The organism is Vreelandella sp. GE22 (assembly GCF_968212445.1).
Genome location: NZ_OZ309110.1, coordinates 792,703 through 850,373, shown reverse-complemented (window position 1 = coordinate 850,373; position 57,671 = coordinate 792,703). Strand labels below are relative to the sequence as shown.

The 57,671-nt window shown below is 55.8% G+C and carries 52 protein-coding genes (2 of these 52 only partly in view); 18 read left to right on the top strand and 34 right to left on the bottom strand.

Annotated elements, in window-relative coordinates; translation table 11 throughout:
* Both kduI and kduD read left to right on the top strand, forming a co-directional pair.
* Positions 1-771: the 3' portion of a 5-dehydro-4-deoxy-D-glucuronate isomerase gene (gene kduI / locus ACWHRL_RS04060; RefSeq protein ID WP_447895340.1), read on the top strand. Its footprint begins 66 nt before the window's first position; the window shows 771 of its 837 coding nt (coding positions 67-837); its start codon lies off the left edge, out of view; it ends in the stop codon at positions 769-771.
* Positions 772-786: 15 nt separating this feature from the next.
* The gene (gene kduD, locus ACWHRL_RS04055; RefSeq protein ID WP_447895339.1) at positions 787-1,548 is read left to right on the top strand and encodes a 2-dehydro-3-deoxy-D-gluconate 5-dehydrogenase KduD; all 762 of its coding nucleotides are present in this window, start codon (positions 787-789) and stop codon (positions 1,546-1,548) included.
* Positions 1,549-1,637: 89 nt separating this feature from the next.
* On the opposite strand, the gene kdgR is transcribed toward kduD, so the two are convergent.
* A complete protein-coding gene (kdgR, locus tag ACWHRL_RS04050; protein ID WP_447895338.1) occupies positions 1,638-2,435 on the bottom strand; it encodes a DNA-binding transcriptional regulator KdgR in 798 nt (265 codons plus the stop codon).
* Between the two features lie 249 nt (positions 2,436-2,684).
* Here kdgR and ACWHRL_RS04045 point away from each other — a divergent pair, with 249 nt between their 5' ends.
* From ACWHRL_RS04045 to ACWHRL_RS04020, 6 genes are all read left to right on the top strand, one after another.
* Entirely contained in the window at positions 2,685-3,425 is a 741-nt protein-coding gene (locus ACWHRL_RS04045) for an oligogalacturonate-specific porin KdgM family protein (RefSeq protein ID WP_447895337.1), read from the top strand.
* A 76-nt stretch (positions 3,426-3,501) separates the two neighbouring features.
* Positions 3,502-3,993, top strand: coding sequence for a TRAP transporter small permease (locus ACWHRL_RS04040; protein WP_447895336.1), 492 nt, complete (start codon positions 3,502-3,504; stop codon positions 3,991-3,993).
* Positions 3,990-5,288: a TRAP transporter large permease gene (locus ACWHRL_RS04035; RefSeq protein ID WP_447895335.1), complete on the top strand. Its 1,299-nt coding sequence runs from the start codon at positions 3,990-3,992 to the stop codon at positions 5,286-5,288. Before ACWHRL_RS04040 ends, ACWHRL_RS04035 begins: the two co-directional genes overlap by 4 nt.
* A gap of 30 nt (positions 5,289-5,318) precedes the next feature.
* Positions 5,319-6,458, top strand: coding sequence for a beta-galactosidase BglB (gene bglB / locus ACWHRL_RS04030; RefSeq protein WP_447895334.1), 1,140 nt, complete (start codon positions 5,319-5,321; stop codon positions 6,456-6,458).
* 54 nt (positions 6,459-6,512) lie between these two features.
* The gene (locus tag ACWHRL_RS04025; RefSeq protein ID WP_447895333.1) at positions 6,513-7,514 is read left to right on the top strand and encodes a TRAP transporter substrate-binding protein; all 1,002 of its coding nucleotides are present in this window, start codon (positions 6,513-6,515) and stop codon (positions 7,512-7,514) included.
* A 93-nt stretch (positions 7,515-7,607) separates the two neighbouring features.
* Entirely contained in the window at positions 7,608-8,465 is an 858-nt protein-coding gene (locus ACWHRL_RS04020; RefSeq protein WP_447895332.1) for a sugar phosphate isomerase/epimerase family protein, read from the top strand.
* A 72-nt stretch (positions 8,466-8,537) separates the two neighbouring features.
* On the opposite strand, the gene ACWHRL_RS04015 is transcribed toward ACWHRL_RS04020, so the two are convergent.
* From ACWHRL_RS04015 to rhmD, 9 genes are all read right to left on the bottom strand, one after another.
* Positions 8,538-9,902 carry a GntP family permease gene (locus ACWHRL_RS04015; protein WP_447895331.1) on the bottom strand — a complete coding sequence of 455 codons (1,365 nt, stop codon included), beginning with the start codon at positions 9,900-9,902 and terminating at the stop codon, positions 8,538-8,540.
* 127 nt (positions 9,903-10,029) lie between these two features.
* The gene (locus tag ACWHRL_RS04010) at positions 10,030-10,215 is read right to left on the bottom strand and encodes a hypothetical protein (RefSeq protein WP_447895330.1); all 186 of its coding nucleotides are present in this window, start codon (positions 10,213-10,215) and stop codon (positions 10,030-10,032) included.
* On the bottom strand, positions 10,215-11,723 hold the full coding sequence (locus ACWHRL_RS04005) for a purine-cytosine permease family protein (RefSeq protein ID WP_447895329.1): 1,509 nt from the start codon (positions 11,721-11,723) through the stop codon (positions 10,215-10,217). The genes ACWHRL_RS04010 and ACWHRL_RS04005 overlap by 1 nt, the downstream gene beginning before the upstream one ends.
* Before the next feature lie 27 nt (positions 11,724-11,750).
* Positions 11,751-13,187: an aldehyde dehydrogenase gene (gene aldA / locus ACWHRL_RS04000; RefSeq protein WP_447895328.1), complete on the bottom strand. Its 1,437-nt coding sequence runs from the start codon at positions 13,185-13,187 to the stop codon at positions 11,751-11,753.
* Between the two features lie 58 nt (positions 13,188-13,245).
* Positions 13,246-14,043 (bottom strand): HpcH/HpaI aldolase family protein, encoded by a 798-nt coding sequence (locus ACWHRL_RS03995; protein WP_447895327.1) that lies wholly within the window; start codon positions 14,041-14,043, stop codon positions 13,246-13,248.
* A 29-nt stretch (positions 14,044-14,072) separates the two neighbouring features.
* Positions 14,073-14,843, bottom strand: coding sequence for an SDR family NAD(P)-dependent oxidoreductase (locus ACWHRL_RS03990; protein WP_447895326.1), 771 nt, complete (start codon positions 14,841-14,843; stop codon positions 14,073-14,075).
* A gap of 31 nt (positions 14,844-14,874) precedes the next feature.
* Entirely contained in the window at positions 14,875-15,759 is an 885-nt protein-coding gene (locus ACWHRL_RS03985; protein ID WP_447895325.1) for an amidohydrolase family protein, read from the bottom strand.
* Positions 15,750-16,085 (bottom strand): L-rhamnose mutarotase, encoded by a 336-nt coding sequence (gene rhaM, locus ACWHRL_RS03980; protein ID WP_447895324.1) that lies wholly within the window; start codon positions 16,083-16,085, stop codon positions 15,750-15,752. Before rhaM ends, ACWHRL_RS03985 begins: the two co-directional genes overlap by 10 nt.
* 21 nt (positions 16,086-16,106) lie before the next feature.
* On the bottom strand, positions 16,107-17,291 hold the full coding sequence (gene rhmD, locus ACWHRL_RS03975) for an L-rhamnonate dehydratase (RefSeq protein WP_447895323.1): 1,185 nt from the start codon (positions 17,289-17,291) through the stop codon (positions 16,107-16,109).
* Between the two features lie 250 nt (positions 17,292-17,541).
* Between rhmD and ACWHRL_RS03970 the strand changes: the two genes are divergently transcribed.
* Positions 17,542-18,480, top strand: coding sequence for a LysR family transcriptional regulator (locus ACWHRL_RS03970; RefSeq protein WP_447895322.1), 939 nt, complete (start codon positions 17,542-17,544; stop codon positions 18,478-18,480).
* 287 nt (positions 18,481-18,767) lie between these two features.
* On the opposite strand, the gene dkgB is transcribed toward ACWHRL_RS03970, so the two are convergent.
* Positions 18,768-19,580 carry a 2,5-didehydrogluconate reductase DkgB gene (dkgB, locus tag ACWHRL_RS03965; protein ID WP_447895321.1) on the bottom strand — a complete coding sequence of 271 codons (813 nt, stop codon included), beginning with the start codon at positions 19,578-19,580 and terminating at the stop codon, positions 18,768-18,770.
* A gap of 141 nt (positions 19,581-19,721) precedes the next feature.
* Between dkgB and ACWHRL_RS03960 the strand changes: the two genes are divergently transcribed.
* Positions 19,722-20,969 (top strand): MFS transporter, encoded by a 1,248-nt coding sequence (locus tag ACWHRL_RS03960; protein WP_447895320.1) that lies wholly within the window; start codon positions 19,722-19,724, stop codon positions 20,967-20,969.
* Here the strand turns inward: ACWHRL_RS03960 and cobA are convergent.
* Together cobA and ACWHRL_RS03950 are read right to left on the bottom strand one after the other, a co-directional pair.
* Positions 20,934-21,830, bottom strand: coding sequence for a uroporphyrinogen-III C-methyltransferase (gene cobA, locus ACWHRL_RS03955; protein ID WP_447895319.1), 897 nt, complete (start codon positions 21,828-21,830; stop codon positions 20,934-20,936). The two genes, ACWHRL_RS03960 and cobA, sit on opposite strands and share 36 nt — an antisense overlap.
* Before the next feature lie 340 nt (positions 21,831-22,170).
* Positions 22,171-23,016: an alpha/beta fold hydrolase gene (locus ACWHRL_RS03950; RefSeq protein ID WP_447527988.1), complete on the bottom strand. Its 846-nt coding sequence runs from the start codon at positions 23,014-23,016 to the stop codon at positions 22,171-22,173.
* A gap of 175 nt (positions 23,017-23,191) precedes the next feature.
* On the opposite strand from ACWHRL_RS03950, the gene ACWHRL_RS03945 reads away from it, so the two are divergent.
* From ACWHRL_RS03945 to ACWHRL_RS03935, 3 genes are all read left to right on the top strand, one after another.
* A complete protein-coding gene (locus ACWHRL_RS03945) occupies positions 23,192-24,127 on the top strand; it encodes a cation diffusion facilitator family transporter (protein WP_447896145.1) in 936 nt (311 codons plus the stop codon).
* A gap of 62 nt (positions 24,128-24,189) precedes the next feature.
* On the top strand, positions 24,190-25,200 hold the full coding sequence (locus ACWHRL_RS03940; protein WP_447895318.1) for a phosphotransferase enzyme family protein: 1,011 nt from the start codon (positions 24,190-24,192) through the stop codon (positions 25,198-25,200).
* Between the two features lie 176 nt (positions 25,201-25,376).
* Positions 25,377-25,670, top strand: coding sequence for a hypothetical protein (locus tag ACWHRL_RS03935; protein WP_447895317.1), 294 nt, complete (start codon positions 25,377-25,379; stop codon positions 25,668-25,670).
* 83 nt (positions 25,671-25,753) lie between these two features.
* On the opposite strand, the gene ACWHRL_RS03930 is transcribed toward ACWHRL_RS03935, so the two are convergent.
* The 18 genes from ACWHRL_RS03930 to ACWHRL_RS03845 form a co-directional block, all read right to left on the bottom strand.
* On the bottom strand, positions 25,754-27,016 hold the full coding sequence (locus ACWHRL_RS03930; RefSeq protein WP_447895316.1) for a PQQ-dependent sugar dehydrogenase: 1,263 nt from the start codon (positions 27,014-27,016) through the stop codon (positions 25,754-25,756).
* A 199-nt stretch (positions 27,017-27,215) separates the two neighbouring features.
* Positions 27,216-27,974, bottom strand: a complete 759-nt coding sequence (locus ACWHRL_RS03925) for a FadR/GntR family transcriptional regulator (RefSeq protein ID WP_447895315.1) — start codon at positions 27,972-27,974, stop codon at positions 27,216-27,218.
* Positions 27,975-28,213: 239 nt separating this feature from the next.
* Positions 28,214-29,221 (bottom strand): 3-dehydro-L-gulonate 2-dehydrogenase, encoded by a 1,008-nt coding sequence (gene yiaK, locus ACWHRL_RS03920; RefSeq protein WP_447895314.1) that lies wholly within the window; start codon positions 29,219-29,221, stop codon positions 28,214-28,216.
* Positions 29,222-29,363: 142 nt separating this feature from the next.
* Positions 29,364-30,941, bottom strand: a complete 1,578-nt coding sequence (locus ACWHRL_RS03915; protein WP_447895313.1) for an aldehyde dehydrogenase (NADP(+)) — start codon at positions 30,939-30,941, stop codon at positions 29,364-29,366.
* A gap of 164 nt (positions 30,942-31,105) precedes the next feature.
* Positions 31,106-32,620 (bottom strand): tripartite tricarboxylate transporter permease, encoded by a 1,515-nt coding sequence (locus ACWHRL_RS03910; protein ID WP_447895312.1) that lies wholly within the window; start codon positions 32,618-32,620, stop codon positions 31,106-31,108.
* A 37-nt stretch (positions 32,621-32,657) separates the two neighbouring features.
* Positions 32,658-33,191: a tripartite tricarboxylate transporter TctB family protein gene (locus ACWHRL_RS03905; protein ID WP_447895311.1), complete on the bottom strand. Its 534-nt coding sequence runs from the start codon at positions 33,189-33,191 to the stop codon at positions 32,658-32,660.
* An 89-nt stretch (positions 33,192-33,280) separates the two neighbouring features.
* A complete protein-coding gene (locus ACWHRL_RS03900) occupies positions 33,281-34,219 on the bottom strand; it encodes a tripartite tricarboxylate transporter substrate binding protein (protein WP_447895310.1) in 939 nt (312 codons plus the stop codon).
* Between the two features lie 68 nt (positions 34,220-34,287).
* Positions 34,288-35,628 carry an enolase C-terminal domain-like protein gene (locus ACWHRL_RS03895; protein WP_447895309.1) on the bottom strand — a complete coding sequence of 447 codons (1,341 nt, stop codon included), beginning with the start codon at positions 35,626-35,628 and terminating at the stop codon, positions 34,288-34,290.
* Between the two features lie 103 nt (positions 35,629-35,731).
* Entirely contained in the window at positions 35,732-36,649 is a 918-nt protein-coding gene (gene kdgD, locus ACWHRL_RS03890) for a 5-dehydro-4-deoxyglucarate dehydratase (RefSeq protein WP_447895308.1), read from the bottom strand.
* A 252-nt stretch (positions 36,650-36,901) separates the two neighbouring features.
* Positions 36,902-38,350, bottom strand: a complete 1,449-nt coding sequence (locus ACWHRL_RS03885; protein ID WP_447896144.1) for a tripartite tricarboxylate transporter permease — start codon at positions 38,348-38,350, stop codon at positions 36,902-36,904.
* A 59-nt stretch (positions 38,351-38,409) separates the two neighbouring features.
* A complete protein-coding gene (locus tag ACWHRL_RS03880) occupies positions 38,410-38,856 on the bottom strand; it encodes a tripartite tricarboxylate transporter TctB family protein (RefSeq protein ID WP_447895307.1) in 447 nt (148 codons plus the stop codon).
* An 83-nt stretch (positions 38,857-38,939) separates the two neighbouring features.
* Positions 38,940-39,914 (bottom strand): Bug family tripartite tricarboxylate transporter substrate binding protein, encoded by a 975-nt coding sequence (locus ACWHRL_RS03875; RefSeq protein ID WP_447895306.1) that lies wholly within the window; start codon positions 39,912-39,914, stop codon positions 38,940-38,942.
* A 340-nt stretch (positions 39,915-40,254) separates the two neighbouring features.
* Positions 40,255-41,580 carry an enolase C-terminal domain-like protein gene (locus ACWHRL_RS03870; RefSeq protein ID WP_447895305.1) on the bottom strand — a complete coding sequence of 442 codons (1,326 nt, stop codon included), beginning with the start codon at positions 41,578-41,580 and terminating at the stop codon, positions 40,255-40,257.
* Between the two features lie 46 nt (positions 41,581-41,626).
* The gene (gene garD / locus ACWHRL_RS03865; RefSeq protein ID WP_447895304.1) at positions 41,627-43,195 is read right to left on the bottom strand and encodes a galactarate dehydratase; all 1,569 of its coding nucleotides are present in this window, start codon (positions 43,193-43,195) and stop codon (positions 41,627-41,629) included.
* Complete coding sequence (locus ACWHRL_RS03860) at positions 43,176-44,738, bottom strand: tripartite tricarboxylate transporter permease (RefSeq protein ID WP_447895303.1); 1,563 nt, start codon at positions 44,736-44,738, stop codon at positions 43,176-43,178. The genes garD and ACWHRL_RS03860 overlap by 20 nt, the downstream gene beginning before the upstream one ends.
* 15 nt (positions 44,739-44,753) lie before the next feature.
* Positions 44,754-45,188 (bottom strand): tripartite tricarboxylate transporter TctB family protein, encoded by a 435-nt coding sequence (locus ACWHRL_RS03855; protein WP_447895302.1) that lies wholly within the window; start codon positions 45,186-45,188, stop codon positions 44,754-44,756.
* Positions 45,189-45,324: 136 nt separating this feature from the next.
* On the bottom strand, positions 45,325-46,380 hold the full coding sequence (locus ACWHRL_RS03850) for an ABC transporter substrate-binding protein (protein WP_447895301.1): 1,056 nt from the start codon (positions 46,378-46,380) through the stop codon (positions 45,325-45,327).
* A gap of 580 nt (positions 46,381-46,960) precedes the next feature.
* Positions 46,961-48,673 (bottom strand): thiamine pyrophosphate-dependent enzyme, encoded by a 1,713-nt coding sequence (locus ACWHRL_RS03845; protein ID WP_447895300.1) that lies wholly within the window; start codon positions 48,671-48,673, stop codon positions 46,961-46,963.
* 224 nt (positions 48,674-48,897) lie between these two features.
* Between ACWHRL_RS03845 and ACWHRL_RS03840 the strand changes: the two genes are divergently transcribed.
* A complete protein-coding gene (locus tag ACWHRL_RS03840) occupies positions 48,898-49,038 on the top strand; it encodes a hypothetical protein (protein ID WP_447527959.1) in 141 nt (46 codons plus the stop codon).
* 710 nt (positions 49,039-49,748) lie between these two features.
* Positions 49,749-50,510 carry a M48 family metalloprotease gene (locus tag ACWHRL_RS03835; RefSeq protein ID WP_447527958.1) on the top strand — a complete coding sequence of 254 codons (762 nt, stop codon included), beginning with the start codon at positions 49,749-49,751 and terminating at the stop codon, positions 50,508-50,510.
* 95 nt (positions 50,511-50,605) lie between these two features.
* Here ACWHRL_RS03835 and ACWHRL_RS03830 read toward each other — a convergent pair whose 3' ends face one another.
* Entirely contained in the window at positions 50,606-51,859 is a 1,254-nt protein-coding gene (locus tag ACWHRL_RS03830; RefSeq protein ID WP_447895299.1) for an NAD(P)/FAD-dependent oxidoreductase, read from the bottom strand.
* An 88-nt stretch (positions 51,860-51,947) separates the two neighbouring features.
* On the opposite strand from ACWHRL_RS03830, the gene ltaE reads away from it, so the two are divergent.
* A complete protein-coding gene (ltaE, locus tag ACWHRL_RS03825) occupies positions 51,948-52,952 on the top strand; it encodes a low-specificity L-threonine aldolase (protein WP_447895298.1) in 1,005 nt (334 codons plus the stop codon).
* Positions 52,953-53,100: 148 nt separating this feature from the next.
* Here ltaE and fhuB read toward each other — a convergent pair whose 3' ends face one another.
* A complete protein-coding gene (gene fhuB / locus ACWHRL_RS03820; RefSeq protein WP_447895297.1) occupies positions 53,101-55,080 on the bottom strand; it encodes a Fe(3+)-hydroxamate ABC transporter permease FhuB in 1,980 nt (659 codons plus the stop codon).
* A gap of 163 nt (positions 55,081-55,243) precedes the next feature.
* Between fhuB and ACWHRL_RS03815 the strand changes: the two genes are divergently transcribed.
* The gene (locus tag ACWHRL_RS03815; protein ID WP_447895296.1) at positions 55,244-56,011 is read left to right on the top strand and encodes an ATP-binding cassette domain-containing protein; all 768 of its coding nucleotides are present in this window, start codon (positions 55,244-55,246) and stop codon (positions 56,009-56,011) included.
* A 108-nt stretch (positions 56,012-56,119) separates the two neighbouring features.
* A complete protein-coding gene (gene fhuF, locus ACWHRL_RS03810; RefSeq protein ID WP_447895295.1) occupies positions 56,120-56,890 on the top strand; it encodes a siderophore-iron reductase FhuF in 771 nt (256 codons plus the stop codon).
* Here the strand turns inward: fhuF and ACWHRL_RS03805 are convergent.
* A protein-coding gene (locus ACWHRL_RS03805; RefSeq protein WP_447895294.1) for a multidrug ABC transporter permease/ATP-binding protein crosses the window boundary here: on the bottom strand, positions 56,887-57,671 show its 3' portion. It continues 880 nt past the right edge of the window; 785 of the gene's 1,665 nt are visible here — the last part of the coding sequence; its start codon lies beyond the right edge, outside the window — the gene reads right to left on this strand; its stop codon occupies positions 56,887-56,889. The genes fhuF and ACWHRL_RS03805 overlap by 4 nt on opposite strands.

Genomic DNA, 57,671 nt, shown 5'->3' with positions numbered 1-57,671 from the left:
CAATTTTTGATAGAAGAGCTATTCAATAAAAATGAGCTGACTTTGGTATATAGCCATTTGGACAGGTTAATTGTTGGTGGCGCACTGCCTACCGATAAAGCCGTACCGATTACTACATCCATGTGCCAACATACTGGAACGGATTACTTTCTTGAGCGTCGTGAGTTAGGCACTATCAATATCGGGGGGCCCGGTACAATTACCGTTGACGGTACCCAACATAGTATCAATACGCACGAAGGGCTTTATATCGGCAAAGAGAGCCGTGAAGTACAGTTTGAGAGTGATGATGCGTCTAATCCGGCGGTTTTTTATATTTGCTGTGCACCCGCCCATCAGCAATATCCTACTCGCAAAGTAACTTTGGCAGACGCCTCTCCACAAACGCTAGGTAACCCGGCCAATAGCAACGAGCGCACCATTTACAAGTATTTTGTACCCGACGTGCTTCCAACTTGCCAGCTATTGATGGGCATGACACGCCTTGAGGAAGGCAGCCTTTGGAACACCATGCCGTGTCATACGCATGAACGCCGCATGGAAGCGTATTTTTATTTCGATATGGCGGATGACAGCGTTGTATTTCATATGATGGGCGAACCCCAGGAAACCCGCCACCTCATTGTACGCAACCGTCAAGTCGCTCTTTCTCCTAGCTGGTCATTGCACTCAGGCGTAGGCACTGGCAGCTATACCTTTATCTGGGCAATGGCGGGTGAAAATCAAACTTTTTCCGATATGGATCATATCCCGATGGATGATCTGCGTTAAAAGCTGGGAGGTATCATGGGCGACACATTATTCGATTTACATGGTAAAACAGCCATTATAACCGGCTGCAATACCGGTCTGGGTCAGGGTATGGCTTTAGGACTAGCAAGCGCGGGCTGCAATATTGTGGGCGTTAATCGGCGATCGCCGGATGAAACACAGCAACGCGTCGAAGCGCTGGGCGTAGAGTTCTTGTCGATCCAGGCAGAGCTGGACAGCACCGATCCTATAGCGAATATAATCCAGCAGACAGAGCAGCGTTTCGGCAAGGCCGACATCCTTATCAACAATGCCGGCACTATCCGACGGGCTAATGCATTAGAGTTTACCGAAAAAGACTGGGACGAAGTACTCGACGTTAATCTCAAGAGCGTTTTCTTTTTATCTCAGGCTTTTGCACGCTCATGTATCGATCAGCAGCGCCGCGGCAAAATTATCAATATTGCCTCCATGCTTTCCTTTCAGGGCGGCATCCGAGTCCCCTCATATACCGCCTCGAAAAGCGGTGTTCTGGGTCTGACACGATTGATGGCGAATGAGTGGGCTGCCCATGGCATCAATGTCAATGCCATCGCGCCGGGATATATGGCTACCAACAATACCGAAGCTCTGCGCAACGATCCGGAGCGCAGCCAGGAGATTCTTGGTCGAATTCCCACAGGGCAATGGGGCAAACCCGAAGACCTCGCCGGGGCGGCAATATTTCTCGCTTCAGACGCGTCTAATTACGTGCAGGGGCATACCCTGGCGGTGGATGGTGGCTGGCTAGCTCGCTAAGAAACGTTATTGTTCATCTCTGTTAAAAGGCGCCAATTTTGAAGATTGGCGCCTTTCTTATTACTGATTTTTACTTGCTAATGGTCATATCAAGCCGAGTGGAATGGGTAGTCATGGAATCCCAATCCGAATGAGACACGCTGCCCCGCCTTGAAAAGTAGTTTTAGATACTCTTCGCGTTTGTGCTCATCATAGCGCACCACAGGGAACGACAGACTCATAGCCGCCGCTGCTTGACCAAATCGATCAAATACCGGCACTGACAAGCAACGTACTCCAAGCTCGGCTTCCTCGCGATCTTCGGCAATTCCTTCCTGGCGAATAGCAGGCAGCTCATCAAGAACCTGCTGCGCACTGGTTAACGTATGCTTTGTTTTAGCAACAAAGCTTGTGTTTTTGAGTATCTCTAGCGCTCTTCCCTCCTCCATCCAAGCCAAGAGCGTCTTACCCATCGCGGTTGAGTAAATAGGGCTACGCCGACCAACGCGCGAATTCATACACAAGTTAAATTGCGAATCATATTTGTGTAAGTAAACAATATGCTGCCCGTCTTCATCCAACGCCCCAAGATGTACAGCCTCATGGGTCTGATCAGAAAGCGCACGCATCTCCGGGTTCGCCAGTGAAATCAAATCAACATTTTCGAGAGCTGCGCCCCCTAGCTCAAAAAGCTTAAGCGTCAGCGCGTACTTCTCAGACTCCTGCTCTTGAGACACGTAACCAAGCTCCTTCATTGTATGAAGAAAGCGGTATGCCGTGCTTTTTGAAGTAAACGAACGTTGTGAGAGCTCGGAGAGGCCAATGCTTGGTTGCTCGGCAAGCCCTTCAAGAATGGCGAAAACCTTCATAACGGCTGCTACATTATCCGGCTTCTGCGAAGCGGCCATATTGCCTGGACCTCGTTTCATAAAAAATGGACTATCGTTCTGAATTTACCTCAAAAAACATGAGTTGCCAACGAATTCTGTTATGACGCTCATCATCCAGGCATATAAAAAACGACTAAAGTATAAAAGAAACATCGTTTCATTTTTATAGGCACACTGTTACATTTAATGCGCACCTTGGGATTTGTAATATTAAAACCAAAGTACCCTTGGGGAATAGACAAAGAACAAAACCAATATGGAGAAGACATGACTACACTTCATCGGGTGGCGCGGGTATCAAACTTAGCTACAGCGTGTGCGTTAATTGCACTTTCTACTCCCGCCTGGTCTGCTGAGCATCTTCTAACAATGAAGCTCGAGCAGACGACCAATGATCATGCGCTGATGCTACCCAAAATCGCGATCAGCCGGATCTTTGAAGACTCATCCTCCCTTATGTTTGAAAAGTCCTGGTTTTGGCAGGATGACGTTCATGAAAGCGGCTGGCCAAAGCACGATGAAGCTTTCGTTAATTACTCCTTCCCTAAAATTCAGCTAGACGCCAACAACCGATGGTCTATGACGCCTCAAGCAGGCGCTAAATTCAGATCTAACGTAACACGTGCATTGGCGGGCTTACGTTTGAGCTACCAAGCGGACGACTGGGGTTTAGCTGGCCGCTATCGCTATGAGCACGAAACGACCCATGAAACAGCGGTAAAAGGCCGTGCGGGACGGATTGATTTATATGCTACTTACAATATCAATGATAGCTGGATGCTCCTCTACAATCCCCACTATCACTTTAAGCATGAGAGCAGTTCTCCTGATTTCGGCACAGGAAACCGTGACTACTTAGAACAAGAGCTCCTCGTATTTAACCATCTGAATGCAAATAATACTGTTTTTGGAGGCTACGTTCAGAGGGATCGTAACAGCTCTGAAGCAAGTATCGATCCAAACCAACGAAATAGTTCTTGGCTTATTGGCTATCAGTATAAGTTCTAGATAAAAAGTTGTAGGCAACCAAATACTTTATTGATGAAGATAACTGCTATCAATCTTAAAGAAACGAGTATGTAAAATGCTAAAAATACACGCCGCTATCGATTTATCGCTAAAGTACCTCTGTTGCCTACTTTTTATAAGCATGGTGGGCGTGGCTAGCTGGCAAGTCATTGCTCGCTATGCATTTAATAACCCCAGTACTATTTCCGAGGCTCTACTTAGGTTTTCTTTGGTGTGGTTGTCAATGCTAGCTATTGCTTATGTGGTAGGTCAGCGGGAGCATGTCAGCCTAACACTGCTCACCGGCAAGCTCACAGGACGCTGGAAAAAATGCTCGGACTTACTGATGGAAATACTCTTTATCCTCTTTGCGGCGGTTGTGCTTATTTATGGTGGACTACAAGCGGCGAATAACAGCATGTCCCAGATCTATCCATTGCTCGGCATTCCCAAAGGCTACTTATACTTATCTCTACCGGTCTCTGGCACATTAATCATAATCTACTGCTTAAATAACTGCACCCTCATCTTCAAGAATAAGGCTCTCACAGGGAGTGCAACGCCATGATGTTAGACGCTGGTATTTTATTAGTGGCCACTTTCTTCATTTTACTCATTATTGGCGCCCCCATTGGTATTTGCATCGCGGTTTCCTCGATGGCCACGATTCTTATGGCATTGCCAACAGAAATTGCCATTTTTACAACCGCACAAAAAATGGTTTCCAGCTTGGATAGCTTCACGCTGCTCGCCATTCCATTTTTTATCCTTTCCGGGGTTTTAATGAACCATGGTGGGATTGCACTGCGCTTGGTTAACTTCGCCAAGTTATTCAGCGGCAGAATCCCTGGTTCCTTAGCTCATACCAACATTGTCGGCAACATGATGTTTGGCGCTATTTCGGGCTCAGCGATTGCCGCCTCGACCTCGATCGGGGGCGTCATGGTCCCCATGAGTGAGAAAGAAGGCTATAGCCGTCCCTTTTCGGCAGCAGCCAATATTGCCTCGGCGCCCACCGGCATGCTTATTCCCCCAACAACGGCGTTCATTCTCTATGCGTTGGCCAGTGGAGGAACCTCTATCTCTGCCCTTTTTGCCGGCGGGCTTATTGCTGGTTGCCTGTGGGGATTCGGCTGCATGCTGGTCGCCTACCTAACAGCGAAAGCAAGAGGTTATACCACCAGTATCGATTTACGTAACTCATCGGTCAGAAAGATCACTATAGATGCGCTGCCAAGCTTATTCTTAATTGTCATAATAATTGGTGGGATCATTCTGGGTGTCTTCACCGCCGTGGAGGCATCCGCGATTTCTGTCCTCTACACCATGCTACTGACCATCTGCATTTATCGCAGCATCGACTTTAACGCGTTCAAAGCGTCACTGATAAAAGCACTCGAGACTACCGGCGTCATCATGTTTCTACTGGCTGCTTCAGCTGCCATGTCATTCGCGATGTCGATCACAGGCCTTCCTGGCGCGTTGAGTACAGCCATTTTAGAGATCTCGGACAATCCGATAATAGTCTTACTGGTGATTACCTTGATGCTGCTGGTCATCGGCTGCTTTATGGATATAGGCCCCGCCATCTTGATCTTTACACCCATTTTACTTCCGATAACTACGCAAATCGGAATCGATCCAGTGCATTTTGGCATCATTATGGTATTCAACCTTTGTATCGGCACCATCACACCACCGGTTGGAACCGGCCTGTTTGTGGGGGCGGGCGTTGCCAAAGAGAAAGTCGAAAACCTGCTGCTTCCTTTGTTACCTTTCTACTTCGTGATCATGACTATACTTTTGTTAATTACTTATATTCCTCAAATCACACTATTTCTACCCAAGCTTATGGGTCTATAACGCCATCAATTATTAGTGGAGACGACACCAATGAAAGTATTTGAAGTAAAGAATAGCGATCTATTAAGAAAGAAAGAGCGCTTCATAGAGCGCAAAGAGTTGATCGAACTTATTAAAAGCAATATCCACAACCTGGTCAACATACATGATCAAACAGGTGAGTACCTGTTGCACCTGGATGATGGCAGAACGATCGATACCAAGGGCTGGGCAGGCTGGGAGTGGACCCATGGCATCGGCCTTTACGGTATATATAAATATTACGAGCAAACCACCGACAAAGAGGCTCTGGCCATTATCGACCAGTGGTTTAAAGACCGCTTCGATGAGCCCTTGGCTACCAAGAATGTGAACACTGTATGCCCCTTTTTGACGCTTGCCTATCGCTATGAAGAAACGGGCCATAAAGAATGGTTACCCTACCTGGAAGCTTGGGCCGAGTGGGTCATGTATGAAATGCCTCGTACGGAGAAAGGCGGCCTCCAGCATATCGTTTACAACAGCGAAAATTATCAGCAGCTCTGGGATGACACGCTGATGATGAGCGTAATGCCACTTGCAAAGATTGGGCAGTTGTTGAATAAACCCGAGTACATCGAAGAGGCGAAATACCAGTTTCTGATTCATATTCAATACCTGATGGATAAACAAACCGGCGCCTGGTTTCATGGCTGGACTTTCGAGGGCAATCATAATTACGCCAATGCACTCTGGGCACGGGGTAATAGCTGGCTAACCATCGTCATCCCTGATTTTTTGGAATTGCTCGACCTGCCAAAGCACGATGCATTTCGTCGCCACCTCATCCAGGTACTTGAGTCGCAAATCGAAGCACTTGCCCAGTGGCAATCCGACAGCGGCCTTTGGCACACATTAATGAATGATCCAGACTCCTACCTTGAAGCCTCGGCAACGGCAGGGTTTGCATACGGATTATTAAAAGCGGTGCGTTTACGCTATATCGATGCCAGTTATGCTCAAGTGGCAGAAAAAGCGGTTAAAGGCGTTATTGACAACATTAACTCAGCAGGTGAGCTAGAGCAGGTTTCATTTGGGACAGCCATGGGAGATAGCCTCGACTTCTACAAAGAAATACCATTAACATCAATGCCGTATGGTCAAGCGATGTCCATATTATGTCTTTCTGAATACATGCGGACATACTTGTAAATTAGCGTATGTAACGCGCAACTCAATACCAACAATATCAATACGGAGTGAACCATGATCACCTCACGCTACCCAAGAACAATCTTATCCGCGACGATCACCGTTTTCGCATTAGCCGCCGGGAGCGCTCAAGCAGAGCAAAGCATTAACCTAAAGCTGGCCTATGCTCAAAATTCACAGCCGGTGAAAGATGCGCTGGACCTCTTCGGGGAACTAGTAGAGGAAAAGAGCAATGGATCGATTACCGTATCCTATTTTCCGGATAGCCAGCTAGGCGGCGAAAGCGAACTCGTCGAGCTACTTCAGGCGGGCGCAATCGATATGACGAAGGTATCCGGGGGGTTAATGGGCAGTTTCTCGCCCCTTTACGATGTCTTTTCAATGCCGTATCTGTTCGATGACGAAGAACATTTTTATCACGTTATGAACGATGAAGAGATTATGTCGAACGTGTATCAATCCACGAAAGAACAAGGCTTTGTAGGCGTTGGTTGGTATGACTCTGGTCAGCGCAATTTTTACACTACTGGCGAACCCATCGAACGAGTTGAAGATTTAGCAGGTAAAAAGATTCGTGTAATGCAGAGCCAAACTGCCATCGACACGATGAGACTACTGGGTGCCTCGCCGGTGGTGATGGCACAAGAAGAAGTCTATACAGCGCTGCAGCAAGGCGTGTTAGACGGCGCTGAAAATAACGAGTTCGCTCTCACCGCTGCCCGCCATGGTGAGGTCGTCGACTACTATACGCTGGATGGCCATACCCGAATTCCCGACATCATCCTGATCAGCAACCGGGTACTTGAGTCGCTCTCGGACGATCAGCGCGTAGCGGTAATGGAAGCGCTTGGTGAGTCTACTGAGTCTCAGGTAGAACATTGGCAAGAAGCGATCACCAATGCCCAAACACAAATCCAGGATGAATTTGGGGTTGCCATTAATGAAGTGGACATCCCCCCCTTCCAGGAAGCTGTCCAGCCGATTTACGAAGCGCTAGAAAGCACACCTGAAGAGTACGCTATTTATCAGCAGATTAAAGCGGCCAGCAATCACTAGAACTATTTCCCAGCAGGCGTAGCATTTGTTGCTACGCCTTATTGGGTACCCCTTCTCCTGCATTCTACTATACTTTATTTAACGGGGGACTCTATGAATATTGGCATTAGAGCTCATGACCTGCCTAAACAGACATTGAATAGTCTTGTCGACAACTTATCAGACAGGCATCTAAACACCGTACAGCTCGCTTTGGGAAAATCCTTCGATTTAATCCCTGAAGCGGGATTTATCACCCCGGGTTTGGCTAGCCATATCCAAAGAGCATTTAGCGAAAGAGGCCTGAGGATATCGGTATTGGGCTGCTACGTAAATATCATCCATCCTGATCAGCGGGAGCGTGAGCAGGCGCTCGCCCTGTTCAAAGAGCACTTAAAGTACGCGCGGGACTTCGGCTGCAGTATTGTGGGTACCGAAACCGGCAATATAAATGCCGAGATTATGTATACCGAAGATAACTTCACAGAGGCAGCCTTCAGTGAGATGGTGAAAAGCGTCAGGGAGCTGGTAGTAGAAGCAGAAAAATTTGGCGTTATTGTCGGTATAGAGCCGGGGGTCAATCATCCCCTCCATAGCGTAGATAAAGTACGCCGTTTAGTAGACGCCATACCCTCGAATAACCTGCAGATCATTTTTGATCCTGTCAATCTATTAACGAGTGATAACTATCATGATCAACGGGAAATTTTAAGCAGCGCCATATCCGAGTGGGGCGATAAAGTCGCCATTATTCACGCTAAAGATTTCATTATCGACAACGGCCGTTTGGTATTTGTACCTTTGGGCAAGGGCTGGCTTGATTATCAATTGGTATTTGACCAACTGATCAGTAAAAAACCCTATATCGATATCATCATGGATGAAATCCAGGCAGATGATATCGAGGCCAGTTTTGCCTTCATCCAATCTCTGAGTAACGCTGGCCCCAATATCAGCAATCACCCCCGCTAACGAGCGGGCGGCGCTAGCCCCATTTGGCTAACGCCGCCCGCCCCTGCAGTGACAGCTTCGAATTTCGATGGGTCAATTCCAGATCAATACGCCGACGATTGTCAGCATCAGGATCATCAATGACACCATCGCCTCGCCCAGCGTATAGGTTTTGAATCCCCCGCGAACGGTGAACCTGGCCAATTGGGTGGTAATCCAGAAGCCACTATCGTTGACGTGACCAATACTGATACCGCCCGCTAAAGCCGCCAAGGCAATCCATAGCGGCTCGACGACCCCTGTGGAGGCCGCCCCCGCCATGATGGTCATGGCAGTGATACCGGCCACGGTGCCAGAGCCTTGGGCAATCCGGAAAATAGCCGCCAAAGCATAGGTCAATAGCACCATGCCTAGCGCTGACTGGGTATCTCGGAAAAGCTGATCGACCAGCATTTCACCGATTTGCGTCTCCTGAATTACGGCCCCCAACGAGCCCCCCGCACCGGTGACCAACAGCACAAGTCCCGCCGTTTGTAACCCTTTGGAGGCGGAAACATCACACCGGTCGCGGGACATCAGTGGAATGGAAACGGCATATGCCGCTATCGCCCCGAGCATCAACGCCACGATTCGGTCACTCACAAAGGCGACGAAGCCAGGCGGCTCGGTCCCTCCAAGTACTCCGATTTGCTGGCCGTAATCGTATAGTGTGCCGCTTAAAATGAGCAGGATTGGAATGGCTATAGGTGCCAGCGCCTGCCATAGCGGGATGCCCGCCACGTCAGGGCGCGCCGCAGATTCCTCCTCTAGCTCACCAGCCTCATCGATCGCCAATTCGTCTTTGGCAGCATTCCAGATACCTGCATCCAGCAACATAAAATAGAGTTTCATGACGATCAGCGACGTGATCAACCCAACGGTCAGCCCTGCAAAGGTCATGATACCAATATCAAAACCAAGGATAGAGGCCGCCGCGAGAGGATTGGGAGTCGGTGGTACTATCGTATGCGAGGTGGCCGCACCGATTACCAGCGCCCCTATGGCATACGGCAATGGCTTGCCCAGTGTTTTGGCCAGAGCCACGCCTAGCGGCACTAGAATGACAAACGTGACATCGAAGAATACGGGTATCGACAGCAAGAACCCGGTAAGTCCGAGGGCATATAATCCGGCTCCTTTAGGCGCGCTGGATACCATTTTGTGGGCAATCTTATGGGCGGCACCCGAATCACTCATGAGCTGGCCAATGATCACCCCAAAGCCGATCGGCAAGCCGATGGCCGTCATGATATTGCCAAATCCTGCACCAATGGCATCCACCGTGCCGGTCATGCCAAGGCCCATAGATAAGCCGAGATACAAGCAGCCCACTACCAGGCTAATGGCGGCATTCAATTTTACGTAAAGTATCAGCAACAGGATCAGCAAGATCGCTATTGCAAGATGCAATACTTCCATGGCGTCATCTCCACTATTATCGTCTTTATTGAGTTCACAGGGGCTCAAGTGGGCGGAGCGTATCCGCCACTTATTTCGCTATTATTATTATTGGACCAGATGCTGAGGTGCTGGAACGGTGTAGCTATTACCCCTTGGATGTTTCGCCCTCTCTTTTCATCCACACAGGGGTCACGATAAACCAGATAGCGGTTACCACTAAAACGCTCCCCTTCATCGTGGAATCGCTGACCACGTCAAACAAATACAGCAGCGGTAATAGCACGGTCAGCACCAGCATCAAAAGTGAAATACCCTGGAAAAGCTTACGCATTACAAGGACTCCCGCTTTGATATGGAAGATGTCTTTGATTCTTCTTGCCGCTTATGCTGAGCAATAAAGCTTAGGGCGATAAACAGGGCCGCAGCAATGAACCAACCGGGCAGCGCTACAAAGAAGATTTCGATACCGGCAAACTGCACCATGAACAAACAAACAGCCAACGTCACTAGCCATGTCGCCATCACGGGTATCGTAAAGCGCTGTCCAGCGTGTTCGGCATAAAAGCTTTTCAGCCCCAGCCTGGGCAGTATCCAGTAGTCAATGACGATCACCGCCCCTATAGGCATGAGCAGTAGACCATACAGCGCGACAAAATCCAGAAGCTGCATCGCCACACCTGGAAATAGCGCCACGACAGTCGTCAAAAGCCCCGTGCCGATAGTCACTTTAAAGCGCGAAACCGAGGGAATGATCGCCTGAAACGCCAAGCCTGCCCGATAGATGGTTGGATTGGCCGTCGTCCAGCCGGCGATGATGACGCAGATCAGTCCCGCCACTCCCAAAGCCTGATCAGCCAGCGGGCCAGGCAGGGGGTTAGGCATCTGCCCCGCCTCAGAGGCCGCTATTACAGCAGCCTCACTGGTAAGTCCCGCGTCATACATTTGAAAGGCAAACAGCATCGAGGCCGCCAACCAGGCCATAAAGTGGCCAACATACATGCCTGCAGCCGAAGCAATGCTATACCAACTCTTGCGCGCAAACCGCAGCACCGTTAAGTCGGACATGCCCACGTGCATGGCCATATTGGCGAACCAGGCAAAGAAAATCACATGCCAGATCGAAAAGCTGGGCTGGCCCGGCACTTCCACACCCGTCCATATGGCGGTATCCGCTAGCGTCCATAAATCGCTTAGTGAACTTGCTTCAGCCCCCGTCGCATCGATAAACCACTTCAATGATACGATGCCAAAACCCAAGAACATCAACACCATCCAGGGAGCCGCGATATTGGCAAACCATGACACAAAGCGGTAGCCAAAAGCTGCGACGAGCGTAATCACTATTCCCACGCCCACAACACTCAACACCCAGCCCAGGCTATTGGGCAACAGGTCAGCAAGAGTTGGTAGTGGAAACCCAAACCATACTCCGACGGCCGTGGCCGACACGGTGATCATCGCCCCAGCAAGAAAGCAGAATGAAACGCCGTTGGCCAAGTTGTAAAGAATGACCGTATAACGGCCAGCAATTTTTTCGAGGTGTCGGTAGAGCGTTAGCCGCACCCGTGTGCCGATGGGCGCGGTTAAAAAAAACCAACTCATTACAGCCAGCAAATTGCCCACCAACAGCCCGACAACCACATCGAAGGCGGCCACACCTGCGAGCACAAATAGCGGGCCGATCATCAGCTCGGTACCTGCGGTGTGCTCGCCTGCGTACATACCGATAAAGCTTTTGAAACCAAGCCGGGCCTGGGCAGGCACCGGCGTACGCTCGTACTCTCCACCCACTACGCCAGACGTATCTGACGTAGTAGCAGAGTCGCTCGTATGACTCATGGCTGGATACCTCAGTCGGATGGTTTATCAGGTTTCCAAGTACACCACATGGCTATGGGTATATTCGTACAGACCGTGCTTACCATCCGCTCCACCGATCCCTGATTTACGCACCCCCGCGTGGAAGCCTTGCATCGCTTCGAAGTTTTCACGGTTGATGTAGGTCTCACCAAAGTCCAACTCTCGCGCTGCCTGCATGGCGCTGCCGAGGCTGCGCGTATAGATGGAAGAGGTCAGTCCATATTCGCAATCATTGGCCAGGGCAATGGCTTCATCGAGGGTATCGACAATCTGTATGGGGAGAACGGGACCAAAAATCTCCTTGCGCATGATCTCCATATCATGACGGCAATTGGAAAGTACTGTGGGCTGATAGTGAAACCCAGCGCCGGAATCGGCGATACTGCCACCGGTAACCAGTTCAGCTCCTTCACGACGTGCGGTTTCCACCATTTGCGCGACCTTATCCAACCCTGCCTGGTTGATGATCGGACCCATTTCGACGTCACTATCGGCTAGCGGGTCGCCAAAGCGAGTAGCCTCCATCGCTTTGGCCATTCGCGCGGTAAACTCATCGGCAACGCCCCGCTGAACGTAAACACGCTCAGCACAGTTACAAACCTGCCCGGTATTGATGATCCGGGAGCCGCGGATAGCGTTCACCGCTAGATCAAGGTCGGCATCGTCGAGGACGATAGAGGGCGCCTTACCGCCCAGCTCCAGATTGAGCTTGGTGATATTGTTTGCCGCGTTGGTCATTATGCGGCTACCCGTCTCTACGCTACCTGTGAAGCTAACCATATCGACCTGTGGGCTGGCGGTAAGGGCGTTGCCCGCCTCAGCCCCGGTACCGCTGATCACGTTGAACACGCCCTTCGGAAAACCAACCTCATCGAGCAGCCGAGTGAACTCGAAGCAGTTGTTGGGCGTCTCTTCACTTGGTTTGATGACCACGGTGTTTCCTGTGATCAAGGCAGGTGCCATCTTGCGGGCTATCAGGAAAAACGGAAAGTTCCAAGGCAGGATGCCGGCGACGACGCCAAGCGGTTTACGAAACAGAAAGATATTCTCTTTAGGCCGATCACTCTGAATGATTTCGCCTTCGATACGGCGCCCCCATTCGGCCATATAATCCAGATAGTCCGCAGTAAAGTTGACCTCGACTTCGGCCAGACCGCTGACCTTGCCCTGCTCTTGAGTAATGGTACGCGCCAACGATGTCACGTTATCGCGTAGTTTGTCGGCCAGCTTGTGCAGCCATGCCGCCCGCTCGACGGCCGGTGTCGCAGCCCAGCTTTTTTGCGCGGCACGGGCAGCCTCTAGTGCCCGGTCAACCTCTTCAGAATTGGCATTGGGCACCCGCGATAGCAGCGCTTGAGTCGCCGGGTTGAAAACCTCCAAGTGCTGCTCGCTTGGCTCGAACACACCATTGATATAATTTTGATAAGTGGTTGGCTGTGACATCGTGAGTCTCCTGTTATCGTTATAGTTCGCGGCGCAGATGCCGCAATGGCTCAGTGTTTTAATACGTGCCGGATGGCTTTTGCGTCGGTTGCTCTTTATAGCGAGCAATCGTCTCCATGGCGCTTTGACGCAGCAGGCTGATATCGATTCCCACCGCGATGAAATGACAGCCTAGCGCCTGGTATCGTCGGGCATCTTCTTCGAGCGGCGCTAAAATTCCCACCGGCTTGCCTGCGGCCTTGGCGGTCTTGATCACCTTCTCGATAGCCTGTTGGACATCGGGGTGGCCCGGATTGCCTGCATGGCCCATTCCCACCGACAGATCGGCAGGACCAATAAATACCGCATCCACCCCATCTGTGTTGGCAATCGCCTCGGCGTGTTCCACGCCTTTGGGCGACTCCACCTGCACAATCAAACAGAACGACTCATGGGCCTTATGCAGATAGTCATCAACGCCATCCCAACGAGTTGCCCGTACCAGGCCTCCGCCTACGCCACGGATACCGTGCGGTGGGTAGCGCGTCGCTTGCACCAGCGCCGTGACCTGCTCGGCGCTTTCGACCATGGGTACCATTAACGTCTGAACGCCAATATCGAGCAGTTGCTTGATCAACGCCGGGTCCTGATTGACACAGCGCACCACCGGCGCGGTTGGGTAAGGCGCCACCGCTTGTAGCTGGGCCAGAATCGTGGGCACGGTATTCGGCGCATGCTCACCATCGATGAGTAACCAGTCAAAGCCGGTGCCGGCGAGAATTTCGGCGGCATAGCCTGTCGCGAAACCGGCCCAGCAACCAAACAGGGGATCGCGCTCGGTCAGCGCATTTTTGAAGGTATTAACGGGCATCTGCATGCTTGCGGCTCCCAAGAGGTAATAACCAGTTACTGCAAATTGACGTACATGCCACCGTCTACCAGTAGCGACGCACCGGTAACGTACTGCGCCATGTCGGAGGCGAGAAACACCAGCGGCCCGGCCAGGTCTTCAGGGCGGCCCAAACGGCCCAGCGGCGTGCGCTCGGTCATGTAATCCCGCTTCTCCTGGTCGGCAAGGTCGTCCTTGTTGATATCGGTTTCGATAGTGCCCGGAAGCAGCGCATTACAGCGAATTCCATAGGGCCCCAATGCCACCGCACAGGACTGCATCAACGACAAAAGTCCTGCTTTGGTGGGGGTATAGTGCGTTTGCATCGCCCCGCCCACGAGTGCACTGATAGAACTCACCGCGATAATCGCGCCACCGCGGCCTTGGCGCTTCATCTGATTGGCCGCGGCTTGAACCGCGAAGAAGGCACCATTGAGATTCGTATTAACCGTGTCGAGATAGGTCTCCCGCGGCATATCCAGAAAACTATGGAAAGGACAAATACCCGCATTATTTACGAACACATCGACACCACCGAAATGCTCGACGGCGGCGTCAACCAATAGCTGACCGGTGTCCGGATCTTCCGCAGGCGCGCCAACCCCGACCCCCTTACGGCCCAGCGCTTCGATTTCCTGGATCAATTCGTCGACCGCGGTACGACTAGAGGGACTACCGCTATAGCCAATGATCACATTGGCCCCTTGGCGCGCACACTCCAGAGCGGCCGCACGGCCAATGCCCCGTGAAGCGCCGGTAATAATGACGCTCTTATCCGCTAGCAACATATAAAATCCTTTTAATTTCAGTCAGTAAAATTTAAAAGCGATAAATGCGGCGAGCATTCTTCACAAATAGCGCCTGATGCTCCGCCTGGCTCGCATCAGCCACTATCTGGGCATAGGCACGCCAGATATCTTGATAGCCGGCATACAACCCATCCACCGGATAGTTGGAAGCAAACAGGCAGCGCTCTACCCCAAAGGCATCGAGCGCCTCGAGAATCAGCGGGCGGATACTACCGACACTCCAGTGATGATCGAGCATGCCGAAGCCGCTCAGCTTGATCGCTATATTGGGCTGACGAGCCAGCAAGCGCATTCCATCGCGCCACTCGCGCCAGCCGCGTACGCCTTGCCGGTCGACATACATGCCCGCGTGATTTAGCACGAATTGAATATCCGGGTGACGAGCGGCTAACGCGGCGGCCTGAGTCATTTGCGAAGGATAAATCTGCAGGTCGAACGAGAGCTCCAGTTGCGCTAGCCGGGCCATGTTCTGCTGCCATAGAGACTCCTCCATGTAGTGGCGCCCCACATAGTCGTAAAGCGGATCCTGGTGCACATTGAGGATTTGGCGTACCCCACGTATCTGGCTTGAAAGTTCGAGCTGGGCCTCTAGCTGCGCTGGCGCCTCAGGCTGCGATAGATCCACTCCTGCGACCATCGCCACATCCAGGGAAGAATGCCTGGCAAGCAGGCGAGTAAGCCACTGTGTTTCTGCCACAGGGTCATCCGCATCGGCTTCCACATGTACCAGCCCCATAAGCTCTATGTCGTCGAGCTGATCGAACAACTCCTGGGGTCCGAAGTCGCGTGCCATGGGCGTGTAGTCGCCCAGCAAGTTCGGCGAGGGGTTCTCGAGCCAGGGCTGATTGCCTTGGTCGAGGGCCCAAAAATGCAGGTGCGGGTCGACTACTTGCAAGCTGACTCTCCAGGTAAAAAGGCAAACACTTCCTCAAGGGGGATGCTGACCGGCGATTTATCTGAGGTCGTGTCCATAATATCGTCCATATACGCCCACCAGCGCTGCATAACGGGAAGTGCAGATAGCTGGTCGACGGTGTGTGCCTCTCGCAGGTACATGATGGCGAACAAATGATGGCTTCGTGGATCCAGGAAAATCCGGTACTCCTCGATGCCAGCATCGGCTAAAGCCTTCGCGAGTTCTGGCCATAGCTCGTCATGGCGACGCCGGTACTCCTTTTCCTGCCCGGGATAGAGCGTCATACGCACCGCTTGAATCGGCATGAGACCTCCTTTGCAATCGACTCAATGGGTATAGGGACGCGCCAACTCGCAATCAGGATTCAGGCGTACGCCAAAGCCGGGCTTGTCGAGTTTCGAAGCGGGCATGCGACCGTTTTCTGGTACAGGCTCATCCAAAAGTAACGGATTGAACATAGGCACGACCTCGTCCGCCTTGGGCGCCATCATCAAAAATTCGGCGAACGGGCTGTTGTGGCGTGTAATCACGAAATGATAGCTGTATACGGAGGAGCCGTGCGGTACGACCAGCTTGTTATGGGCATCAGCCAGCGCCGAGATTTTAATAAGCTCGGTGATGCCACCGCACCACCCCACATCGGGCTGAATGACATCGCAACACTCCATTTCAAGCAGCATGCGAAAGCCCCATCGGGTCGCTTCATGCTCGCCCGTGTTTACGAGCATGCCCTTGGGGACATCGCGTTTGAGCTGGGCATAGCCCCAATAGTCATCCGGCGGCAAAGCTTCTTCGATCCACTTCAGATCATACTCTTGAGCGCCCTGAGCCAACCGCGTGGCATAGTTGATATCGAGGCTCATCCAGCAGTCGTACATCAGCCAGAAATCATCGCCAACGGCCTTGCGCATCTTGGCCAAGTGCTCAAGATTTTTCTGAAGTCCCTCATCGCCTTCGGCTGGACCATGCACCAGCGGCATCTTGCCACCAATAAAGCCCATTTCCTTGGCCAGATCCGGACGTGCGCCGGTGGCATAAAACACCAGCTCATCGCGGACCGGACCGCCCAGTAACTGATGTACCGGCAGTTGACGCACTTTGCCCAATAGATCCCAAAGGGCCAGATCGACACAGGAAATCGTGTTGACCACCACGCCTTTACGTCCGTAATAAAGCGTGGCGTTAAACATCTGATCCCAGATCTTTTCGATCTCGCCCACCTGCTTGCCTTCAATAAAGCGCGCCAGGTGTTTCTCGACGATCCAGGCACCAATTTCGCCACCGGTGGTGACGGCAAACCCGACCGTGCCATCGCTTGCCTCTACCTCGACTACTAACGTGCCCAAGACGTTGAGCCCGAAACTGCTTCGGGTCATTCGATACTCAGGGTACTTGCTCATGGGCGTGGCAATTTGTGAGTCGATCCAGTGCCCTTCTGCCTGGTCGTGATAATCCGCACCGCCACCGCGAACGGTATAGGCGCGCACTTGCTTGATAGTCATATCGCTCATTAACGTTCCTTTTAGCTCTTATTAACGCCATCGTATTAAGTAACGTTGTATGTAAAAGTAAGTTAGTGGGCCAATGCTTATCCAGCTCTTCTCGATACCTTTTAGTTATCAACTGGCTTAACGCCCACAACGGCGCGGCTTTGGATCCAAGCAGGTAAAATACGTGATATGGCTCACTAGACTAATGTCGCACAGCTTGAGACGTTCACTTCGCCATACTATTTAGGTATCAAAAAAGCGAGCAATAACCATGGAAAGCTTTCAGTCACTGGTCGCACGGCTGCGCTACAAGCACCTGCTGATGCTTTCAACCCTAGGGAAACGTAGAAATCTACATCAGACAGCTGCCGCTATGCATATGTCTCAACCAGCCGCTACACGAATGCTGGGGGAAATTGAGCGAGTGTTTAGCTGTCAGCTTTTCGAACGTACCGCGCATGGCATGCAGCCGACGGGGCCAGGCGACATGCTCATCGAATTTTCTGAAAACGCCTTGGCACGCCTTGATCGTTGCGCCGAAGAGATGCACCGCTATCAGCTAGGCGGCCGAGGTCAATTGACGGTAGGTGCTATTATGGGGGCCGCACCCGAACTGGTAGCGCAATCCATTATTGAGATGAAACGCCAGCGCCCGCTTCTACAGATACGCTTGATGGGAGAAACCAGCGACCAGCTCGTAGAACTCCTCGATCAGGGAAAGGTGGATATCGCCATTGCCCGCTATGCCACCTCGATCCAGCATAATCAGTTCGACTTCGAACCGTTGGGCAATGAAAACATGGTGACAGTAGTTCGCCGTCATCATCCCCTCGTTGAGGCCCCACTGCCGCCTTTAAAAGATCTGCTTGAAATGTGGCCCTGGATATTGCAACCCATCGCAACACCCGCGCGCCAGGCACTGGAAAAAGAGCTCGAAATGGAAGGGTTGGTTTCGCCTCGAGATATTATCGAATGCGGATCTATCTTTGCGGCGTTACAGCTTGTGCAGAAAAGCGATGCACTGCTTGTCATGGCCGAAACCGTACTCAACGATCACTTATCGGCGGGATTGATTGAAAAGCTCCCCATGAGCTTGGGCAGGACGCTAACACCTTTCGGACTATTAACCCGAAAAGAGACTTACTATAGCGAACCAGTGACTGGTTTTTGCGACATCCTTCGACGAAACGCCACTCAATGGCGAGATTAATGCATGCCCGATAGCTATCGATAACACAAAAAAACGATTCTTCAGACCTTACGAAAGCCGTTCGATTCAATACAGTTGATAATTGGTAACCCATAAACCAGCAAAGGCCGTGGCTGCTATATCCAAGACATGGATATGCAAAGCTTCTCTTTGAGTGCGTTGTCACGACCTTTCTGCGGCTTAAAGCTGGTTATTTCTAAAGTGCTTCGTGCAGATAAGGGCGCCTGCTGATGCAGGCGCCGATTGCGGCCAACAACCCCGCCGGGGTTGCTGCCCGTTATACGAGTTTACTCATCCCAGGCCGGCGCCATGTCCGGGTTGGCAATGCGTTCACCGCGGTCGAGGGTCGCGATATCCGCCATTTCGGCCTCGGTCAAGGTGAGCTCGAAGGCCTTGATGTTGCTCTCGATATTACGCGCCTTGGTGGAGGACGGAATGGTGACGATGCCGCGGCCCTTGAGCCAAGCCATGGTGATGTCCGCCGGGGTGAGGCCGTGGACGCCGGCGATCTGCTTGAGTACCGCATCCTCCATCACCTTGCCCACCGCCAGCGGCATGAACGCGGTGACCTCGATGCCCAGTGACTCGCAGTGTTCGGCAAGCTTGCGGTTTTGCAAGAACGGATGCACTTCGATTTGGTTGGTGAGGATCTCGCCCTTACCGAGAATGCCCACTGCCTCGTCGAGCTGGGCGATGGTGAAGTTGGAAACGCCGATATGGCGCGCCTTGCCTTCCGCCTTGACCTCTTTTAGCGCGGCCAGGTAGTCCGCCATGGGCACTTCGTCGTTGGGCGAGGGCCAGTGAATCAGCAAAAGGTCCACGTACTCGGTCTTGAGCTTTTTCAGGGACTCGTCCACGCTCTGCTTGAGCGCATCCGGCTCGAGGCGGTCGTACCAGACCTTGGTGGTCAGGAAGATATCGCCGCGAGCCACGCTGCTATCGCGAAGTACCTCGCCGACGGTCTCCTCGTTGCCGTAAAACTGGGCCGTATCGATGTGCCGATAGCCCGCCTCCAGCGCGGCGTTGATGCTCTCTTTAAGCGTCTCCCCTTCCAAGCGGAAGGTGCCGAAACCGGGATTGGGCAGGGTGTTCGTAGCCATGGGTATCATCCTTTTTGCGTTAAGCACTTGCATGTGCGGTGTCGTTAAGACTTAAGTAGCGATATGGGGCACACGGCAGCCAAGTTCAACCACTCAAGGCAATGCGCTACACTCTTTTCTTTGCCTGCTAATAAGTCCGCCATGCCCCATAACGCCATTGATACGCCCTGTACGCCGCCGATTTACCGTCAGCCCGGTTTTTTGAGCTTTTTACTCGCGCGGCTAGCCGCGGTCTTCGCCATGCAGATCCAGGCGATCGTGGTGGCTTGGCAGGTGTACGACATTACCCGCGATGCAATGTCGCTGGCCTACGTGGGGCTGGCCCAGTTTCTGCCCATGGTCGTGTTGCTGTTGCCCGCAGGCGATGTGGTCGACCGTTTCTCGCGCAAGCGTATACTCCTGCTGAGTTGGGCGGTACAGGGGCTTTGCAGTGCGCTTTTATGGGTACTCGCCCAGGCGGCCCATGAAAGCATTACGGAAATCTATTTGGTGCTGGCGCTTTTTGGCTGCGCCCGGGCGTTTACCGGCCCGACCCTGCAAAGCCTTTTACCCAATATCGTGCCGCGTGCCCAGCTTGCCCAGGCCATTGCGCTAAATAGCTCGATCATGAAGGTCGCGGTCATCAGCGGGCCGCTGCTGGGCGGGATGCTTTATAGCGTAGGCGGCGGAGAGCTTGCCTACGCGGTGTGCCTGGGTTGCTTTATCGTCGCACTCGGTTTTCTGCTGCGGGTGCCGGTGCGCTACGTCGAGAAAGTGAAGGTGCTCGAAAGTACCGCCTGGAAGCGCTTCTCGGCAGGCATTGCCTACATCCGCCATCAGCCGATCATTTTGGGGGCCATTTCGCTGGACCTTTTCGCCGTGTTATTGGGCGGCGTGGTAGCGCTATTGCCCATTTACGCCCAGGAGGTGCTGCACGTGGGCGCCGAAGGCCTTGGCGCATTGAGAAGCGCCATCGCCATTGGCGCGCTATTGATGGGGCTTTATCTGGGCGTGCGGGGCATTACCCGCCGCGCCGGGCACGTGATGTTTGCCGCGGTGGCGGTCTTTGGGGTGGCGAACCTGGTATTCGCCTTCTCGACGCTTTTTTGGGTATCGATGGCCGCCATGCTGGTGGCGGGGGCGGCGGACATGATCAGCGTTTACGTGCGCACGACGCTGATTCAGCTGGCCACGCCGGATGAGATGCGCGGCCGGGTAAACGCGGTCAATATGCTGTTTATCGGCTCGAGCAACGAGCTTGGGGAGTTTCGTGCGGGGAGCATGGCCGCAGGCCTTGGCGTGGTGCCAGCGGCGGTAATCGGCGGCGTGGGCACACTGGCCGTGGTCGGCGCATGGATGAAGCTCTTTCCCACGCTACGCCGGGTGGATCGTTTCGACGATGCCCGCTGAGTGCGCCGCGGGGCTTTGCGCCACCATGCTGACTACACTGCCTACCACGATCAAACAGGGCGACGGCAGCGGGTGCGACGCCAGGCGCACGGGCATATCCTCGAGCGTGCCGACGAGCGCTTGCTGCTCGGGCTGGCTGGCGTTGGCCACCAGCATGATCGGCCAATCGTCCGGCAGGCCTGCCTGGCGTAAGCTCTGACAAATCGCCTCGACCTTTGAAAGCCCCATGTAGAACACCAGGGTTTCGTCCTGGCGCGCAAGTGCCTGCCAGTCCGGCGCGCCGCCTTCACGGCAGAGCTGGGCGGTAATGAAACGAAGCTGCTGGGCGTGGCCGCGGTCGGTCAGCGGAATACCCATGCTGGCCGCCGCCGCCGAGGCGGCGGTAATACCAGGCACAATGCGGGCCTTGATATCCGCCTCGGCCAGTGAAAAAAGCTCTTCGCCCATGCGCCCAAAAATGCCCGGGTCACCGCCTTTCAAACGCACGACCGACTTGCCCGCCCGGGCAAGTGTGACCAGCTGCGCGCCGATCTCGGCTTGGGGCACGCTGTGATGGCCGCGGCTCTTGCCCACGTAATAGCGCTCGGCGCCGGCGTGTATAAGGGCCAGCACCTCATCGTCCACTAACCGGTCATAAACCACGGCGTCGGCCTGCATCAAAAGCCTGGCGGCTTTCAGCGTTAGAAGCTCGACATCGCCGCTGCCCGCGCCCACCAGGTAAACCGTGCCCTTCTCGCACTCGCCACGGGTAGGTAAACACAGATGCTCCTTGCGGGGCGTCACGCAGGACCACACCTGTCGGCTGACGCGCATTAGCGCCTCAGGCCATTTTTGTAACCGGTGTTTGCTTAGGACGCGCATGGCCCCGCTCCTTTTCAAGAATCGATTCAAGTTCAGACAGGCACCGAGCGTGTCGATGCGTTCATGGCCGCTGCGTACCCTCTGATGGCCTGCTGAGACTTAACGGGGGCAGGCTGCAAACACCGGAAAACCCGTTCGGCGGGACGCCCGGCAGCCGCCACTTCAGGCAATCATTATACACACCCGCCGCGCCGCGCGATCTTCGCTTTCGAGCGTGGCGAGGCCTCCCGGCCTAAACGATGCCTGGGCCTAAACGCAAAAAATCGCCGCCTCTTGATACAAAGCGGCGGCGCTATAAAAGGATTGGCGTTTTCTTGGCGCTTCGAGCTTGCCCCGAGCTCTAGCCTTCGTCGCTATCCAAAAACGCGATCAGGGCCTTATTGAACGCCTCAGCATGGGTGACGTTGAGGCCGTGGGGCCCGCCGCTAATAGTCTCGAACTTCGAATGGGGCAGCGTTTCACTGGCCCGCTTGCCGCTGACCTCGACCGGTACGATACCGTCGGCGTCGCCGTGCAGCACCAGCGTCGGCAGCTTCATTTTGGGCAGATCGTCGCGAAAGTCGGTGTAGCTGAAGGCCTTGACGCAATCGAACGTCGCCTTGGGCGAGGCGAACGCCGCAATGTCGCGGTGGTACTGGCGATTGGGCTCGCTGATCAGATCGGTCTTGTCGCCGGCGGCGAAGAAGTTTTTGGTGAAATCCTCCAAAAACGCGAGGCGATCGCCCCGAATGCCGTCCAGGAACTGGTTGATGGTGGCATCGTCCAGCCCGCCGTCCGGGTTGTCATCAGCCTTGTAAAGATATGGGGGCACCGCTGCCGCCAGCACCGCCTTACTGACTCGATCGGTGCCGTAGCTTGCGATATAGCGGGCTACCTCGCCGCCACCCATGGAAAAACCAACCAGCGTTGCGTCATGAACGTCGAGAGCGTCGAGCAGCTTTTTAAGATCCGCCGCCAGGGTGTCGTAATCGTAGCCGCCGTCGGCCTGGGTGGATTTACCGAAGCCCCGGCGATCGTAGGTGATGACCTTATAGCCCGCCTCGACCAGCGCCGGCACCTGCGGCTCCCAGGCGCGCCCGCTGAGCGGCCAGCCATGAATCAGCACCACGGGCTTACCCGCCCCGTGGACCTCGTAGTAAAGCTCGACCGGTGTTCCTTGCTCGGTTCCTGCATTGAGCAGCGGCATCGTTTCACCCTCCAAATTGGTTGAACGTGATAACAGCGTGTCATGAAAGGCTAGTACAACTCTTCACGGCTTACCAAATGCTTGCCGGGCCAAGTGGGTGCCAGCTTTGGGCGAAGGCACGCCAGAAAATTGCTATGCTGAGCCGCGTTGTCCACCACTTTAGGAGCAAGTATTGGTGAAGACCGAGTCCGGTACATTGGCTTTTTCCGCATTCATGGCGCTTTTGATCGGTGTCGTGGGCATCGCGGCCACGCTTGCTTCCAACTCCCAAGCCATATTGCTGGATGGCCTTTTCAACATGATCTATTTCGTCGTGGCGCTGGTCACCATCAAGGTGAGCAAGATGGCGAGCCAGCCGGACAGCGACGCCTATCCGTTCGGCTATAGCTACTTCGAGTCGGTGGTCAATCTCTGTAAGGGGCTACTGATTTTTGGGGTCTCAATCTTTGCGCTGGTCGACGCGATTGCCGCGCTTTTGACCGGGGGCCGCGAAATATCCGCGGGTATCGCAGTCGTGTACGCAAGCTTTGCGACTCTGGCCTGCTCGCTGACCGCTTGGGTGATGCATAAAAGCGAGCGCCACGTGGTCAGCCCCCTGGTAGCCGCGGACAAGCTCAACTGGGTGGTGAACAGTATTATCTCGGCGGCGGTACTCACCGCGTTTTGCCTAGTGGTACTGTTCGATAAGCTGGGGTTCGAGCGCGTTCTGCCCTATGTCGACTCGATTCTGGTGATCGCGGTCGTGGTGCTTTGTCTGGGCGTGCCCATCCGTATGGCGAGCCAGGCGTTGGGCGAGCTGGTCAACAAGGCCCCCACGGAAGCGGTGGCGGCACCAGTTCGCGAGGCCGTGGCGCGGGGGCTCGAAAGCATCGATGCGCTGGAGGTGCGGGTTCGCATCGTCCGCCCTGGTCGGCTTTTGTACGTGATGGTTCACGTCGTGCTGCCCGACGATCAGGCGTCGATGTCGCTGACCACCCAGGACGCCCTTCGTGACCGAGTCGACGAGCAGGTCCGCTGCCACTACTCGCCGGTGGTGTGCGACGTCGTGTTTACCGTCGACACGCGCTGGGCGGCGCCGACCAGCGGGCTACTGGTGCGCCAGATCAATTGAGCTCCCCCTCGTGGTTTGCAAAGCGAACATTGCTACCCTAAAACGCCAACGAGAGCTTTGCCATGTACACCCAGGCCCTGCTGGCCGGTCTTCAGGAACGACTCACCCAGGCACTACCCTGCTGGCAGTTGCCCGCCGATTCGCACGTCAAGCTTCTCACTACCTCGGAAAACGCCACCTTTTTGACGACGAGCCCCGCTACCGGACAGACGTACACGCTTCGCGTACATCGCCCGCATTATCACTCAAGGCGAGAGATCGAATCGGAGCTTGCCTGGCTCGACGACCTACGCCGGGCCCGCCGAGTCGAAATACCGTCACCGCTGCCTACCCTCACAGACAGCCCGGTCCTTAAACTCCGGCTCGACGGCCGCTGCTTTTACGCCGTAGCGTTCGAGTATATCGAAGGGGAAGCCCCGAACTGGGGCCAAGAGCTGCCCGACGGGTTCGAAAAGCTGGGGGCGATCACCGCTTCACTTCACGAGCACAGCAAAGCCTGGCAGCCACCGACGTGGTTCGTTCGCAAACGGTGGGACCTGGAAACGATGATCGGGCCGAACGCCCTCTGGGGCGACTGGCGACAAGCCCCAGGTATCACGGCGCCGGATAAACGCGCGATCGAACGGGCCATCGCGCGGATTTACCGGTTCATTAGCGCGTACGGCAGCGACGAGCGGCGCTACGGATTGATACACGCCGACCTGCGCCCGGCCAACCTGCTGGTGAACGCCGAGCGGCTATCGGTCATCGATTTCGACGACAGTGGTTTTTGCTGGTACGCGTTCGATTTCGCCGCTGCCATCAGCTTTTTCGAGCTCGACCCGCTCGTCCCTCGGCTGCGCAAGGCGTGGCTTCGCGGTTATCGACGTGTTGCCGCCTTCGACGAGCACGACGAGGCAACGCTCGATACGTTTATTATGATTCGGCGCATCATGCTGAGTGCCTGGCTCGTCAGCCACGCCGAAAGCCCCACTGCGAAAGCACTGAGCGACGGTTTCATTCAAGGCACCGCCGCCTTGGCGCGAACGTATTCAGGCATCTCGAACCTGGCGCCGCGCTTACACATTGGTTGAAATAATCCGACTACGAGCCAACATCGAGGCACGCCCTCCCGAAAAAGCCTGACCATCGTCGGCTCGTTCGCGCAGCCTATCAGGCAAGGCGCCGTGCCTGATGGAGCAGCAGATAGAACACACTCAAACAGCCCGCCAGCGAAAGCCACGCGCTGGGTCTTCTGCTGAAGCTGTTGGTGAAACCCGGCGATACGGTGTTCGCGGAGTTCTTTGATTACTACAACCTCTTTGGCCTTTTACATATGCACGGCGTGCGTCTCATCGGCGTGCCACACTTGGCCGACGGGCCGGATCTCGAGCAGTTGCAAGCGCTGTTCATGCGGCTCGCACGCCATATGGGCGCCATACTGGTCACGCTCTATCATAACGGCTGGGAAGTCTTCACCCCGCCGACAGGCGGGATGTTCGGATGGGCAAAGCCGCCCGTTGAAGAAAGCGAAGCGATTGAATGTCGCTTATATGCAGGATGAAAGCGTTTTAAAATTCATCCGCGCCTTTCAATGAAATCGGGCACCCGAAGGTGCCCGATAGGGTATTCATCTTGCGCCGGCGATTACTCGCTAGAGGCGTTTTGCGGCTCGATACGGTAAAGGCCGCCGTCCTCTTCGTCGGTGAGCACGTAAAGCATGCCGTCCGGGCCCTGGCGGACGTCGCGGATGCGACCCAGCGTGTCGGCCAGCAGCATCTCTTCGTGCACGATCTGGTTGTCGTCATCCAGCACCAGGCGATGGAGCTGCTCGCGGTTCAAGGAGCCCGCAAACATATTGTTCTGCCACTCGGCAACGTCACCGGTGTAGAACGTCAGCCCCGACGGCGCCATGGAGTCTTCCCAGATATGGTTCGCGGGCGTCACGCCGGGCGCCTCACGTCCCAGGCCGATATGCTCTTCGGTGGTGTACTCGGTACCGTGAGCGATCATCGGCCAGCCGTAGTTCGCGCCTTCGTCTACCCGGTAGAGGCGGTCGCCGCCGTTGGGGCCGTGATCCACCGCCCATACTTCGTTGGTGTCCGGGTGAAGCGCCAGCCCCTGGTTATTGCGGTGGCCGTAAGAGTAGATTTCCGGGCGCAGATTGCCGGGTTCCACGCCGATGAAGGGGTTGTCTGAATGAGCGCCACCGTCTTCATTTAGGCGAATCATCTTGCCACCGGGGTTGGTCAGATCCTGGGGCAGGTTTTGAACGTTACGGTCGCCGATCGGGAAGATCATCGAGCCGTCGCCGGGAAAGACGATGCGCGAACCATAGTGAGCACCAGGATGCGTACGCGGTACCTGGGTGTAAAGGGTTTCCAGGTCGGTCAGCGTAGCGTTGTCCGCGTCGATTCGTGCGCGCGCCACCGCGGTTCCGGTCCCGTAACCCGGCTCGTAGGTGCTAAAGGCGCGGGGGTCGCCAGGGCTTGAGTAGGTGAAGTAGACCCAGCCGTTGTCGGCGTAGTCCGGATGCACCACGACATCCAACAGCCCGCCCTGGTTACCGCCCTCGACGGCGGAGTCCTCGTCCTCCTCCACATCGGTTTTAGGGAGGTTGTCGAGCTCGATCACGTTATCGCCATCGATCAGTCGAAGCCGCCCCGGGCGCTCGGTGATCAGCATGCGCCCGTCCGGCAACCAGGCCACGCCCCAGGGGTGCTCCAGCCCGCCAACGACGCGCGTGACGTCGAACGTGGTTTCCTCGCTTTCCACGTCCGTCGCCACGCTCTCTTCCAACACGCTGGCCTCGGCCTGCGCCCCGGCCGCCATCGCTAAAAATGCCGCGCCCACCCCCCACCGAAGCGGCGCCGGCTTCAAGGGCATTTTGAGTACCTTTTGGCTCGTCATGATCTACTCCTTTAGAAAAGATTAACGTGGATTAACTGAGACGATATATTTTTAGCGTAGGGAAGCTTTGCAAAGCCCACAAATAGCGCTTTGCTAATAAAGGTGAAGCAAAAAAGGCCCGCGGATCGCCGGATGAGAAAACAGCGTCGATGTTAGCGCTTACGCTTTGGCCCGGCGCGAGGCGCCATGAAGGGCGCTACTATCCCTGGTCGCGGTACTGCGCGTAGGTATCCCGCGCGCGCATGAGGTGCTGCTGCATGGCTTTTTTCGCGGCGTTACCATCGCGCGCCAAGATGGCTTCGAGTATGCGCGCGTGCTCTTTTTGTACCTGCTCCAGGTAGCGCTGAGAAGACACCGGATTGATATCCCTACTCATGAGCTTGGCGCGGGGAATCACACTTTGGCTCCACTGCTCATAGAACGACTCGAAAAACGGATTCTTGGTTGCCTTGGCAATCGTAAAATGAAAAAGATAGTCCTCTTCCCGGGCCTGAGCATTCGCCGTATATGCCTTGATAAACCCTTGGTGCTGAGACTCCAGCGTCGCTTTATCCTGTTCATCGTGGCGTAAAGCGGCAAGCTCTGCCGCGGCAGGCTCCAGCGTCAAACGTAGTTCTAAAAGGTGTAAAATATCCTCGACCGTCGTAGGTTTAATGCGCTCTGCCGGGCGCGCCTCCACTTTCGAGGTACGCAAAATGGTCGTGCCCACACCACGGCGTGTTTCGACCAAACCCAGTGACTTGAGATGCGTAATGGCTTCCCGAATAACGGTGCGGCTCACGCCAAAGGACTCGCAAAGACTGTTTTCGGTGGGCAGTTTATCTCCTACAGCTACTTTGCCCTGCACAATCAACGTTTCAAGCTGCTCCGCCACGTGTACGGATAAACTACCCTGTTGAGGAACCTTGTTGACTTTAAATGGCGTTGTTAGAGGCGTTTGCGTGGCCATGCCCGACATCCTTTGTTTGCATTCAATAAAATGTATCGCGCCATTTTCATAAGTGTTCGATAAACAGGCACTAATTTATAATCGCATATCATCCTACCACCCGTTCCCACTTGGGCTTAAACCCTGATCCCGGCAATCCCCTTTTCCGGGTGCGAATGAGTCATATCTATATAGTTTTTAACTTTTATTAAAAAATCAAAAAACTGTTAAATATTAACTCGAAAAATTAAACATCTATCTTTATAACGCTAACCTGCAAGTTCAATAACCGACTGCCATAACTGATCGTCGATATTAATAAGTTCTTTTGCATTGCGATTATGAAACGTCGATTCTCCGGGCCACCGCGCGGTGTGGCCTTGTTCTGCTGGCACCGCTGCTTTCAAATGAGCCTGGATCCCCTCGACAATCGCATCACAGGAGGCCTTGCCTCCCAACTGGCGAGGATCGAACACCATGAATATTTGGCAACTACCGCCACCGCTGCCGCGTTGGACCTTATCGATTTCGTGGCTCGGATTTCCCTGGGCCAACAAAGAGGCTAACGCATCGAGCAGGATGGCCAACCCCGAGCCTTTCCAATACCCGGTTGGCAATAAGCGGCGCGTGGCCGCAATGGCTGCCGGGTCCCGGCTGAGCTCCCCGTCGGCGTCGAAGCCACCATCGACGGGCAGTTGCTCGCCTTTTAACTGCGTCGTTTGAAGCTTGCCATAAGAGAACTGGGACATCGCCATGTCCAGTACCAGCGGCCCCTTTTCGTAGGGTACACCCATGACGAGCGGATTGTTTCCAACGGATTGGGACGTCGCCCCCCAGGCAGGCATGCACGATTCGGTGTTCGTCCACATGATCGCAGCAAACCCCTGCTCGACGGCGTGCCAGCCGTAGCTTCCGCCGCGCATCCAGTGGGTGGTATTACGCAAAGCCACCAGCCCCATCCCGTGCTCTTTAGCTAGCTCCATGGCCCGTTCGGTGGCGTGCAAGGCGTTAGTGATACCTATGCCCATGTTGCCATCCAGTACTTCGATGGCCCCGAGGGTCTGCACGTTAGTGGGCGAGGCCGTAATATCGACAAAGCCCTGTTCTACGAACTCGACGAAACGCGGCACGCGGCCGATGCCATGGGAGTGAACACCGTCCTGGGTGCTCTCGGTATGGATACGCGCGCAGGTTTTTGCGCACTCCTCGCTCAAACCCGCTTTTAAAAAAACGTTTTCAAGCGTGTTCAGCAAGGTTTCAAACGTCACTCTAGTCATGATCACCTCAAAACATAATACATAATATATTTATTACGTTAGCTTTAACACATCTACATAGCTATTCCTCCTTGGTCGCTATAATTAAAAAAGGCCACCCGAAGGTGGCCTTTGAAACGATTACACGAAGATCGCTAACCGATTACTGCTCGCGCTTGCCATCTACCAGGCGGTTCAAACTCAGCGGATTGCTCTGTCTGATCGCCTCGGGGAGCAGCGCATCCGGCAAATCCTGATAGCACACCGGACGCAGGAAGCGGTAAATAGCCGCCGTTCCAACCGAGGTCGTCCGAGAATCCGACGTCGCCGGGAACGGGCCACCATGCACCATGGCATCGCACACCTCGACACCGGTCGGCCAGCCATTGATCAAGATACGGCCGGCTTTGCGCTCGAGCGTGGGCAGAAGTTTACGCGCGGCCTCAAGGTCGGCGTCGTCCATTTGCAGCGTCACGGTAAGCTGCCCTTCCAGGTGCTCGGCCACCTGTTTGAGTTCCTCTGTGTCAGCACATTCGACGACCAGAGAGGTCGAACCGAACACTTCCCCCTGCAACGCTTCGCTACCCAGGAAGTCTTGTGCGCTGGTCGTAAACAACCCGGCCTGGCACTGGTTGGGGCTATCGCCTTTTTGTCCGCGCGCTACTTCGTGAGCCTTGCCACTATCCTGCAGGTTTTTGACGCCCTTTTCGTAGGCCTCGAAAATACCCGGGGTCAGCATGGTCTGAGCCGCGCTCTCTTTGACGGCGTTGCCCGCCGTCTGAACAAACGCGTCAAGCTCTGGTCCTTTAATCGCAATCACAAGCCCCGGATTGGTGCAGAACTGGCCCGCGCCCATGTTGAGCGACCCAACGAACGCTTTAGCCATCTCTTCACCGCGCGCTTTCAAGGCTTCTGGCAGCGGGAACACCGGGTTGATCGAGCTCATTTCGGCATAGAACGGAATGGGTTCCGGACGCGACTGAGCCGCCTTCCAAAGTGCGATACCGCCGCTACGCGAGCCAGTGAAGCCAGCGGCCTTGATACGTGCATCGCTCACCAGAGCGGTTCCCACTTCGCGACCGGAACCAAACAGTAGCGAGAAGACACCTTCAGGCAGACCGCATTTCTTGACGGCTGACTGAATGGCTCGGCCGACAAGCTCACCGGTGCCCGGGTGTGCAGCGTGCGCTTTCACGATGACCGGGCAGCCTGCGGCAAGTGCCGAGGCGGTGTCACCACCGGCCACAGAGAAAGCCAAGGGGAAGTTACTGGCGCCAAATACGACCACCGGGCCAAGCGCAATGTGACGCTGACGCAGATCGCTACGCGGCATGGGTTCACGGTCAGGCATGGCCGAGTCGACCCGTACATCCAGCCACTCGCCGGCACGCACGGTTTTAGCGAACAGGCGAAGCTGGCCGCAGGTACGGCCTCGCTCGCCCTGAATACGCGCTTGAGGTAGCCCCGACTCGGCAACGGCCCGCTCGATCAGCGCATCGCCTAGCGCTTCAATTTCGTCGGCAACGGTTTCAAGAAACGCAGCGCGCTCTTCAAGCGATGTTTCCCGGTACTGGTCAAAAGCGTCCCAGGCAAGCTGGCATGCCTGATCTACCTCCGCTTGGGTGCCGCCTGCATAGCCAGGCTCCAGGCGTTCGTTTGTTGCGGGATTGATAGCCTGAATAGGATCACGAGACCCTTTAACGGCTTTCTGTCCGATTAACATTTCACCTGTTAAATTCATCTTGCCTCCTGCGATGAGAGTAATGTTCCTGGTTTATTTGCAGTTAAACCAGGCAGCCCTTGCAAACTTTAGCTAGCACTTTCGCCTTAAAATGGCGAGTCGAAAACAATGCCCCTCGTATGTAATCTAGTAGATCGATACTCGGTTAGATGTCTTTATAAATATTAAACATTATCGCCTTCGGTAGTGTTGCTTCGCTGATTAGAACGATAGTTTTGCCATAACGTCAGAGCAAGTAAACCAACGGCTACTACTAAAAAGGCTACGCTAATTGGTCGAGTGAAAAAAGGGGTCCAGTCGCCCTGAAACGACTGAAGCCCGCGACGCAAATTCGCTTCGGCAATAGGGCCGAGAATCAACCCCAGAATGACCGGCGCCGTACCAAAATTATAACGATTTAGGAAATAACCCAAGACACCGAAGCCGAGCATTAAATAGAGATTAAAGACATCGCCATCGACACCATAAACACCGATAAAACAAAACACTAGAATGGCGGATAAAAGTTGTTTTCTTGGCACCGTCAGAACACGAATAAATAACTTAATGCCCAGACACATGATCAAAAGCATGAAGACATTCGCCACCAGATAGGCAAGAAAGATACCGTAAACGGTGCCGCTTTGATCAGCGAAGAGCAAGGGTCCAGGCGTAATACCTTGAATCATGAGCCCGCCGAGTAGCACGGCAGTGGCAGCCTCGCCGGGAATACCCAAGGCCAGGGTAGGAATTAGCGCGCCCCCCAGCAAAGCGTTATTCGCGCTTTCGACGGACACGATACCCGGCGCGTGACCGGTACCAAACTTCTCGGGGGATTTCGAAAAGCGCCGCGTTTGATCGTAGGCCACCAGAGACGCGATACTACCGCCAGCGCCGGGTATGGGGCCGACCACCGAGCCAGACGCGACCCCGACCAGCACGGCCTTCCAGTTTTTTAACGTTTCGATAAAACGCGGGCGGGCGATGTCGACCCGGTGAGCACTCTCCTTGATGCGCTCGTTAGGGTCGTACTCAAACGCATCCTTGAGGACCTGAGAAACCGCGAATAGCCCGATCAAGGCCGGCAAAAGGCTTACCCCGGTCAAAAGAGAGAGCTCATCGAAGGTAAAGCGGTTGACCCCGGTAATCGGGTCGGTTCCGACAGTAGCGATAAAAAAGCCGATAATGCCGGCGATCAAACCCTTGATGAGCGACTTACCCGCCACCGAGGCGATGATCACCAGACCGAAAACACTCAGCGAGAAGTACTCTGCCGGCCCAAACCGCAGCGCAAATTCGGCAATGGGCGGCGCCAGCAGGCTCAGTATCACCATGCTGGCGACGCCGCCAAAGAAAGAAGCCACGATTGCCAGGCCAAGCGCGCGCCCTGCTTCGCCTTTCTGCGCCATGGGGAAACCATCGAAGGTGGTGGCCACCGACGAAGGCGTGCCCGGAATATTCAACAAAATGGCGGGTATAGAACCACTGGCGCCCGCACCACAAAGGGCGCCGAGCAGCATGCCAATCCCCGCAACGGGGGGCATACCAAAGGTCACGGGTAGCAACAGGGCAATCGCCATCGCCGAGGTCAAACCCGGCAGCGACCCCATAATGATACCCAATAGAGTCCCACCGGCAATCGCCAATAAGGTACTCAGTTGTAACACCATACCCAAGCCATCGAGATAACCGGAAATCATGCAAGCCTCCTAAATATCAAGAAGTAAGAATGTCCGGTCACGATGGGAGCGGAATTTGGAACAGTTCGGTAAACACATAAAAGATGGCGCTTGCGAGTACTACCGAAAAAACCGCAGCAGAGAGTACCGATACCCCTTTTTGCGCCGTCGATAACGTCGCCCAGGTACCGCTAATCAGTACCAGCCCCATTACACAAAAAAAGGTAAATAATGATGTGCTAATAATATATCCAAGCCGCTCGAACGCTAAAATATAGGCAATCAACAAAACGATGATAAACGACCACTGGGCGATGCTACGTACGTGCCCCGAAGCCGATGATGTTTTGTCGTCACTTCTACTATTGCTTTCCGGGCTCTTGCTTTCCTGGTTCTTCCATTCCTGAAAGTCTTTAATTAGACAGGGGATGGCCAGTATAAAAATGAGGCTAGAAAGAAGCTTTGGAAAAAAAGCGGCAGAAAGGTCACCGGGTATTTCAACATTAGGCAGCGCTGAGGCAGCGACGAACGCACTGGCTGAAGCAATTAGTAGAAAAACATTAAATAGCGGCTTTCCAATGTCACGTTCCATAATGTTACCCAGTCGCTTTTACGCTAGATCAGTAGTGCCGAAAACATCCATGCTGGCAGGGGATGCCCGCCAGCGTGCCTCTCCCACGATTAATTTGCCAAATCACCCGCTGCTTCGCGCATGACCGTGGCGGACTCATCGATGAAAGCATCGAGCTCGTCGCCGTAGAGTGGTGCAAGCTCGGTTCCCAGGTTGTTCGCCGTTTGCTCGTAAGAGCCGTCTTCGACGATTTGCTGAATGGCGGCCACCCATTGCTCTTTCACTTCTTCGGGCAGGCCTTTCGGACCGACGATACCCCGCCAAACGGTAAGCGTTAGGTCGTACCCGGACTCTTGAAACGTCGGTACGTCCGGCAGGTTATCGCTGCGTTCGGCGTAGGTCGTCGCCAGGGCGTTCAAACGACCCGACTCGAGCGCCGAGCGAAGCTCTGCACCCCCCAACACAACGGCCTCGACATGGCCACCCATGGCCGCAGAAATGGCTTCGGAGCCACCGGGATAGGGAATCAGGTTAAAGTTAGCTTCGGTACGGTTGGCGATGGCGTTGGCGGTAATATAGGCAGAAGAGCCCACTCCGGAAGAGCCCACACGAATGGACTCAGACGCCGCGGCCTCGGCCAGACTCTCGATATCCTGGTAGGGACTCTCGCTACTCACCGCAATCAAATAGGGTTCTTCGACGATCTTGGCAATGAAGTCGAAATCATCGTGGGTAAAAGCGACGTTACCCATCGCTTCAAGCGTCAGCATGGCATTGCTGGCGGCCAGCAGCGTGTAGCCATCGGCCGGCGAGGCCACGGCGCGGGACATACCCACGGCGCCGCCGCCACCGGCGATGTTGCGAATGACCAGGGTGGCGTCCAACTGCTCTTCGACCAGCGGTTGAAGCGCACGGACGAAGGTATCGTTACCGCCACCGGCAGAGAACGGAACGATCATACTGATATTTTTCGTAGGGTAATCCGCCATTGCCTGACCTGCGGCAACTACCCCGATGGCGAGCGTCAAATTGCTTAGTAGTTTTTTCATTATTAGTGCACCTCTCACTCGGATTTAGAAGCCCGGAGTTACGCTTGAACGCCCCGGGACAGCACCACTTAGCGAACCAGCGCGGGTCGCTTGGGATCGAATGTCCAGCCATCGATCAAATACTGCATGGCGGTGGCATCGTCGCGCCCGCCTGCCGGTAAGCGGCGGTAGAGCTCGTGGGCTTTTTCGACCTCTTGCATATCGATTTCCACCCCAAGGCCGGGCGCATCGGTAACCGCCACTTTGCCATTGGCAATTTCCGGCGGGTTACACGTCAAGCGTGCATCGCCTTCCTGCCAAATCCAGTGCGTATCGAGCGCCGTCGTACGGCCTACTGCGGCGGCCCCCACCTGCGCAAACATGGCAAGCGATATATCGAAATGGTTGTTGGAGTGGGAGCCCCAGGTCATACCGTGGTCCTGGCAAAGCTGCGAAACACGCACCGCGCCGGACAGGGTCCAGAAATGCGGGTCGGCAAGCGGAATATCCACGGAACGCAGCATCAAGGCGTGCGCCATTTCACGCCAGTTAGTGGCAACCATGTTGGTCGCGACGGGCAACCCGGTGGCATGGCGGAATTCCGCCAAAATCTCGCGCCCCGAAAAGCCCTGCTCCGCGCCACAAGGGTCTTCTGCATACGCAATGACGCCATGAAGGTCCTTGCAAAGCGCAATAGCCTGCTGCAAGGACCAGGCACCATTGGGGTCAATCGTGGTTCGCGCGTCAGGAAACGCGTTATGAAGCGCCGTCACGGCTTCGATCTCCTGCTCGCCGGGTAGCGCCCCGCCCTTGAGCTTGAAGTCCTTGAAGCCGTAGCGATCATGAGCGGCCTCGGCCAGTTCGACGATACGTCGCGGCGTCATTGCCGCTTCGTCGCGCTGGCGATACCAATCGTGACTCATGCCATCAGTACCGCGCCTGAAATCCAGCGGTGTGGCATGTCCATCACCAATAAAGAAGAGATAACCCAGCACGTCCACGCTGTCGCGCTGTTTGCCATTTCCCAAAAGCTCGGCGACGGGTACGTCCAAAAACTTGCCCAGCAAATCGAGCAGGGCCGCTTCAAGAGCGGCGACCGCATTGACGCGCAGTTCGAACGTCCAGGAGCCTTTGCCGAAATCCTCGAAGTCCGCGCTCTGACCGGCACTGTTCAAAGAGGCGACCACTGAGCGCAGCTTGCCAATCGATTGGCCAACCACACGCTCTCTGGACTGCTCGAGAGACTGCTGGATCGTATCTCCCCCCGGTGCTTCGCCCACGCCCACATTACCGGCACTGTCCTTTAGGATGATCAGGTTGCGAGTAAAGTAGGGAGAGTGAGCCCCACCGATATTGAGCAACATGCTGTCGCGACCCGCGACCGGGATGACGCGCATTTCGATAATGGTGGGAGTACCATGGCTTGGCATAAACACCTCAACATCAGTCTATCGTCGCGTAGACCATTACTTATCCAATAGCGCGAGAGAAGCCCGCAAATGAAGGCGCCTCCCTTGCAAGGCATGCCCGTTTTTAGAGCGACTTGGCATTCTCGACCAGCTTTTTGAGCTGACTTACCTGCTCATCGTTAGGCATGGTCAAAGGCGCTCTGACGTTACCCGCCGGGTAGCCTACGATGCCGGCGCCGGCCTTGATCAGGCTGACGGCATAACCCGGTGTGGTATCTCGCAGCGTGACAAAGGGAATGAAAAACTCACGCGTCGCCTTACTGATAAAGTCGCTGTCACCTTGACGCAGCGCCTTGTAAAACTTGACGGCCATGTCGGGTACAAAATTGAAGACCGCAGAGGAGTAGGTGCTCACACCAATGGCCAAGTAAGCTTCCGCGATGATCTCGGCGGTAGGTACGCCCCCGACATAGGCCAGGCGATCACCGATCGTCTTGATCGTGATATTGAGCGACTGCATATCGCCCTTGCCATCTTTCAAACCCACCAGGTTGTCACACTGCTCTGCCAACGACTTGACGGCATTGACGTTCAGATAGCCATTGGCGCGGTTGTAGTAGATAACGCCCAGGTCGGTCGAATTACAAACGCTGGCCGCGTAATCGACGATGCCCTCTTGTGAGCACTCCGTCAGGTACGGAGGCATCAATAGAATACCGTCGGCACCGGCGTCCTGAGCGACCTTTGCATGCTGGCGAGCAAGCTCGGCGCTCTGACCGGCACTGGCGATGATGGGAACATGGCCACCGATGGTTTCCACCGCCACTTCGACGACCCGACGGTACTCATCAAGCGTCAAGTTGAAAAACTCACCGGTACCGCCCGCAACAAAAAGCGCAGAAACCTCATACTCTTTCAGCCATAACAGCCGCTTACGATAGCTTTCGACATCAAACTTACCATCGGAGTCGAAGTCCGTAATAGGAAATGACAATAGGCCATCAGTGACAGAAGCCTTGAGCGATTCTTTAGAAAAATTCATTGCGAGTCCCTTTTTGTTTATGCGGTAAGCCACCATAGCCGGCGGTGATTGGATTGACGCTCATCACCTGTGTATCGCCTATTGAGGCAACTGCGTTCAGCCATGAGGCCATATTGTCATACATCATACAAGCATTCTTCTAGACTTTAGGCTAAGGGTTAACCGTCAACCTATATCGCCTTACGGCTTGCTTCTCATCTAACGTCTTACTATCAGAAATGCCATTCAGTGCAGGCTGATTATTTAAATGATTTATTTAGCACCTTCTTCGACAGGCATTTTCTTTTTCTTTACCGCTGAGTATATCGACCAGCATATAAAGGCGGCTATCAGAGCAAAGAACGTGGCGCTAACGGGCCTTTCCAAAAAGACCATCAAGTCTCCACGGCTGAGCAGCATGGCACGGCGAAAGTTCTCTTCCATCATGGGCCCAAGAATGAAGCCTAATAATAAAGGCGCAGGTTCGAAGCCCAGTAACAAGAAAACACACCCAAGCACGCCAAACAGTGCGACCAGCATGATGTCCATGTCGGAGTAGTTGATGCTGTACACGCCAATGACGATAAACAGGATGATGGCAGGATATAAAATGGGATAAGGGATTTTTAAAAGCCTTACCCATAGCCCCACCATGGGAATATTGAGAATCAAAAGAAGCACGTTGCCAATCAGAAAACTGATAACCAGCCCCCAGAAAAGATCCGGGCTATCGGAAATCACGTTAGGCCCAGGCGTAATACCGTGTATTAAAAGAGCACCAAGCATGAGTGCCATCACCGCGTCACCGGGTATCCCCAGCGTAAGGGTAGGAATAAACGCCGATTGAGCCGCTGCGTTATTGGCACTTTCAGGGGCGGTAATCCCTTCGATTGCCCCCTTGCCAAACTTTTCCGGGTTTTTCGAAATCCTTTTTTCCAACGCGTAGGCAATGAACGAGCCGATGGAGGTACCCGTGCCGGGTAGTATCCCGATCCCTGTTCCGATACCCGTTCCTCGCAACATGGGGAAAATGCTTTCCTTCATATCGCACCGGGTTGGCAAGAGTGACCGAAAGGTAATCTTTTCATCGTTTTTGACCTGAACCACCTTACCTACGTTGGCAATCACCTCGGTCACCCCGAAAATACCCATGGCGATCGCGACGATGTTGAGCCCGTCATAAAGGAACGTTAAACCGAAGGTATAGCGCTGAATACCCGTACTCACATCGGTACCGACAACACCCAGGATCAACCCGAACACGACCGCGGCTAGTCCTTTTGCCGGCGACCCTTGTACTAGAATAGCGGCGGCCACGAGCCCCAAAAGCATCATGGCGAAATAGTCGGCGGAGTTGAAAGCCACGGCAAAATTCGCAAGCGGTGGCGCAAAGGCCGCCAGCACGATAACGGTAATGAAACTACCCACGAAGGAAGCGATCGTGGTCATGAACAAGGCGACCCCGGCTCGCCCCTGTTTGGCCATGGGGTAACCATCGAGGCAAACGACCGAGGAAGAAGGCGTGCCGGGCAAGTTCAGCAGTATGGCCGCCGTAGAGCCACCGTATTGGGCGCCATAATAGATACCCGCCAACATGACCAGCGCCGTGGTGGCCGGTACGTAATAGGTCAAGGGGAGCAGCATGGAGATCGCCGCCAGGTGCCCTACACCGGGAATGACCCCGATGAACATACCTACCGTGACCCCCAGGGCGCAGTACATGAGATTTTCGAGCGTAAAAGCAACGGATATACCAAGCGCCAAATTATTTAAAATTTCCATTAGAAACTCCAGGGAAAAAGGCGGATCGGCATATTAAGACCAACAATGAAAACGACATACGACATCAAACAAAGCGTTATGCCGATTAAAAACAGCCTGACGGGCCTGAACGTTTTCTCACTTACACCACATATCAATACCAGCGCCATCGTGGCGATGAAAACACCGGCCGGCCTCATCAAAAAAGCAAACACCAAAATAGCGACCGTGATACAAACCAACGCTCTATAGTTGATATTGGGAAACTCGCTGGCAGTCCTTGCTGAGAAACCCATGGTCACTAGTCCAAGAAAGCCGAGCGAAAAGCCTAGAAAGCGTGGTAAATAACCCGGCCCCATATTACGTAGTGTTCCCATGCTGTAGTCCTGTGCCTGCCAAAGCACCAGCATCGATACGATGAGACACATTAATCCTGCAAGAAAATCTCTATTGGTTATTACTCGCATGATGCCTATCTCTTATCATCAGGGCGTAACATCCCGCTCCAAAGAGCAGGATGTATTTTTTACACAATGGATATTGATGATAATTACTGACCGATACCGGCGCTTTCGATGAAGCGCGCCAGCTCGCTTTTCTGCGTAGCCATCCACTCCTGAAGCTGCTCGGGTGAATCGGATGGCCGGGCCTGGCCACCCTGCTCGGCGATTCTTGACTGGATCTCTTCTGTGGCAAGAATCGCGGTAAGCTCTGTTTGGAGCCGCTCGACGACCTCGGGCGGGCTACCGGCCGTTACCAAGATACCCTGATAAGTACCGTCCAGCTCGCCTGGAAGGCCTAGCTCTCGAAAGGTCGGAATATCCGGCAGCTCTTCAAGACGCTCTTCCCCTGTCACCGCCAACGCACTCATTTGGCCGCTCAGCACGAAAGGCAGTGACGCAGTCGTACCGTTCATCAGCATATCGCTTTCCCCCGAGACTACGGCGCGGGTGGCATCAGAGCCGCCGCGATAAGCGATGACGTTCCAGTCCAGGTCCAGATGTTGAATCAAACGCTCGGTGGTAATGTGGTTGTTCGCGCCCACTCCCGAGGTGGCAACAGAAATGTCGCCGGGGTTATTACGGGAGTACTCGAGTAGTTCATCGAAGTCAGCAAACTCGTTACGCTGAGACACCCCCAACACGTAAGGCGAGTATGACACCATGGTGACGGGCGCCAGATCATTCTCGATATCGTATGCCACACTTTCCAAAACACTGGGAGCAGCCAAAAGCGCCGTTAAATCGGAAAGAAGCAGTGTATGCCCGTTGGGTGTCGCTTTCGCAACGTAGTCGGCGCCGATGTTGCCCCCCGCGCCTGCCTTGTTTTCTACGATCACGGGTTGGCCGATAGCGTCAGACAGTTCCGGGGCTATATAGCGGGCGAGAATGTCAGAGGTACCACCCGGTGCAAACGGCACCACGATTCTTACCGGCCCCCTGAACTCCTCGGCTAACGCACTATTGGCCGCCATCACCAGGCAAAGTGAGGTAGCGCTCAAAAGTAGCTTTTTGGTTTTTTTCATCGTATTCGCTCCATTTTTATTAAAATAATAGCGCTTAAGTTTTTGTTTATTTGAGACAAAAACTCTTTTTAAAGTAATATGTATTTAATCATACAACTACAAGTTAGACGTGGTTACAACGTTTTAATATACGACCATGGTCCATACAGTTTCCGCCTGAATTATAAGTAGCATTAAAACCCGAACAAAAGTGGGTAGAGGCGCTTCGTAACTTAGAAAATTATTTTATAAAACAGCGAATTGAAAATAAGCGCGATGAGCGAAACAACCTTGAATGGCAAAAAAAAGCAGCCTGCTTGTCAGGCTGCTCTCTTGCGATACTTCTAATGCGTTATTTCACTCAGCGAGCGAGCGCCGGGCGCTTGGGATCGAACGTCCAATCGGGGATCAGATACTGCATCGCCATGGCATCGTTGCGCTGAGTGACGGCCAGCGACTTATAAAGACGGTGTGCCTCCATCAGCTTCTCTTCATCGAGCTCGACGCCCAAGCCCGGCGTTTTCGGCACGGCGAGCTTACCATCGCGGATCTGGAACGGCTCCTTGGTGATGCGTTGACCGTCCTGCCAGATCCAGTGGGTGTCGATCGCAGTAATCTCCCCCGGGCACGCCGCGGCGACGTGGGTCATCATGGCAAGCGAGATATCGAAGTGGTTGTTGCTGTGCGACCCCCAGGTCATCCCCCACTCGTTACAAAGCTCACCGACCATGACCGCACCCTGCATGGTCCAGAAGTGGCAGTCGGCCAGCGGAATATCCACCGCGTTGAGCTGAACCGCGTACTGCAGCTGTTTGAAGTCCGTTGCGATCATGTTGGTCGCGGTGGGCAGGCCCGTACGCTTTTTGAACTCGGCCATGGTTTCACGCCCGGAGTAGCTCTCCTCCTGACCGCAGGGGTCTTCGGCGTAGCTCAAAAGGTGCTTGATGGGATCCAGAACCCGTACCGCCTCATCGAGTGTCCAGGCGCCGTTGGGGTCCAGCGTCAACCGCGCCTCCGGGAAGGCGTCGTGAAGCGCGCGGATGCAGTCGGCCTCTTCTTCGCCGCGCAGCACGCCCCCCTTTAGTTTGAAGTCCTTGAAGCCGTAACGCTCATAAGCTGCCTTGGCCAGGTTGGCGACCGCATCCGGCGTCAGCGCCTCCTGGTAGCGCACCTCGTCCCAGGCATCCGCCGGCGCCGTGGCCTTCGGATAGGGCAGATCGGTTTTATCCGGGTCGCCCAGCAAAAACAGGTAACCCAGCGCCTCGACCTCATCGCGCTGGCGGCCGTACTGACCCAAAAGATCCGCCACCGGGAGCCCTACCGCCTGGCCATAAAGATCGAGCAGCGCCGACTCCAGCCCCGTAATGACGTGAACCGCGACGCGCAGATCGAAGGTTTGGCGTCCGCGCTCTTCGCGACCGTTTTTGGCCAGTGTCACCCGGGCGTTGTTGAGCGTCTGTTTGAAGCTGTTGATGCTGGAGCCTTCGACGGTATCGCGGCACTGCTCCAGGCCTTTGAGAATACCCTCGCTGGAAGGAATCTCACCCACGCCCTTGTTACCGGCGTCGTCTTCAAGAATCACGACGCAGCGAATGAACCAGGGCGCGTGGCCACCGCTCAGGTTAAGCAAAAAGCCGTCGTAACCAGCGACGGGTACGACCTTCATTGAGGTAATTTTTGGCAACATGACTATCGACCCTCTTTTGACCAGATTAAATGTATCGATGCGCTATCTAGGTGATCGGCGCCGGGTTAAACAGTACCAGGTCGTTGTGGATGCCCAGCTTATCCGCCGAGGCCTGTTTCCGGCCGCTGGCCACATCCAGAATCAGGTGGAAAAGCTCCCAGCCGACATCCTCGATACTGACCTCGCCGGTGGCGATACGCCCCGCATCCAGATCGATAATGTCGTGCCAGCGCCGCGCCAGGTGTGAATTGGTCGCCACCTTGAGCACCGGCACCATGGCGAGCCCATAAGGGGTGCCCCGCCCGGTGGTGAACACCTGCAGGTTCATACCCGCGGCCAACTGTAATGTGCCGCAGATAAAGTCGCTGGCCGGCGTTGCCGCAAAGGTCAGCCCTTTTCGCCGCAGCCGCTCGCCCGGACCAATCACGTCGACGATGGGCGAGTTACCAGACTTGATCACCGAGCCCAGCGCCTTTTCGACCACATTGCTCAAACCGCCCTTCTTGTTACCCGGCGACGGGTTGGCGCTACGATCGGCTTGGCCCTGTAGCAGGTAGTCATCGTACCAGGCCATCTGGTCGATCAGCGCCTGGCCAACGGTTTTATCGATCGCCCGGGGCGTTAGAAGATGGATGGCGTCGCGCACCTCGGTGACCTCGGAAAACATCACGCTGCCACCGGCACGCACGATCAAATCCGTAGCAAAGCCCACCGCCGGGTTGGCCGTCACCCCAGAAAAGGCGTCGCTGCCGCCACACTGCATGCCCACCACCAGATCTGATGCCGGGCAGGTTTGGCGGCGGCGTTTGTTCAAGCGCTCGAGGTGACGCTCGGCCATGGCGAGAATGCCATCGACCATCTCGCCAAACCCCTCAAAGCTTTCATCCTGAAGACTCAAGACGTTGGCCTCGGGATCGGCGGCCTCGGTATTCTCATAAATCCGCACCGGGCGGTCTTCAAGTAGCGTCGAGGGCTGAAGTTTTTCGCAGCCCAAGCCGATCACCATGATTTCGTTGCCGAAATTGGGGTTCAACGCGATATTTTTCAGCGTGCGAATGGGCACGATGGCCGCCGGTGCGTTGATCGCAACGCCGCAGCCGTAGCTGTGGTTGAGCCCGACCACATCGTCCACGTTGGAATAGCGCGGCAAAAGCTCGCGCTTGATACGCTCGACCACGTACTCCACGGTACCCGCTACGCACTGTACGCTGGTGGTGATACCCAGCACGTTCTTGGTGCCCACGCTGCCATCCGGGTTGCGAAACCCCTCGAAGGTATAGCCCTCGAGCGGCTCGGACGCCGGCGGCTCCCGAGTGGCCAAGGGTAGCTCGTCCAGGCCCGGGGCCGTGGGCAGGCGCACATTGGTTTCATTGACGTGGCCGCCGCGTTCGATCGCCACCACCGCCGTGCCGATCACCTCGTTGTAGCGAATGACCGGGCTGTCCTGAGCAATCGCTTTCAGCGCCACCTTGTGGCCTTGGGGAATAGGCATCAACGTCTTACACTCGTCGTTGATACTGACCCCTTCGGCAAGCCCGCCATGCGCGATCACGATAGCGACGTTGTCGTTCGGGTGTACCTGAATAACGGGCGAATTAGTCGTTGTTTGGGTCATGAGGCTTTCCTGGGGCAATGTGCGAACGATTGTGCATTTGACTCAGCGCCATCTTCTGCCGGGCACGCGACTTGAACCCCATGGCGATGGCAAAGACCACGGACGCGGCAATCAGCGCCCAAAGCACCATCGCGATCGGGCTTTTGGTAAAGAAGATGCTATAGGTGCCGAAGGATTCGAGGCTTTTGACGAAATAGACCTCCGCTTGGCTACCCAGAATGAACCCGATGATCAGCGGCGCGACTTCGAGGCCGATTTTTTGAATCAAGTAGCCCAACACGCCAAAGATCAGCAGTGTCCAGACATCGAACATGATGCCGTAGTTGATGGCATACGCCCCGACCACGCACATCATCACGATGAGCGGGTAAAGAATATGCTTGGGCACCATGACCACCTTGGCGATATGCTTGATGGCAAAGAACATCAAGAAAAACATCACGAAGTTGGCCAGCACCAGCGCGACCATCATGACGTACCAGGTGTCGTGGTTTTCCGGAATGAATAGCGGCCCTACCTGAATACCCTGCAGCGTAAAGGCGCCGATCAAAACGGCAGTGGTCGAGTCGCCTGGAATACCCAGCGACAGAAGCGGGATGAGCGCGCCGCCGGTTAACGCATTGTTTGCTGATTCTGAAGAGATCAAGCCCTGGGGCGCCCCTTTACCCATTTGCGAAGAGTCCCGCGCCAGGTTCTTTTCCTGGGTGTAGGCCAGTACCGAGGCAGCACTTCCCCCAACGCCTGGTAGCATGCCCACGAAGGTGCCGATAAACGAGGAGCGTGTGAGGTTGGTCAGGCTGCCCTTGAACACCGACAGCGAAAAAGCACTCTCCTTACCAATCTTGACGCGCTCGCCGGCAACGTCCCGCTTAACGCCTTTTTCGGCTTCAAGCAAAATGGTCGAGATCCCGAAAATACCGATGAGTACCGGCAGTAACGAGAAGCCCTCGAACAGGTACGGCTCCATGAAATCGAACATCAGCCGGGTATGGCCGTTGCCGCCGTCCGAGATACTGTAATCGCCGATCAGGCTCAGCCAGACGCCGATCACGCCGCTGAAAATGCCGATCAACATACTGTTGGAAAGTGAGGCAATCACGGAGAGCGCCAGCAAGATGATCAGAAACTTCTCAACGTAGGAGAATTTGATCGAGAAATCCGCAAGCAAAGGCGCAAACAAAAAGAGCACCGCAGCGCTCACCAACCCCCCCACCAGCGATGCGATCACGCAGATGCGCAGCGCCTTTTCGCCCTCGCCTTTCTGGGCCATGGGGTAGCCGTCAAAGGTGGTGGTAATCGATGAGGGTGTGCCGGGTATATTCAAAAGCACCGCCGGCACCATCCCGCCGGATATACCGCCGACATAAAGCCCCAGCAGAAGCGCCAGACCGTGGTTCAAGCCCAGCGCGTAGGTCAGCGGGAGACAAACGGCCACGGCCATGGTCGCCGTCATACCGGGGATCGCCCCAAAAATGATACCGACCAGGGTGCCAAAGCCAACGAGTAAAAAGAAAGAGAGATCGAGGAACGAGAGAAATTCCATGGCGCTACCTTCGGGTCACGGCAAGGTGATAGTAAAAAGCTTGGCGAGTACGAACCAAACCAGCGTAGGCGCGACGACGGCATTGACGGCGGCAATGATGAGGGCTTTTTGGGTCCACTTATGCAGATAAAGCAGCGACATGAGCAGCACGAACGCCATCGAAACGAACAGAAAGCCGTAGCCCGTATACGGAAACAGGTTGCCGACCACGTCCATCAGGTAGAAGTAGGCGATGATCAGCGCGAAGGTGCCAAAAAAGCGTCCGTTATCCCGCGACTCACCAAGGATTGGCAGCGTACGCTCCCCGCGCTTGACCGCCGCCATGAAGGGCACCACTCGGGTGACTAGAATCACGGCAAACAGAATGCCCAAAATCCAGTGAACGAGAGTCGGAAAATATAAGTGCGATGTTTCGAAATCGATCGAAACACTCAACAGATCTGACGCCATATCTGCTCCAGACGTATGAACTCGGCGCACACACCGACAGCGGCGGTGAGCGCGTCGGTGTGCTTGCTCGGGGAAAGGAAAGGAGAAGCTGACGGCAGCTCGCCGCCAGCGCCTGACCGCTTAGTCGACGTTGTTCTTAATTGATATTGCTGATGATCTCTTCGTAGCGGGTCATTTTCTCTTGCAGGTACTCCGACGCCTCTGCAGAAGGCTTGAAGTCGGGGATGAAGAACGCATCGAGCTGTGCCTGTTGAATGTCGCCTTCGTCATAGATCTCGGCAAGCGCCTCGTCGATCTGGTCGATGATGCCTTGATCCATGTCCTTGTTGTAAAGGAAGAAGAACTCTTTATCGAAGGTAAAGCTCTGGTCATCGCCCATGGTGACGTTCACGTTGGGTTCGACGTATTCAAGGAGCTGCTCGCGGGTGGTTTGACCAAGCCCCTCTTCCGGCGCCTGTTCGATCGTATCCTGGCGCGCCGTCAGCCAGATGAAGCGCATGGCTTTCTGGTCGCTCTCGGGCAGGCGCGTGTACTGCTCGTTGGCCTGAACGCTGCCGTTGATGACATCGGCCTGGCCGTCGAACAGTTGCTGGTTTTTGTCGGACTGGGAGCCGGTATTGATCGCGACCAGGTTCTCTTCCTGACCAGGATGTTCGATGGCAATCGCGTTTTTGAGCGCGCTGTAGCCGATTTCGGAGACGCCGCCGGGCTGAATGGAGACGCGAACGGTTTCACCACTGCCTACGGCTTCGATGATGTCATCGAGCGTCTGGTAGGGTGAATCCATGGGCACCAGGTAGGCGTTGCCGGGGTTGATGGCAATGGTCGGCCCAATGGTGTATTTCTCGAAAATATCGTCGTATCCCTGAACGCCATACAGGTAGCCAAGGTAAGACTGATCGTGAAAGATCATCAGGGTGTTACCCCGAGAGTCCCTATCCAGGGTGCGAAACGCCGAGCTTGCGCCGACCGCATCCACTTTCATGTTCACGCCAAGATGCTCGGCCAACCGGTCTACCACAATACTGGCATTTTGGTAGGTATCGCCGCCGGTCGAGGTCGAACCGATCACGACGCGGACGTTGCCTCGAAGCTCGGCGTCCTGGGCCATGGCAAAGCCAGCATTGAGGGTAAGGCCCACCATGGCCGCAGCGACGCTTGCACGCATGAATGTCTTTTTGGATAGCAACATAAGCTTACCTTTTGCGTTGATTATTGGTTTTCTACGCTTTGAAGGCCGTTACGTTTTGTTTAGCGACACTTCAAGGCTTCAGCCGATCATTGGGCGCACTCGATGTACCATTCAAGGAATGAATAATAATACATCATACAAATGAAAGATTATGGTTAAGCATGGGATACGGCAAGCTAAAACCACTAAAGCAAGACCAAAGTTTAAACGGACAAAGAAGTCTTTCTACATTAGGCCACGCTTTTAAGTTATAAAACGCAAAAGCGTACTTTTTGAAAAACACAAGGCAGGTCAAGGGGAAAGCGCTGAATCCATCCAATACTTAATTTGAAAAGGGCTACAGCGGTAGCCTCTTTGGGACGCTATAGGCTTACCGCTAGCGTCCCCTTTTAGCGGCGATGCACTGTGACCTAGCCTAATAACAAACACTTTGGCAACGCGAAAGCCCCATAAAAATCCCCCCGTCGGAAATGAGAGAGCATGCGCAGCCGCAGCGTTTCATCTTTTGATCAGGCATTCCAGGGCGTGGGCAGCCCGGCGCTCACCTTGCGCGCGCACCGGGCTGAGCGCATCTTTTAGGCTAGCGTTTCAAAAAGTTGCTCTTCACCAGATGCACGACCTCGTCCATGCGCCCGCTCAGCACAGCCTTGGCCGAGTAGAGGGCGGTCGCGCCCACCTGCCCCGCCGCTACCTTGGGCGGCATGACCAGCTCCATCGGGTTGGTCATGACATCCAAAAGCGCGGGCCCGGGTTGGTTGAGCCACTCGGTGATCGCGCCCTCCAGCTCGTCCTCGCGCTCCACGCGTTTACCCCAAAGCCCAACGGCACTGGCCACTTCGCCAAAGTTAGGATTTTGAAGCTCGGTGTAGGCGTCCAGCATCCCTTCGACCTTCTGCTCCAGTTCGACGAAGCTCAGCGACTGGTTGTTGTAGACCACGATCTTGAGCGGGATTTTGCGCTGGACCAGCGTAAGCAAGTCGCCCATCAGCATCGAAAGGCCGCCGTCGCCACACATGGCGATGACCTGGCGATCCGGATAAGCCAGTTGAATCCCCAGCGCCTGCGGATAGGCATTGGCCATGGTGCCGTGTTGCAGGCTCGAAAGCGTACGCCGCTCTTTTGAAGTATGGATGTGGCGCAGCATCCAGACATTCACACTGCCCGTGTCGGCAGTGAACATCGCATTCTCATCGCTTAAGCGGTCGATGGCCAGGGTCAGCTCTTGCGGGTGAACCGTCTTATCGTCCTTGGTGTCGTGGGCCGACTTTTCTAGAGACTTCTTGTAGCGCTTCAAGCACTTGTCGAGCCAAGCGGAATGACTATTGGGCTGAACGGTCTGGTTTAGCGCCTCGCAGGTTTCGGCAATACTGCCAACGATACCGACATCCACCGGGTAGCGCTTGCCAATCTGGGTGGGCTCGTGATCGACCTGAATGATGCGCGCGCCTTCCGGGTAGAACTGGGCGAAGGCGAAGCTGCACCCGAGCAGCAGCAGCGTGTCGCACTCCGCCACCGCGTGGTAGCCCCCTTCCAGCCCGTACACACCGGTCATCCCGACCTGGTAGGGGTTGTCGTACTCGATGTAGTTCTTGGCCCGAGAGGTCCAGGCGATGGGCGCTTGAAGCTTTTCGGCCAAGGCGATGACCTGCTCGCGGGCATCCTCGCAGCCGGCGCCGGCAAAAATCGTGATCTTGCCGCCTTTATTGAGCTCTTGAACGGCGGGCACGAGCGCCTCGGCGCTGGGGCGAATCGAGTAGTCGAAGGTGTGCGTTTTAAAGCTCAATTCGCCGGCGGGCTGTTGCGTCATGACGTCGCCAGGAACGATCAGCACCGCTACGCCGCGCTTACTAATGGCCGCCTGCGCAGCCATGGCCGCCATGCGCCCGGCCTGTTCGGCGGACACCACGGTTTCGCAGAACACGCTGCACTGCTTGAAGATGTGGGTTTGATCCACTTCCTGGGGGAACTGGCTGCCGATTTCGCCCAGCGCAATGTGGCTTGCGATCAGCACCACCGGCGCGTTGTTGCGGTGGGCGTCGAAAAGCCCGTTAACGAAGTGCAGGCTGCCTGGCCCGCAGGAGCCGGCGCAAAGCGCGAGCTCGCCGGTCATGTACGCCTCGCCGCCGGCGGCAAAGCCCCCCACTTCCTCATGGCGCACGCCGATCCACTCGATGTCGCTTTGTCGGAGCGCATCGGTGAAGTGGTTGAGCGAGTCCCCCACGACGCCGTAACAGCGCTTGGCACCGGCGTTTTGCAGCGTATTGACCAGTATCTCGGCGACATTCGAACTCATGGGCGACTCCCTTCACAGCGTTGATGTGGTCTCTTAGCTTAGCCCTGAACCGGGGTTTTGCCGAACGCACGGACGTTCTCTTTATGCTGCAATGCAACAAAGCTGCTATACTAAGCGTCTATGGCCACGGTTAAGGGTTCAAAACCGCGGTGACGTTGGCTTGCACTGAGTCAGTGCCAGCTTTTAGGGCAAAGCCTGGTGGTATAACCTGCAGAGGATTCAACATGAGCTTATCGACATCCGGTGCTTGCCTTGATCAGGAAGTACTCGCTTTTTGGCAAGCACAGGCAGTCTGGCAGTACGCCGCCAGCGAAGGAATTGCCGAATATACCGACCAATTAAGCAGCTCCAAGGGGTTGGGCTAGGCTCTGTCTGAAAAGTGCCTGCGCTCGACAATACGGCGTTAAAAATTGGCTCAAAATACTCATTTACATATGTAAACTCCGTTTTTTCGCCAATTTTTGCCTTGTCTTGTCTTCGCTCGTCGACTTTTCAGACAGACCCAGCACTCGATCGTAATACCACATCCTGCTTTTCCCGCCGCTTCGGCAAAAGGTCATTCACCATTGGCGTCAAAACCAAAAACTTCATTAAAGAAGCTTCGCTAAAACGTTAGCGTAATGTACCCCGCCTTGTAAGCATTTGCTTACAAGGCGTCTTCTTTTGTCTCTGTTTTTATAAACAGCCTTATAGACCGCCAAAGCGATGCGGGCACTGCCTGTTTATTCAGACCCTACACTTGAATACATGAAAGCACTTAGCCGGTGATTCAAGAAAATAAAATAAAGTTTATTTTACAATAATTTACGTATAAAAATGGCTAAAATGCCGATAAAAATCGCCAATAAAGTGCCTTTTTTACCAAACCTGCTACAGCACTCACTACATGTTAGCCTACTCTCTTTAGCGCCGTTCTGACGCTTTCTCATAAAAACCTATAAAGCTTCATCGCGGCTTAGCGCGTTTTTAAAATGGGTGGTCCTCCTATACATTCTCGGTTAATATTAGTTAGCCTCGAACAGGCTTTATTAATTCAAAAAGTGTTTAAACAAGCTCATTCATTAAGGAACTGACAATGCAGACCCCGTTTTTAGGATCGAAAACCCGCTACGCATTAACCTTGAGCGCCGTATTGGCGATGAGCGGCTGTCAATCTGGTGCAGACCTGGGGGGCCTGATGTCAGCGGGCACCAATATGGCCGGCGCCGCCATGATGTCCGATCAGCAAATCCAACAGATCGGTGATCAAACCATTGCCCAGCTGGACGCCGAAAGTCAGTTGGTGGACACCAATAGTCAATACGCTACCCGCCTGCAGCGCTTGACCCAAGGCTGGGAAGAAGTGGAAGGCCACCAGTTAGACTTCAACGTTTATCAGCAATCCGAAATGAACGCTTTCGCGGTGCCGAACGGCTCTATCCGCCTCTATAGCGGGCTGATGGATGAAATGAACGATGACGAAGTTCGCTACGTCATCGCCCACGAGATCGGCCACGTCGCACTGGGTCATTCCAAAAAAGCCTTCCAGGTGGCCTACGCCGCCTCTGCTGCCCGTGAAGCCGCCGTTTCAAGCGGTAGCTCTACCGCAGCGGTACTTTCCTCCTCGGAGCTTGGTGATCTGGGCGAAGAACTCATCAATGCCCAGTTCTCGCAAAGCCAGGAGAACGAAGCCGACGATTACGCCCTGCAAATGCTGCAGAGCCAAAACCTGAATGCCGAGGCATCGGTCTCTGCGCTGCGCAAAATGGAAGCGCAATACGGTAATAACAGCAGCTTCTTCTCCAGCCACCCGGCGCCGGGTGATCGGGCCAGCCGGCTATCCAACTCGCTCAATTAATCGCCCCGCCCAAGGCGTCTACCCGTCATTCGGGTAGACGCCTTTTCACGCCTCGTCACGTTTTCCTGCTCGGTAAAGCCCATGCGAGCCGCTTCTCATGCGTGAGAAGGTACGGGGTCGTGTTCATCAGCAGGCTCGCTTAACCGCCGCTCGAAAGAAAAGAAGGCGGCCAGCGGGTGGGTGGATCCCTCGATCAGAGCGCGCAGCAGCGGTGCGCCCATCATCGAATAGGTGATACCGTTGCCGCCGTAGGCCAGCGCGAAATGCACGTGCGGCCCCCAGCGTTCGACGGGGCCAAAATACGGCAGCCCGTCGTCGGTCTCGGCGAAGGTACCGGCCCAGCAGAAGGTTGGGTTGATCGCAAGCCCAGGCCAAAGCGACTCGACCTTGTGGGCGAGCCCATGGGCTTTTTCCATCACGCGTTCGTCGCGGCGCTTGGGCACGTCGTTGTCGTCGTCATCACCGCCGACCAAAAGCCGCCCTTCATCGGTGGAACGCATATAGAGATAGGGCCTGGCAGACTCCCACACCAGGGTATGGCGAAGCTTGCCCAGCACCTGTGGCGCAATGGGGTCGGTCACGAAGGCGTAGCTGCTGCGGTTTTTCGCCACCGGCTTGTCGAGCCAGCGCTGTGATTCGTAGCCCGCCGCTATGATCACCTTTTTAGCGCGCACCCGGGCAGCATTTTTCAAGGTAACCACCACCCCCTGCTCATCGGGCGAAAGACTCGCCACTTCGGTACGATCGAATACCTCGCCGCCCTGGCGTTGGACACGCTCGAAAAGCCGGTACGCCATCAGGTAAGGGTCCAGGCTCGCAGCGAGCTTCGAAAGAATCGCGCAGGGTGCATCGATAGCGTAGCGCTCATAAAGCGCCTCGCGATCCAGCCACTCCATGTCGAAGCCGTGCTTGTCACGCAGCGCGTACTCGGCTTTCAAGGCGTCGACATCGTCTTCACTCGAGGCGTAGTAGAGGCTTTCCTGGCGCTCGAAGGAGACATTGCTCAGCTCACCGGCCAGCCGCTCGAGCGATAAAATCGCCTCGCCGCAGCCTTGATAGGCCATCACCGCATGGGGCTCGTCATACCGTTTGGCAAGCTCCACCATGTGGGTATCGATTTCATACTGCAAAAGCGCGGTGCTCGCCGCGGAGCTGCCCCAGCCGATATCGCGACGCTCGAAGACGACCACGTGGTGGCCGTGCTGGCTAAGCTCATCGGCGATCAGCGCGCCGGTAATGCCACCGCCGATGACAACGACGTCGCAGGTATGGTCGTGGTCCAGTTGGGGAAAGGAAACAAGCAGGCCATTTTTTACCGCCCAGAACGGATAACCGCTTTTAAGATCCATTTAATTGCCTTCTCAAGGTTGTCCTGTTAACCATAGTGTCTGGACAAAGAATTGTCCTTACGCCGCATGAAAAGTAGAGGAGCCTGGCATGATTGATTTACGAAGCGATACCGTCACGCGCCCGAGCAGCGCCATGCGCGAGGCGATGCTGGCCGCCCCGGTGGGCGACGACGTCTGGGGCGACGACCCCACCGTCAACGCCTTCCAGCGCCATCTTGCCCAGCGTACCGGCAAGGAAGCGGCCCTACTCTTCCCCAGCGGCACGCAGAGTAACCTGGTCGGCCTTATGGCCCACTGCGAGCGCGGCGACGAATACATCGTGGGACAAAATGCCCACACCTACCGCTATGAAGGCGGCGGCGCTGCGGTGCTGGGCAGCATTCAGCCCCAGCCCATCGAAAACGCGCCGGATGGCAGCTTGCCGCTGGAGAAAATAGCCGCTGCGGTCAAGGCCGACGATATTCACTTCGCGCGCACGCGCTTGTTGGCGCTCGAAAATACCATCGGCGGTAAGGTGCTGCCTTTCGAATACATCCAGCGCGCCACCGCACTTGCCCGCGAACACGGCCTGGCCACCCACCTGGATGGCGCGCGCCTGTTCAACGCCGCGGTGGCCACGGACACCTCGCTCGAAAAACTTTGCGCACCCTTCGATAGCGTGTCGCTGTGCTTTTCCAAAGGGTTGGGCGCGCCGATCGGCTCGGCACTGGTCGGCTCCCACGCGCTGATCGATAAAGCCCGGCGCTGGCGTAAGGTGGTGGGCGGCGGTATGCGCCAGGCGGGTATCATTGCCGCCGGCTGCCAGCACGCGCTAGACCACCACGTGGCGGATTTGGCCGACGACCACCGCCGGGCCGCACGCCTGGGCGAAGGGCTGGCCGCGCTACCCGGCATTACGGTGACCTCCCAGGCGACCAACATGGTGTTCGCCCAGGTCGATGAAGGCCATGTCGAGGGGCTGGCCAAGTGGCTCGAGGAACACGACATTTTGCTCGACCTGGTTTACGCCACGCGCTTTGTCGTACACCGCGACATTAGCGACGACGATATCGAGCGCGTGCTCGAGGTGATGCAGGCGTATTTCGACCGCTAGGGTCCGTCTGAAAAGTCGACGAGCGAAGACAAGACAAGGCAAAAATTGGCGAAAAAACGGAGTTTACATGTGTAAATGAGTATTTTGAGCCAATTTTTAACGCCGTATTGTCGAGCGCAGACACTTTTCAGACAGAGCCTAAGCCGGCCTACAGGCGGCGCAGCCCCCACATGAAATAGGCGCCACCGATGAGCGAGGCGACCAGGCCCGCTGGAATGTCGTAGGGAAACATCACCTGGCGGCCGATCAAATCCGCCAGCACCATCAGCAGCATACCGATCAGCCCCGCGCCCAAAAGATGCCACCAGGCGCGGGAGAAACCGGCCAGGCGTGCCATGTGCGGTGCTAAAAGCCCTATGAACGAAAGCGGGCCAACGACCAGGGTAGCGCAGGCGGTCAGCACCGCCACCAGTAACAGCAAGGCCAGCCGGGCCCGGTTCAAGCCGATGCCCAGCCCCCGCGCGGTGGCCGCCCCCAGCGGTAGAATATCCAGCCAACGGGTAAAGGGCAGCGCCAAGAGAAGCAGCCCGGCGGCGGCGACCCCCACCAAAAGCGCGCTTTGAATATCCACGTAGTAGGTCGAGCCGGCAAGCCAGGCGATCACCTGCTGGCCGCGCGGGTCGCCTCCGGCCAAAATCACGCCACGCACCGCATCGAACAGAGCGCTGACCGCCACGCCGCTCAGCAGCAGACGCTCGGGCAGAAAGCCGCTTCTCTTGTTGAGCACGACCAGAAGCGCCAGGGTCGCCAGCGCGCCTAACGTCCCCACCCCCACCAACTGAGCGCTCCCCGGCGTGGGCAGCCAGTAGATGCCCAGAATCAGCGCAATGGCGCAGCCCCCACTGATACCCAGCACCTCGGGGCTTGCCATGGGGTTGGCCGAAAGACGCTGCAAAAGGGTGCCCGCCACCGCCAGCATCAAACCGCTAGCCGCCGCGGCCATCACGCGGGGCGCGCGCCACTCCATCACTGCCGCGTCGAAGGGCGACACCAGGTTGAGCCCGTGGCCGCTTTGGCCGACCGTTAGCCCCAGCAAAGCCGCGCCCGCCAGCAAAAGCAGCAGCCACAGGGCCCGCCGCCCGGGTGCCGAATGGCGAAGCATGGTCACCCCCGTGGCCTGCGGGGGCTGATCGCTTTGCAGCTTCAAGCGCGGGATCAGCCAAAGCAGTAGCGGCGCGCCCAGGGCGCCAGTAATCGCCCCGGTCGGCAGCAGCGTGGCAAGCTGGCCGGAGAAGCGTTGCAGCAACAAGTCGGTGGTGGCGAGCAGCACCGCGCCCAGCACCACCGAGTAGAGCATGCGCGCCCCCAGCCGCCGCGCCCCGGCCATGCGTACGATGTTCGGCGCCGCCAGGCCGATAAAGCCCACTATCCCTACCACGCTAACCACGCTTGCAGTGATGAAAACGGCCAGCCCCAGCCCGGTCAGGCGCAGATATTTAAGCGAAAGCCCAAGGCTTTTGGCGCTGGCGTCGTCGAGCTCCAACACCGCCAGTGGGCGGATCAGTAGCACGGCGGCCACCCCGCTCAGCAAAAGCCTAAGCGAAAGCGTGGCCACACCCTCCCAGCCGTTTTGCGCCAGCGACCCCGCGCTCCAGATCAAAAGCCCCGCCAGGGTTTCGTGGTTGAACAGTAAAAGTGCGGTGGCCAGTGCCCCAAGGTAAAGGTTGACCACAAGCCCTGCCAGCACCACCACAACCGGCGCCAGCCGGCGCTTCCAGGCAAGCCCGAACACCAGCGCCATGGCGGCTGCGCCGCCGCCAAGCGCCACCCACTCGCGCCCGTAAGCCAAAAACCCGGGGGCCAGCAGCGTCGCCATCATCAGGCCGAGATTGGCACCCGAGGCGACCCCCAGGGTGGTGGGCGAGGCCAGCGGATTACGCAACACCTGCTGCATCAACACCCCGGCAAGGGCCAATGCGCCGCCGGCCAGTAGCGCCATCAAAAACCGCGGCCACCAGGTAAAATGGAGCAGCAGTGCCTCGGCGCTGGCAAAATCCGGGCTAAAAAGCCCGCTAACACTGTTGGCAACACCGCCCTGCTCCGCCAAAGCCAGTGCCAGCAGCAAAAGCAGCGGAAGGCCGAGCAAGACACAGGTGGTAAAGGGGGTGACGCGAAGTTTTAGTGACATGCCGACCCAACGCCTAAAAGAGCAGTCAATACAGGAGCAAGCGTTGTCATGGAGCAGCCCGGTCGGCAAGAAGTGAGAGAAAATAATTCAAGCGCAGGATTCTAAATGATAAGTATTAACACTACAATTGGACGATCAATTCGCCAAACCACGGGAGCCGTGCATGTTCGAGGTCTTGAACGCAAGCTTTACCATTGCCGGCAAGCCTTTGCTTCACGCCATCGAGCACACCTTCGAGCAGGGCAAGGTCGTCGGTCTGATCGGCCATAACGGCTCGGGTAAATCGACGCTGATCAAGCTGCTCGCGCAGCAGCAGCCACTCACCGAAGGCGCCATCCACTTCGACCAGCGCCCACTTTCCCAGTGGGGCCACCGCGAGTTCGCCCGTCAGGTGGCCTACCTGCCCCAACAGTTACCCCGCGCGGAGAACCTGACCAGCCGCGAGCTGATCGGCTTTGGCCGCTACCCCTGGCACGGGCTTTTGGGCCGCCATACCCAAAAAGATAAAGCCGCGATCGAGCGCGCCATTCGCCTGACCCATATCGAGGCCTTCGCTGACCGGCTGGTCGATACGCTCTCCGGCGGCGAGCGCCAGCGGGTGTGGCTTGCCATGCTGCTCGCCCAGGGCAGCCGGTTTTTGCTGCTGGACGAGCCGCTAGCCGCGCTGGACATCGCCCATCAGGTCGAGGTGCTGGCGCTGGTGCGCAAGCTCTGCGACGAGCTCGATCTGGGCGTGATCATCGTACTGCACGATATCAACATGGCCTCGCGCTACTGTGACGAACTGATCGCGCTGCACAGCGGCCGTCTGCTGGCCCAGGGCACGCCCGGGGAGCTGATGCACGCGCCTACCCTGGAGGCGATTTACGGATTGCCCATGCAGGTCATCGACCACCCCAGCGGCCACCACTCCATTGCCGTGGCCCAGTAAGTACGCAAAGTGATCGGCCTACGGGTTTAATTGATAACCATTATCGACTAATCTGATCAATGTAGAACACGCCGGGGCGCTGCCCCGCCCTGGATAAGGAGAGCGACGATGCCCCTGGCCCTACGCGAACCCGAACCCCGGCGCCCCGCCACCCTGGCCGAGTGTTACACCGACCGTTTGGCCCACTTGGCGCCGCCGCACATTGGCGGCGAGCCGCCCCCTGGGGCAATAAAGGCCGCGCGCTGGCGCAACCCGGCGCTGCTGGAGCAGGACATCGCGCAGTACGCCGCCCAGTTTCCCGGTGGCGACCGCCGCGCCATCGTCTCGCTTTGGTCGAAGTGGCTGTTCAGCACGCTGACCGTGCCCACCGTGGTCTCGCACCTGCTGCTCGACCGGGCACTGCCGGTTAGCCTGGACGAGGCTTACGTGCTACTCAACACCCAGGGCTGCGCCCAGGGGCTCTGGCTTGCCCAGGGCGGCGAGCCGGTCACCACCCGTGACCCGGCCAAGCGCTTTGCCGCGCTGATCGACGGCCACTGGGCGCCGCTGATCGAACGGCTATCCGCGCTTTCCGGCGCCGCGCCCCGGGTATTTTGGAGCAATGCTGGCGGCTACCTCGACTACTACGTCAATCTTTTAGCCGAGCACCCTTTCGTACGGCCAGCCGCTTTGAAGGACGCCCGGGCGCTTTTGGAGTCGCGCACCCTCGACGGCCAACGCAACCCGCTCTACCAGCCGGTGAAAAGTTTCACGCCCCAGGGGTCGGATGAAGTGAAGCAAGTGCGCAAGCTTTGCTGCTTGCGCTACCTGCTGGACGAGTTCGAGGTGTGTAGCAACTGCCCGCTCGAGGGCTGCGACCGACGCGCCCGCAAGCGCTAGCCGCCGGGGCTGATCTGCGCCACGGCGTCCGCGCTTGCCTGCTGGCGCTGCTCTCCGGTCAGCTCGATCAACTCCCCCTTCGCCATTTCCAAAAGCCGGTCGGCATGCACGAAGTAGCTGTCATCGTGGCTGATCGCGAACACGGTTTTTCCCATCGCCTTTAGATGCGGCAACAGCTCACGGTAGAAAAGCCGCCGGAACTGCGGGTCCTGGTCCGCCGCCCACTCATCGAGCAGCAGCACATCGCGCTCTTCGGCAATGGCGAGCAGCAGCGCCAGGCGCTTTTTCTGGCCCTGGGAGAGGGTCGGGTTGGTGACGCGGTCCTCCTGCCACGCAAGCTTTTGCGTCATCTGCAGCCGCTCGAGCCAGCGAGCCACCAGCGCAGGCTCAGCGGCACCGCCCCCCGGGCCCATTAGTTGATCGAAGGCGTGGAAGTCGGTAAATACGCTGGCAAAGCGGGCGCGAAAGGCGTCCCACTCGGCGGCACCGATGCGCTGGTCGTCGATTTGAATGTAGCCGCTTTGTGGGCGGTACAGCCCGGAAAGAAGCCGCGCCAGCGTCGACTTGCCGCTGCCGTTACCGCCAATCAGAAATACCTGCTCGCCGCGCTGAAGGGTCAAATTCAACGGCCCCACCTGAAAGGCGTTTTGCGCGCCCCCCTCGCCTTCGTAGCGGTAGACCACGTCGACCAGCTCGATACGCTGCCAGGTTTTGAGCGTATCCTCGACCTCGAAACCGGGCCGGTACTCGGTAAGTTCGAGGCTTTTGAGTTTATCGAACG

Bases quoted from the DNA above. Each gene is read 5' to 3' on its own strand.
- ACWHRL_RS04040 (WP_447895336.1), top strand. From the start codon at position 3,502: ATGCTAAAAATACACGCCGCTATCGATTTATCGCTAAAGTACCTCTGT.
- fhuB (WP_447895297.1), bottom strand. From the start codon at position 55,080: ATGTCACTAAAACTTCGCGTCACCCCCTTTACCACCTGTGTCTTGCTC.
- kdgR (WP_447895338.1), bottom strand. From the start codon at position 2,435: ATGGCCGCTTCGCAGAAGCCGGATAATGTAGCAGCCGTTATGAAGGTT.
- ACWHRL_RS03815 (WP_447895296.1), top strand. From the start codon at position 55,244: ATGTTCGAGGTCTTGAACGCAAGCTTTACCATTGCCGGCAAGCCTTTG.
- fhuF (WP_447895295.1), top strand. From the start codon at position 56,120: ATGCCCCTGGCCCTACGCGAACCCGAACCCCGGCGCCCCGCCACCCTG.
- ltaE (WP_447895298.1), top strand. From the start codon at position 51,948: ATGATTGATTTACGAAGCGATACCGTCACGCGCCCGAGCAGCGCCATG.
- ACWHRL_RS03855 (WP_447895302.1), bottom strand. From the start codon at position 45,188: ATGGCGTCAGATCTGTTGAGTGTTTCGATCGATTTCGAAACATCGCAC.
- ACWHRL_RS03880 (WP_447895307.1), bottom strand. From the start codon at position 38,856: ATGCGAGTAATAACCAATAGAGATTTTCTTGCAGGATTAATGTGTCTC.
- ACWHRL_RS03875 (WP_447895306.1), bottom strand. From the start codon at position 39,914: ATGAAAAAAACCAAAAAGCTACTTTTGAGCGCTACCTCACTTTGCCTG.
- ACWHRL_RS03915 (WP_447895313.1), bottom strand. From the start codon at position 30,941: ATGAATTTAACAGGTGAAATGTTAATCGGACAGAAAGCCGTTAAAGGG.
- bglB (WP_447895334.1), top strand. From the start codon at position 5,319: ATGAAAGTATTTGAAGTAAAGAATAGCGATCTATTAAGAAAGAAAGAG.
- ACWHRL_RS03870 (WP_447895305.1), bottom strand. From the start codon at position 41,580: ATGTTGCCAAAAATTACCTCAATGAAGGTCGTACCCGTCGCTGGTTAC.
- ACWHRL_RS04025 (WP_447895333.1), top strand. From the start codon at position 6,513: ATGATCACCTCACGCTACCCAAGAACAATCTTATCCGCGACGATCACC.
- ACWHRL_RS03885 (WP_447896144.1), bottom strand. From the start codon at position 38,350: ATGTACTGCGCCCTGGGGGTCACGGTAGGTATGTTCATCGGGGTCATT.
- ACWHRL_RS04035 (WP_447895335.1), top strand. From the start codon at position 3,990: ATGATGTTAGACGCTGGTATTTTATTAGTGGCCACTTTCTTCATTTTA.
- ACWHRL_RS03850 (WP_447895301.1), bottom strand. From the start codon at position 46,380: ATGTTGCTATCCAAAAAGACATTCATGCGTGCAAGCGTCGCTGCGGCC.
- ACWHRL_RS04005 (WP_447895329.1), bottom strand. From the start codon at position 11,723: ATGAGTCATACGAGCGACTCTGCTACTACGTCAGATACGTCTGGCGTA.
- ACWHRL_RS04015 (WP_447895331.1), bottom strand. From the start codon at position 9,902: ATGGAAGTATTGCATCTTGCAATAGCGATCTTGCTGATCCTGTTGCTG.
- rhmD (WP_447895323.1), bottom strand. From the start codon at position 17,291: ATGAGCGATATGACTATCAAGCAAGTGCGCGCCTATACCGTTCGCGGT.
- ACWHRL_RS03860 (WP_447895303.1), bottom strand. From the start codon at position 44,738: ATGGAATTTCTCTCGTTCCTCGATCTCTCTTTCTTTTTACTCGTTGGC.
- ACWHRL_RS03925 (WP_447895315.1), bottom strand. From the start codon at position 27,974: ATGTCGGGCATGGCCACGCAAACGCCTCTAACAACGCCATTTAAAGTC.
- rhaM (WP_447895324.1), bottom strand. From the start codon at position 16,085: ATGCCGATTCAAGCGGTGCGTATGACGCTCTATCCCGGGCAGGAAAAG.
- ACWHRL_RS03845 (WP_447895300.1), bottom strand. From the start codon at position 48,673: ATGAGTTCGAATGTCGCCGAGATACTGGTCAATACGCTGCAAAACGCC.
- yiaK (WP_447895314.1), bottom strand. From the start codon at position 29,221: ATGACTAGAGTGACGTTTGAAACCTTGCTGAACACGCTTGAAAACGTT.
- ACWHRL_RS03840 (WP_447527959.1), top strand. From the start codon at position 48,898: ATGAGCTTATCGACATCCGGTGCTTGCCTTGATCAGGAAGTACTCGCT.
- ACWHRL_RS03830 (WP_447895299.1), bottom strand. From the start codon at position 51,859: ATGGATCTTAAAAGCGGTTATCCGTTCTGGGCGGTAAAAAATGGCCTG.
- ACWHRL_RS03995 (WP_447895327.1), bottom strand. From the start codon at position 14,043: ATGCAGATGCCCGTTAATACCTTCAAAAATGCGCTGACCGAGCGCGAT.
- ACWHRL_RS03950 (WP_447527988.1), bottom strand. From the start codon at position 23,016: ATGCCGCTGCTCAATGCAGGAACCGAGCAAGGAACACCGGTCGAGCTT.
- ACWHRL_RS03895 (WP_447895309.1), bottom strand. From the start codon at position 35,628: ATGCCAAGCCATGGTACTCCCACCATTATCGAAATGCGCGTCATCCCG.
- ACWHRL_RS03940 (WP_447895318.1), top strand. From the start codon at position 24,190: ATGTACACCCAGGCCCTGCTGGCCGGTCTTCAGGAACGACTCACCCAG.
- garD (WP_447895304.1), bottom strand. From the start codon at position 43,195: ATGACCCAAACAACGACTAATTCGCCCGTTATTCAGGTACACCCGAAC.
- ACWHRL_RS03970 (WP_447895322.1), top strand. From the start codon at position 17,542: ATGGAAAGCTTTCAGTCACTGGTCGCACGGCTGCGCTACAAGCACCTG.
- ACWHRL_RS03930 (WP_447895316.1), bottom strand. From the start codon at position 27,016: ATGACGAGCCAAAAGGTACTCAAAATGCCCTTGAAGCCGGCGCCGCTT.
- ACWHRL_RS03900 (WP_447895310.1), bottom strand. From the start codon at position 34,219: ATGAAAAAACTACTAAGCAATTTGACGCTCGCCATCGGGGTAGTTGCC.
- ACWHRL_RS04010 (WP_447895330.1), bottom strand. From the start codon at position 10,215: ATGCGTAAGCTTTTCCAGGGTATTTCACTTTTGATGCTGGTGCTGACC.
- dkgB (WP_447895321.1), bottom strand. From the start codon at position 19,580: ATGGCTACGAACACCCTGCCCAATCCCGGTTTCGGCACCTTCCGCTTG.
- ACWHRL_RS04045 (WP_447895337.1), top strand. From the start codon at position 2,685: ATGACTACACTTCATCGGGTGGCGCGGGTATCAAACTTAGCTACAGCG.
- aldA (WP_447895328.1), bottom strand. From the start codon at position 13,187: ATGTCACAGCCAACCACTTATCAAAATTATATCAATGGTGTGTTCGAG.
- kdgD (WP_447895308.1), bottom strand. From the start codon at position 36,649: ATGAATTTTTCTAAAGAATCGCTCAAGGCTTCTGTCACTGATGGCCTA.
- ACWHRL_RS03835 (WP_447527958.1), top strand. From the start codon at position 49,749: ATGCAGACCCCGTTTTTAGGATCGAAAACCCGCTACGCATTAACCTTG.
- kduD (WP_447895339.1), top strand. From the start codon at position 787: ATGGGCGACACATTATTCGATTTACATGGTAAAACAGCCATTATAACC.
- cobA (WP_447895319.1), bottom strand. From the start codon at position 21,830: ATGCGCGTCCTAAGCAAACACCGGTTACAAAAATGGCCTGAGGCGCTA.
- ACWHRL_RS03905 (WP_447895311.1), bottom strand. From the start codon at position 33,191: ATGGAACGTGACATTGGAAAGCCGCTATTTAATGTTTTTCTACTAATT.
- ACWHRL_RS04020 (WP_447895332.1), top strand. From the start codon at position 7,608: ATGAATATTGGCATTAGAGCTCATGACCTGCCTAAACAGACATTGAAT.
- ACWHRL_RS03960 (WP_447895320.1), top strand. From the start codon at position 19,722: ATGCCCCATAACGCCATTGATACGCCCTGTACGCCGCCGATTTACCGT.
- ACWHRL_RS03910 (WP_447895312.1), bottom strand. From the start codon at position 32,620: ATGATTTCCGGTTATCTCGATGGCTTGGGTATGGTGTTACAACTGAGT.
- ACWHRL_RS03990 (WP_447895326.1), bottom strand. From the start codon at position 14,843: ATGTTGCTAGCGGATAAGAGCGTCATTATTACCGGCGCTTCACGGGGC.